The 52,325-nt window shown below is 67.3% G+C and carries 43 protein-coding genes; 30 read left to right on the top strand and 13 right to left on the bottom strand.

The features are described 5' to 3' along the window. Positions 1-166 precede the first annotated feature (166 nt). The 3 genes from PKD06_RS05830 to PKD06_RS05820 all read left to right on the top strand — a co-directional run bounded on the left by PKD06_RS05830 (position 167) and on the right by PKD06_RS05820 (position 3,009). Positions 167-616: an SseB family protein gene (locus PKD06_RS05830; RefSeq protein WP_324378521.1), complete on the top strand. Its 450-nt coding sequence runs from the start codon at positions 167-169 to the stop codon at positions 614-616. 65 nt (positions 617-681) lie between these two features. Next, a complete protein-coding gene (serA, locus tag PKD06_RS05825; RefSeq protein ID WP_324378519.1) occupies positions 682-2,271 on the top strand; it encodes a phosphoglycerate dehydrogenase in 1,590 nt (529 codons plus the stop codon). 15 nt (positions 2,272-2,286) lie between these two features. After that, positions 2,287-3,009, top strand: coding sequence for an MgtC/SapB family protein (locus PKD06_RS05820; RefSeq protein WP_324378517.1), 723 nt, complete (start codon positions 2,287-2,289; stop codon positions 3,007-3,009). 28 nt (positions 3,010-3,037) lie between these two features. Here the strand turns inward: PKD06_RS05820 and PKD06_RS05815 are convergent, their stop codons facing one another. Further along, on the bottom strand, positions 3,038-3,673 hold the full coding sequence (locus PKD06_RS05815; protein WP_324378515.1) for a helix-turn-helix domain-containing protein: 636 nt from the start codon (positions 3,671-3,673) through the stop codon (positions 3,038-3,040). Between the two features lie 89 nt (positions 3,674-3,762). On the opposite strand from PKD06_RS05815, the gene PKD06_RS05810 reads away from it, so the two are divergent. Further along, positions 3,763-5,277: a 4-hydroxyphenylacetate 3-hydroxylase N-terminal domain-containing protein gene (locus PKD06_RS05810; RefSeq protein ID WP_324378513.1), complete on the top strand. Its 1,515-nt coding sequence runs from the start codon at positions 3,763-3,765 to the stop codon at positions 5,275-5,277. Positions 5,278-5,283: 6 nt separating this feature from the next. Here PKD06_RS05810 and PKD06_RS05805 read toward each other — a convergent pair whose 3' ends face one another. Continuing rightward, a complete protein-coding gene (locus PKD06_RS05805) occupies positions 5,284-6,246 on the bottom strand; it encodes a LysR family transcriptional regulator (RefSeq protein WP_324378511.1) in 963 nt (320 codons plus the stop codon). Positions 6,247-6,496: 250 nt separating this feature from the next. On the opposite strand from PKD06_RS05805, the gene PKD06_RS05800 reads away from it, so the two are divergent. From PKD06_RS05800 to gmd, 10 genes are all read left to right on the top strand, one after another. Next, positions 6,497-7,867, top strand: coding sequence for an aspartate aminotransferase family protein (locus tag PKD06_RS05800; RefSeq protein WP_324378525.1), 1,371 nt, complete (start codon positions 6,497-6,499; stop codon positions 7,865-7,867). A gap of 75 nt (positions 7,868-7,942) precedes the next feature. Beyond that, positions 7,943-9,379 carry an aldehyde dehydrogenase family protein gene (locus PKD06_RS05795; protein ID WP_324378523.1) on the top strand — a complete coding sequence of 479 codons (1,437 nt, stop codon included), beginning with the start codon at positions 7,943-7,945 and terminating at the stop codon, positions 9,377-9,379. A 54-nt stretch (positions 9,380-9,433) separates the two neighbouring features. Then, positions 9,434-11,023, top strand: a complete 1,590-nt coding sequence (locus tag PKD06_RS05790) for an ABC transporter substrate-binding protein (RefSeq protein ID WP_324378510.1) — start codon at positions 9,434-9,436, stop codon at positions 11,021-11,023. Between the two features lie 84 nt (positions 11,024-11,107). Beyond that, positions 11,108-12,076, top strand: coding sequence for an ABC transporter permease (locus PKD06_RS05785; RefSeq protein ID WP_324378508.1), 969 nt, complete (start codon positions 11,108-11,110; stop codon positions 12,074-12,076). A 10-nt stretch (positions 12,077-12,086) separates the two neighbouring features. Beyond that, a complete protein-coding gene (locus PKD06_RS05780) occupies positions 12,087-12,923 on the top strand; it encodes an ABC transporter permease (protein ID WP_324378506.1) in 837 nt (278 codons plus the stop codon). After that, on the top strand, positions 12,920-14,581 hold the full coding sequence (locus PKD06_RS05775) for an ABC transporter ATP-binding protein (RefSeq protein ID WP_324378504.1): 1,662 nt from the start codon (positions 12,920-12,922) through the stop codon (positions 14,579-14,581). Before PKD06_RS05780 ends, PKD06_RS05775 begins: the two co-directional genes overlap by 4 nt. Beyond that, the gene (locus PKD06_RS05770) at positions 14,581-16,290 is read left to right on the top strand and encodes a thiamine pyrophosphate-dependent enzyme (RefSeq protein ID WP_324378502.1); all 1,710 of its coding nucleotides are present in this window, start codon (positions 14,581-14,583) and stop codon (positions 16,288-16,290) included. The genes PKD06_RS05775 and PKD06_RS05770 overlap by 1 nt, the downstream gene beginning before the upstream one ends. 19 nt (positions 16,291-16,309) lie before the next feature. Next, a complete protein-coding gene (locus tag PKD06_RS05765) occupies positions 16,310-17,353 on the top strand; it encodes a histone deacetylase family protein (RefSeq protein WP_324378500.1) in 1,044 nt (347 codons plus the stop codon). A gap of 13 nt (positions 17,354-17,366) precedes the next feature. Then, entirely contained in the window at positions 17,367-18,362 is a 996-nt protein-coding gene (locus tag PKD06_RS05760; protein ID WP_324378498.1) for a GDP-mannose 4,6-dehydratase, read from the top strand. A 43-nt stretch (positions 18,363-18,405) separates the two neighbouring features. Further along, on the top strand, positions 18,406-19,422 hold the full coding sequence (gene gmd / locus PKD06_RS05755) for a GDP-mannose 4,6-dehydratase (RefSeq protein ID WP_324378496.1): 1,017 nt from the start codon (positions 18,406-18,408) through the stop codon (positions 19,420-19,422). 124 nt (positions 19,423-19,546) lie between these two features. On the opposite strand, the gene PKD06_RS05750 is transcribed toward gmd, so the two are convergent. The 6 genes from PKD06_RS05750 to PKD06_RS05725 all read right to left on the bottom strand — a co-directional run bounded on the left by PKD06_RS05750 (position 19,547) and on the right by PKD06_RS05725 (position 26,567). After that, entirely contained in the window at positions 19,547-21,433 is a 1,887-nt protein-coding gene (locus PKD06_RS05750; protein WP_324378494.1) for a TRAP transporter large permease subunit, read from the bottom strand. A gap of 279 nt (positions 21,434-21,712) precedes the next feature. After that, positions 21,713-22,735 carry a TRAP transporter substrate-binding protein gene (locus PKD06_RS05745; RefSeq protein WP_324378492.1) on the bottom strand — a complete coding sequence of 341 codons (1,023 nt, stop codon included), beginning with the start codon at positions 22,733-22,735 and terminating at the stop codon, positions 21,713-21,715. Between the two features lie 34 nt (positions 22,736-22,769). Then, on the bottom strand, positions 22,770-23,648 hold the full coding sequence (locus PKD06_RS05740) for an NAD(P)-dependent oxidoreductase (RefSeq protein WP_324378490.1): 879 nt from the start codon (positions 23,646-23,648) through the stop codon (positions 22,770-22,772). A 97-nt stretch (positions 23,649-23,745) separates the two neighbouring features. Continuing rightward, positions 23,746-24,780, bottom strand: coding sequence for a transketolase family protein (locus PKD06_RS05735; RefSeq protein ID WP_324378488.1), 1,035 nt, complete (start codon positions 24,778-24,780; stop codon positions 23,746-23,748). Then, positions 24,777-25,616, bottom strand: a complete 840-nt coding sequence (locus PKD06_RS05730; protein WP_324378486.1) for a transketolase — start codon at positions 25,614-25,616, stop codon at positions 24,777-24,779. The genes PKD06_RS05735 and PKD06_RS05730 overlap by 4 nt, the downstream gene beginning before the upstream one ends. A gap of 201 nt (positions 25,617-25,817) precedes the next feature. Then, on the bottom strand, positions 25,818-26,567 hold the full coding sequence (locus tag PKD06_RS05725) for an SDR family oxidoreductase (protein WP_324378484.1): 750 nt from the start codon (positions 26,565-26,567) through the stop codon (positions 25,818-25,820). A gap of 124 nt (positions 26,568-26,691) precedes the next feature. On the opposite strand from PKD06_RS05725, the gene gcvA reads away from it, so the two are divergent. Further along, a complete protein-coding gene (gene gcvA, locus PKD06_RS05720; RefSeq protein ID WP_324378482.1) occupies positions 26,692-27,585 on the top strand; it encodes a transcriptional regulator GcvA in 894 nt (297 codons plus the stop codon). 71 nt (positions 27,586-27,656) lie between these two features. Next, complete coding sequence (locus tag PKD06_RS05715; protein ID WP_324378480.1) at positions 27,657-28,421, top strand: HpcH/HpaI aldolase/citrate lyase family protein; 765 nt, start codon at positions 27,657-27,659, stop codon at positions 28,419-28,421. Between the two features lie 106 nt (positions 28,422-28,527). Here PKD06_RS05715 and acs read toward each other — a convergent pair whose 3' ends face one another. After that, positions 28,528-30,480: an acetate--CoA ligase gene (gene acs / locus PKD06_RS05710; protein WP_324378477.1), complete on the bottom strand. Its 1,953-nt coding sequence runs from the start codon at positions 30,478-30,480 to the stop codon at positions 28,528-28,530. Between the two features lie 201 nt (positions 30,481-30,681). Between acs and PKD06_RS05705 the strand changes: the two genes are divergently transcribed. Then, positions 30,682-31,881: a Zn-dependent hydrolase gene (locus PKD06_RS05705; protein WP_324378475.1), complete on the top strand. Its 1,200-nt coding sequence runs from the start codon at positions 30,682-30,684 to the stop codon at positions 31,879-31,881. Between the two features lie 52 nt (positions 31,882-31,933). Here the strand turns inward: PKD06_RS05705 and PKD06_RS05700 are convergent, their stop codons facing one another. After that, positions 31,934-32,563, bottom strand: a complete 630-nt coding sequence (locus PKD06_RS05700) for a WHG domain-containing protein (protein WP_324378473.1) — start codon at positions 32,561-32,563, stop codon at positions 31,934-31,936. Positions 32,564-32,664: 101 nt separating this feature from the next. Here PKD06_RS05700 and PKD06_RS05695 point away from each other — a divergent pair, with 101 nt between their 5' ends. The 7 genes from PKD06_RS05695 (at position 32,665) to PKD06_RS05665 (ending at position 42,020) form a co-directional block, all read left to right on the top strand. Continuing rightward, positions 32,665-33,363: a PspA/IM30 family protein gene (locus tag PKD06_RS05695; RefSeq protein ID WP_324378471.1), complete on the top strand. Its 699-nt coding sequence runs from the start codon at positions 32,665-32,667 to the stop codon at positions 33,361-33,363. 18 nt (positions 33,364-33,381) lie between these two features. Next, complete coding sequence (locus PKD06_RS05690) at positions 33,382-33,657, top strand: YiaA/YiaB family inner membrane protein (RefSeq protein ID WP_324378470.1); 276 nt, start codon at positions 33,382-33,384, stop codon at positions 33,655-33,657. A gap of 64 nt (positions 33,658-33,721) precedes the next feature. Beyond that, positions 33,722-37,153: an acyl-[ACP]--phospholipid O-acyltransferase gene (locus PKD06_RS05685; RefSeq protein WP_324378468.1), complete on the top strand. Its 3,432-nt coding sequence runs from the start codon at positions 33,722-33,724 to the stop codon at positions 37,151-37,153. Positions 37,154-37,221: 68 nt separating this feature from the next. Further along, positions 37,222-38,403: a fumarylacetoacetate hydrolase family protein gene (locus PKD06_RS05680; protein WP_324378465.1), complete on the top strand. Its 1,182-nt coding sequence runs from the start codon at positions 37,222-37,224 to the stop codon at positions 38,401-38,403. 59 nt (positions 38,404-38,462) lie between these two features. Beyond that, positions 38,463-39,362 carry a sugar kinase gene (locus PKD06_RS05675; protein WP_324378463.1) on the top strand — a complete coding sequence of 300 codons (900 nt, stop codon included), beginning with the start codon at positions 38,463-38,465 and terminating at the stop codon, positions 39,360-39,362. A gap of 165 nt (positions 39,363-39,527) precedes the next feature. Then, entirely contained in the window at positions 39,528-40,493 is a 966-nt protein-coding gene (locus PKD06_RS05670; RefSeq protein ID WP_324378460.1) for a 3-hydroxyacyl-CoA dehydrogenase family protein, read from the top strand. A gap of 81 nt (positions 40,494-40,574) precedes the next feature. Further along, positions 40,575-42,020, top strand: a complete 1,446-nt coding sequence (locus tag PKD06_RS05665; RefSeq protein ID WP_324378458.1) for a mannose-1-phosphate guanylyltransferase/mannose-6-phosphate isomerase — start codon at positions 40,575-40,577, stop codon at positions 42,018-42,020. Between the two features lie 49 nt (positions 42,021-42,069). Here PKD06_RS05665 and wecC read toward each other — a convergent pair whose 3' ends face one another. The 3 genes from wecC to PKD06_RS05650 form a co-directional block, all read right to left on the bottom strand. Next, positions 42,070-43,350 (bottom strand): UDP-N-acetyl-D-mannosamine dehydrogenase, encoded by a 1,281-nt coding sequence (gene wecC / locus PKD06_RS05660; protein ID WP_324378456.1) that lies wholly within the window; start codon positions 43,348-43,350, stop codon positions 42,070-42,072. Then, entirely contained in the window at positions 43,350-44,492 is a 1,143-nt protein-coding gene (gene wecB, locus PKD06_RS05655) for a UDP-N-acetylglucosamine 2-epimerase (non-hydrolyzing) (RefSeq protein ID WP_324378454.1), read from the bottom strand. The genes wecC and wecB overlap by 1 nt, the downstream gene beginning before the upstream one ends. Positions 44,493-45,164: 672 nt before the next feature. Then, positions 45,165-46,190 carry an AraC family transcriptional regulator gene (locus PKD06_RS05650; RefSeq protein WP_324378452.1) on the bottom strand — a complete coding sequence of 342 codons (1,026 nt, stop codon included), beginning with the start codon at positions 46,188-46,190 and terminating at the stop codon, positions 45,165-45,167. A gap of 336 nt (positions 46,191-46,526) precedes the next feature. On the opposite strand from PKD06_RS05650, the gene PKD06_RS05645 reads away from it, so the two are divergent. The 6 genes from PKD06_RS05645 to PKD06_RS05620 form a co-directional block, all read left to right on the top strand. Beyond that, a complete protein-coding gene (locus tag PKD06_RS05645) occupies positions 46,527-47,945 on the top strand; it encodes a TIGR00366 family protein (RefSeq protein ID WP_324378451.1) in 1,419 nt (472 codons plus the stop codon). Positions 47,946-48,000: 55 nt separating this feature from the next. Beyond that, positions 48,001-49,059 (top strand): ketopantoate reductase family protein, encoded by a 1,059-nt coding sequence (locus PKD06_RS05640; protein WP_324378449.1) that lies wholly within the window; start codon positions 48,001-48,003, stop codon positions 49,057-49,059. A 78-nt stretch (positions 49,060-49,137) separates the two neighbouring features. Continuing rightward, entirely contained in the window at positions 49,138-50,073 is a 936-nt protein-coding gene (locus PKD06_RS05635; protein WP_324378447.1) for a 3-keto-5-aminohexanoate cleavage protein, read from the top strand. Positions 50,074-50,224: 151 nt separating this feature from the next. Then, the gene (locus PKD06_RS05630) at positions 50,225-50,881 is read left to right on the top strand and encodes a 3-oxoacid CoA-transferase subunit A (protein ID WP_324378445.1); all 657 of its coding nucleotides are present in this window, start codon (positions 50,225-50,227) and stop codon (positions 50,879-50,881) included. Positions 50,882-50,901: 20 nt separating this feature from the next. Then, positions 50,902-51,552, top strand: a complete 651-nt coding sequence (locus PKD06_RS05625) for a 3-oxoacid CoA-transferase subunit B (protein ID WP_324378443.1) — start codon at positions 50,902-50,904, stop codon at positions 51,550-51,552. 258 nt (positions 51,553-51,810) lie between these two features. Continuing rightward, positions 51,811-52,325: LacI family DNA-binding transcriptional regulator (locus PKD06_RS05620; protein WP_324378441.1), on the top strand; the 515-nt coding region annotated here is incomplete at its 3' end.

The following is a 52,325-nucleotide window of genomic DNA, read 5'->3' as shown; positions in this document are numbered from 1 at the left end:
TGGGGAGGGCGGACTCGGCCGAAGGCCGAGCCGGGTGGGGGGCTCGACGCCTTCCGCCCGGCCAGGTGCTCGCCTCGAGACCCCCCACCCACCCCGGTCGCGCCTTCGGCGCGACTCGACCCTCCCCGCCGCTCCGCGGGGGGAGGGTTGGCCGAGGAGTTCTCACATGACCGACGACAGCAGCATCGGCACCGACGCCTTCTCGCCCCGGAACGATCTCGAAATCGAGCTGGTCCGGGCGGCGCACGAGCCGCATCTGCGCACCGCCTTCATGCGCGACCTGCTCGACCGCGAGGTCTATCTCGCCCTGCTTCTCGCCGACGGGGCGCGGGTCGAGACCGGCCCGGACGGCCGGGCCGTCATCCCGGAAGGCGTGCGGCTGGAGCTGGGGTCGGCGGAGCGGGGCGGCGTGACAGCCGTGCCCTTCTTCTCCGCGCCCGTGCGGGCGCAAGCCTTCTACCGTTGCGACCACGTCATCGCGCCCGACAAGGTGCGCGATCTCCTCACCCGCCATCCGGGCGCGCATTTCGTGCTCAATCCCGGCTCGGACTACGCGCTCGACCTCGACCCGAACGACGCCGCCGCGCTGCTGCGCGGCGATTTCACCGCCCACTGACACGCGACTGTCACGGCCGCGACAAGCCCGGCCATGACAGTCGAGGAAATGACAAGGTTTCCGCGATGACCAAGCCCCGCGTCCTCATCTCCGACGCCCTCTCGCCTGCCGCCATCCAGATCTTCAAGGATCGCGGCGTCGAGGTCGATTTCCAGCCCGATCTCGGCAAGGACAAGGACAAGCTCGCCGCGATCATCGGCGATTACGACGGCCTCGCCATCCGCTCGGCCACCAAGGTCACTCCGAAGATCCTGGCCGAGGCGAGAAATCTGAAGGTGATCGGCCGTGCCGGCATCGGCGTCGACAACGTGGACATCCCGGCCGCGACCGCCCGCGGCGTAATCGTGATGAACACGCCCTTCGGCAACTCGATCACGACGGCCGAGCATGCCATCGCGATGATGTTCGCCCTCGCCCGCCAGATCCCTGCCGCCGACGCCTCGACCCAGGCCGGCAAGTGGGAGAAGAACCGCTTCATGGGCGTCGAGATCACGGCCAAGACGCTCGGCATCATCGGCTGCGGCAATATCGGGGCGATCGTGGCCGAGCGCGCCATCGGCCTCAGGATGCGCGTCATTGCCTTCGACCCCTTCCTCTCGCCCGAGCGCGCGCTCGACCTCGGCGTCGAGAAGGTGGAGCTGGAGGACCTTCTCGCCCGCGCCGACATCATCACCCTGCACACGCCGCTGACCGAGAAGACGAGGAACATCCTCTCGGCCGACAACCTCGCGAAGACCCGGAAGGGCGTGCGCATCGTCAATTGCGCGCGCGGCGGGCTCGTCGACGAGCAGGCGCTGCGCGCGGCGCTCGATTCGGGCCATGTGGCCGGGGCGGCCTTCGACGTCTTCGTGGCCGAGCCGGCCAAGGAGAACCCGCTCTTCGGCCATCCGAACGTCGTCTGCACGCCGCATCTGGGGGCCGCTACCTCCGAGGCGCAGGAGAACGTCGCGCTCCAGGTCGCCGAGCAGATGTCGGATTACCTGCTCAAGGGCGCGATCACGAACGCGGTGAACTTCCCCTCGATCACGGCCGAGGAGGCGCCGCGCCTCAAGCCCTTCATCGCGCTCGCCGAGAAGCTCGGCTCCTTCGCGGGCCAGCTCACCGAATCGGGCCTCGAGCGCGTGCGCATCACCTATGAGGGCGAGGTCGCGCAGATGAAGACCAAGGCGCTGACCAGCGCCGCCATTGCCGGGCTCCTGCGGCCCATGCTGGCCGATATCAACGTCGTCTCCGCCCCCTCGATCGCCAAGGAGCGCGGCATCGTGGTCGAGGAGATGGTGCGCGACGCGGCCGGCGACTACGATTCGCTCGTCACCGTCGCGGTCGAGACCGAGAACGGCGAGCGCGCCGTCTCCGGCACCGTCTTCGCGGACGGCAAGCCGCGCATCGTCGACATCAAGGGGCTCAAGGTCGAGGCCGAATTCGCGCCCTCGATGATCTACGTCTCGAACGAGGACAAGCCCGGCTTCATCGGCCGCTTCGCGACGACGCTCGGCGATGCGGGGGTCAATATCGCGACCTTCGCCCTCGGCCGCGACCGGCCCGGCGGCTCAGCCATCGCCCTCGTCGAGGTGGATGGCGGGCTGCCGGCGCAGGTGCTCGAGCGCGTCATGACCATTCCGGGCGTGAAGCAGGCCAAGCCCCTGGCCTTCTGAGGCGGAACGGCTTCCATGACGCTGGCCGCCGTCCAGGCCTTCGATCCGGGCGCGCTTCTCGACACGCTGATCAGCCTCGGCACGGCCTTCGTGCTCGGGACCCTGATCGGCGCCGAGCGCCAATACCGCCAGCGCACGGCGGGCCTGCGGACCACGGTCCTCGTCGCGGTGGGCGCCGCCGCCTTCGTGGATGTCGGCATGCTGCTGGCCGGCCGCGACGGCGCAGTCCGGGTCATCGCCTATGTGGTCTCGGGCGTCGGCTTCCTCGGCGCCGGCGTCATCATGAAGGACGGCACCCAGATCCGAGGCCTGAACACCGCCGCCACCCTCTGGGGCGCGGCGGCGGTCGGCGCCAGCGCGGGCGCGGACCTGATCGGCGAGGCTGTCCTCGTCGCCGCCTTCGTCCTCGCCGGCAACACGCTGCTGCGCCCCCTCGTCAACGCTATCAACCGCGCGCCGCTCGACGAGGCTTCCGCGGAAGCGACCTACGAGGTGCGCGCGACCGTCGCGGCGGAGAGGGTCGAGCCGCTGCGGGACCGGCTCGTCGAGACCATCGAGAGGGCAGATTACCCGATCCGCGAGGTTCGCATCGAGCGCGAGACGCCCGAGGATGCGGAGATCGTGGCGACGCTCGTCAGCACCTCTGTCGTCGCGAGCGAACTCGACACCGTCGCCCGGATCATGCGCCACGAGCCGGGCGTCATCCATGCGAGCTGGACATCGCGGACCCTGTCATAGGGCGAATTGCCTGCGGGATCGCGGCCGGTCATCCGGGGAGCCGGTCTCGCGAGAGCTGCGAAACGCGGTCCTTCACGAAGGATTCCATCATGTCGAGCGCGCTGGCGCCGAACATTCGGATGCGGCCCGTATGGAGCAGCAGCAGAAGCCCGGCCGCGTGCGCGAAACACTCGACCACCAGAAGGTTCGCCCGTTCCTGCGAGGCTCCCATCTCGATCGCGGCATCGGCGACCGGACGCAGGGCAGCCTCGAGCGCCGCGTTCAATGCGACATCGCGCATATGCCCGAGTCCGGCCGGCTTCATCCCGCCGCGGAAGAGATAGAAGCCGAGATCGAGATCGCGCGGATTGTCAGCATAGAACCGGAAGAACGCCATCGCGGCAGCCTCGAGCCTGAGCGCCGGAGATCGCGCCTGTTCCATCGCCCGGTTCACGGCAAGGCCGAGGGATTGCAGGGACGCCCTCAGCACCTCGGCGTAGATGTCCTCCTTGGATTCGAAATGGAAATAGAGCGCGGCGGGCGTGTACCCGGCTTGCATGGCGATGGCGCGAAGGCTCGCGCCTTCCAGCCCCTCCTCGGCGAAGACCTGCCGCGCGGCCTCCAGGATCAAGTCCCGCTTGTGGCCGCTGACCGCCTCCCTCCTGCTCTGCCGGTTCCTGGCCATGCCCCCGCCGCCCGCTTGACGCGAATTCAAACATCGATCAAGTTAATCTAACAATGTTAGATTTCTTGAACAAGCGGGGATAGAGCGCCATGCTCATGTCGGCTTCCGACTACCGAGAGTCGCTCAGGGCCTACAGGCCGCGGGTTTTCATCGATGGAAGCCCTGTCGAGAGCGTCGCCGACGAGCCGCGGCTCGCTCCGGGCATCGCCGGCGTCGGCGTCACCTACGACTTCGCGCTCCGCGAGGAGCATGCGCCGATCATGACGGCGCGGCAGGGAACGTCCGGCAAGACCGTCAACCGGATGCTCCATATCGACGAGACGTCGCAGGACCTCCTGTCCAAGCTCGAGGCCGTGCGGCTGGTCTGCCGGACCTCCGGCTGCGCACAGCGCTACCTGACCCATGACGCGCTCAACGGCATCTTCCAGGCGACCAAGCGGACGGACGACCGCCACGGCACGGATTACGGCCAGCGCTTCCTGGCCTATCTGCACGAGATCCAGGACAGGGACCTGACGCTCGGCGTCGCGATGACGGACGCGAAGGGCGACAGATCCGTCCGGCCCGGCCGGCAGGCCAATCCCGACGTCCATGTCCGCATCACGGAGCGGCGCCCGGACGGGATCGTCATCCGCGGCACGAAGGCCATCGTGACGGGCGCGCCCTACATGCACGAGTTCCTGGTCATGCCCTGCCGGACCCACCTGCCCGGAGACGAGGCTTTCGCGGTGTGCTGCGCAGTCCCCTGCGACGCCCCCGGCGTCACGATCGTCGCGCGGCCCGCGGGCCGCCCCGGCGAGGCGGCGGCGAAATTCTCGGCGAAATACGGCCAGTCGGTCGGCGTCGTGATCTTCGACGACGTGTTCGTGCCGCACGAGCGCGTCTTCCTCGCGGGCGAGACCGAGGAGGGCGGCTTCCTCACCACGTCCTACGCCACCCACCATCGCCATTCCTGCATCGGCGCGCGGGCGGGATTCGGCGACCTGCTGATCGGGGCCGGGGCGCTGATGATCGAGGCGAACGGGCTCGACCCCGAGCGCCACGCCCATATCCGCGAGCAGATGGTGGAGCTGATCACCATCACGGAGAGCTTCTACGCCTGCGGAGTGGCGGCCTCGGTCTATTGCACGAAGGATCCGGCGGGATCCGCGATGCCCGATCCCGTCTTCTCCAATATCGGCAAGCTGCTGCTCGCGACCAGGATCTACGACATGCACCGGGTCGCGCATTACGTCTCGGGCGGATTGATCGTCGCCCTGCCCGGCCCCGACGAGGATCACAACCCGGACACGAAGGCGTCGCTTGCCGCGGTGATGGGCGGCCGGGCGGACATTCCCGCCGAGCGCCGGGCCGAGGTGGCGCGCTTCATCGAGGACCTGACCATCTCGCACCAGGCGGGCTGGTATTCGGTCATCTCCCTGCACGGCGGGGGCTCGCCGGAGGCGATGAAGCGCGAGATCTGGCGCAACTATCCCGTCATGGAGAAGGTCGAGCTGGTGGAGACCCTTCTCGACCGCGGCCTCCTCGACGGCCCCCGCCGCGTCTCGAAGCAGCCGGGCCGCTGCTGCACGGCCGGCTGCCAGGTGCCGGAACCGGCCGGATAGTTCATCCTACTTCCTCGGATATTGCACGCCGGTCCCGATCGTCGAGAGCCGGATCTCGTCGATGATCATGCTCCTCAGGATCGCGCTCCCCAGTCCCAGGGGGCGGGCCTTGCGGTGGATGAGATAGCACCTGTTCGTCGTGCGCCCGCCCTCGACGCTGATTTCGCGAACGGCTCCCTTCTCGACCCAGTATCGGGCGAATTCGATGGGAACGATCCCGAGATATCGCGAGGACAGGATGAGAACCATCCGGGACAGGATGGTCGGCGCGAACGCCTTGATGTCGAGGCCGTGCATGAATTCGGAGAACTCCTCTTCCTGCGTCACCTCCGAGGCGACGAAGCTGTAGCGTCGCAATTCCTCGTAGCCGAGGGTGGCGTCGTCGCGCGGGAAGAGGGGGTGATGGCGGCCGCAGAAGATGCCCATGCGCTCGGAGCAGACCGCCAGCGCATCGAGCGCCGCGTTCGGCCGGATCAGGGTCGTGAAGCCGAGATCCGCCGATCCTTCGAGGACGGAGGCATAGATGTGATCCGGCGAGGTCATCCTGACGTTGAGCTTCACGTTCGGATAGAGATCGCTGACGCGGGCGATGGCGCGCGACAGCGGATCGGCGAACTCGAATGCGAAGCTGTCGTCGGCATGCAGCGTGATCTCGTCCTCGAGCCGCCGCGTCGCCGCCCCCACGAAATCGCTGAAGCGTCCGATCTCGTGGAGCAGCTGCACCGCGGCGGAATGGACGAGATGCCCCTGCTCCGTCAGCCGGAAGCCGGAACGGCCGCGCTCGCACAGGCGCAGGCCCAGGCGCTCCTCGAGGCTCGTGAGAGCCAGGCTGATGGCGGATTTCCCCTTGCCGAGGCGCGCCTGCGCGGCGGTGATGCCGCCAGCGGCGACGATCTCGACGAATTCCCGCAGCCGGGCGATGTCCGCGTCGGAGAGCTTTCCGCGAAAATGCTTGGGGGCCTTGGTCACGCTCGAACCCGTGCGGCCGCGAATGTTTCCAAATCGTCAAACCGAGGTCAAGACTTCCGATGTCGAAGAGAATCGGGGAGGCTTGTAGTGTTCGACATCCGCACGTGCAGCCGAGGTCGCAGCCAATGAGGCGAGGCAGGACGCGATTCCCGAAAGGCGCCCAGCCGCGCCGCGAATCGTCCTCGCCCGGGCATCCGCGATCCCGCCATCGGCGCCGGGCAGGAACAAGAGGACTTCCGCAGTGAACGATATGACGAATTTCGCACGCACGGCCGAGGCGCGCGACATTGCCTATCACTTCCACGGCTACACCAATGCCGAGCGCCATCGCGAAGTCGGCCCGATGATCATCGATCACGGCGAGGGGATCTACGTCCTCGACAGCGAGGGCCGCCGCTACATCGAGGGGCTCTCCGGGCTGTGGAGCGTCGGCGTCGGCTTCAACGAGCCGCGCCTGGTCGAGGCGATGACGAAGCAGGCGCGCAAGCTGCCCTTCTATCACAATTTCGGCCACAAGAGCCACGGGCCGATCATCGACCTCGCCGAGAAGCTGATCGCCCTCGCGCCCGTGCCGATGAGCAAGGTCTTCTTCACGAATTCCGGCTCGGAGGCCAACGATACCGTCCTGAAGATGATCTGGTATCGCTCGAACGCCATGGGCAAGCCGGACAAGAAGAAGGTCATCGCCCGCCAGCGCGGATATCACGGGGTGACCATCGCGGCGGCCAGCCTGACGGGACTGACGAACAACCACCGCTCCTTCGACCTGCCGATCGGCCGCGTGCTCCACACCTCCTCGCCGCATTACTGGCGGGAGGGACGCGAGGGCGAGAGCGAGGAGGCTTTCGCGACGCGCTGCGCGGAGGAGCTGGAGGCGCTGATCCAGGCCGAGGGCCCCGACACCATCGCCGCCTTCTTCGCCGAGCCGGTCATGGGCGCGGGGGGCGTCGTGACGCCGCCGGCGACCTATTTCGAGAAGATCCAGGCCGTGCTGGCGCGGCACGACATCCTCTTCGTGGCCGACGAGGTCATCTGCGGCTTCGGGCGGACCGGGCAAATGTTCGGCTCGCAGACCTACGACCTGCGCCCCGACATCATGGTGATGTCGAAGCAGATCACGTCGAGCTACGTCCCCTTCTCAGCCATCATGGTCAACGACCGGGTCTTCGACCCGATCGCGGAGGAAAGCGGCCGGATCGGCACCTTCGGACATGGCTTCACGGCCGGCGGGCATCCGGTCGGGGCGGCGGTGGCGCTCGAGAACCTCGCCATCATCGAGGAGCGCGACCTCGTCGCCAATGCCCGCGAGGTGGGCGCGCATTTCCGCGGCCGGCTGGCGCAGCTCGCCGACAGCCCGATCGTCGGCGAGGTGCGGGGCGTCGGCCTGATCGCCGCCCTCGAGCTGGTCGACGACAAGAAGGCGAAGTCCGTCGCCACGCCGGCCAGGCTGGGCGGGCTGATGAACGCCGCCATGCAGCGCAACGGGCTGATCTCCCGCAACATGATCGACGCGGTCGCCTTCTGCCCGCCGCTCATCATGACCCGGCGCCAGGCGGACGACATGTTCGAGATCATCGCCGCCTCCCTGCGGGAGGTCGAGGCGCAGGCCGCGGCGGGGTAACGCCACGAGCCCGACGAGACTATAGAGGCATATTCGCCGCCGCGGGCGGCGGCTGGGGAGGATTGGATGACCGACATGGCCGACAAGAGGAAGTTCTATATCGACGGCGCCTGGGTGAATCCCGCCAAGGCCCACGACCTTGAGGTCATCGATCCCGCGACGGAAGACGCGATCGCGGTCATCAGCCTCGGCGACCGGGCCGATACCGACCGCGCGGTGGCGGCCGCGAAGGCCGCCTTCCCGGCGTGGTCGCGCACCCCGCCGGCCGAGCGGCTGGCCTATGCCGAGAAGATCCTCGCCATCTACAAGCGCCGCGCCGCCGAGATGGCCGCCGCCATCACCGACGAGATGGGCGCGCCCCAGGACATGGCGCTCGCCGCCCAGACGGGCGTCGGCATCTACCACATCGAGAACTTCATCACCGCCTTCAAGGAGTTCGAGTTCGTCCGCCCCCTCGGCCCCCACGCCCCGACCAGCATGGTGTCCTGGGAGCCCATCGGCGTCGTCGGGCTGATCACGCCCTGGAACTGGCCGATGAACCAGGTCACGCTGAAGGTCCTCCCGGCCATCCTCGCGGGCAACACGGCGGTGCTGAAGCCCTCCGAGATCGCGCCCCTCTCCTCGATGCTGTTCGCCGAGATCGTCCACGAGGCGGGCGTGCCGAAGGGGGTGTTCAACCTCGTCAACGGCGACGGCGCCGGCGTCGGCACGCAGCTCTCGACCCATCCCGACGTCGAGATGATCAGCTTCACCGGCTCCACCCGCGCCGGCATCGCCATCACCAAGGCCGCGGCCGACTCGCTCAAGAAGGTCGCGCTGGAACTCGGCGGCAAGGGCGCCAACCTGATCTTCGCCGATGCGGATGCGAAGGCCGTGGAGCGCGGGACGCGCCACTGCTTCTACAACAGCGGCCAGTCCTGCAACGCCCCGACCCGCATGTTGGTCGAGCGCTCGGCCTATGACGCCGCCGTCGAGACCGCCGCCCGGGTCGCCCGCGAGACCGCCGTCGCCACGGGCCACCAGGCCGGCAACCATATCGGCCCGGTCGTCAGCAAGGTGCAGTGGGACAAGATCCAGGGCCTGATCCAGAAGGGGATCGACGAGGGCGCCCGCCTCGTCGCCGGCGGGACGGGCCTGCCCGAGGGCGTCAACCGGGGGTATTTCGTCCGCCCGACCGTCTTCGCCGACGTCACCAACGAGATGACCGTCGCCCGGCAGGAGATCTTCGGGCCCGTCCTGTCGATCATTCCCTTCGACACGGAGGAGGAGGCGGTCGCGATCGCCAACGACACCGTCTACGGCCTGACGAACTACGTTCAGTCCCAGAACGGGGAGCGCCGCAATCGGCTGGCCCGGCAGTTGCGTGCGGGCATGATCGAGATGAACGGCGAGGCGCTCGGCCGGGGCTCGCCCTTCGGCGGCGTCAAGGCGTCCGGCCGCGCCCGCGAGGGCGGCGTCTGCGGGCTGGAGGAATTCATGGATTCCAAGCAGATCTCCGCCTGGAGCGTCTGAACTCCGTCACCCGTTCCGCACAAGAACAGTCCAACCAGGGGAAGTGATACGACCATGCTGCGCAAGACAATCGGAATTTTTGCGGCCGCCGCATTGAGTTGCGTCTCCGTTGTCGGCGCGGCCATGGGCCAGACCGGCGATTCCGCCCAGCCTACGCGGGGCGGAGCGCTCAACATGATCGTGCAGCCAGAGCCGCCGATGCTGATCGTCGGCCTGAACACGCAGGGGCCCACCCTCTACGTCGCCGGCCAGATCTATCAGAGCCTGCTCACCTACGACGCCAAGCTCAATCCGATCCCCCAGCTCGCCAAGAGCTGGAAGGTCTCCGATGACGGCCTGACCTATACGTTCACGCTCCAGGACGGCGTGAAATGGCACGATGGCAAGCCCTTCACCGCCGCGGACGTCGTCTTCACGGCGACCGAGTTCCTCGTCGACACCCATCCGCGCTGGCGCCTGATCTCCGAATCCTATGTCGAGAAGGTCACCGCTCCCGACGACCTGACCGTCGTCTTCCGGCTGAAGAAGCCGTTCTCGGCCTTCATCTACGGATTCGAGCTGAGCTCGTTCCCCATCATGCCGCGGCACATCTACCAGGGCACGGATTTCCGCCGGAACCCCGCCAACGCTACGCCGATCGGGACCGGCCCCTTCAAGTTCAAGGAATGGCAGCGGGGCAGCTACGTCCACCTGGTGCGCAACGAGAACTACTGGAAGGAAGGCAAGCCCTATCTGGACGAGCTTTATTTCCGCGTGATCCCGGACGCGGCCTCGCGCAGCATCGCCTTCGAGCGCGGCACCGTGGACGTGCTGAGAGGGGGCGACGTGGAAGGCTTCGCCGTCCGCACCCTGAAGGCCAAGCCCGGGGTGGAGAGCACGACGGCGGGCTGGGAATTCTTCTCGCCCCAGGCGTTCCTTCAGCCGAACCTTCGCCTCGAAGTCTTCGCCAACCGGGACATCCGCAAGGCGATCTATCACGCGCTCGACCGCAACTTCATCGTGAACACGATCTTCTTCGGCCAGGGCGCCGTGGCCAAGGGGCCCTTCGCCGCGACGGAGCTGTTCCGGGACCCCAATATCCAGCAGTACAATTTCGACATGGCGCTGGCGAAGAAGCTCGTGGCCCAGTCGGGCATCGACCTCAAGAAGCATCCGATCCGCCTCATGGGCCTGCCCTACGGCGCGACCTGGGACCGCCTCACCGAATATGTGAAGCAGCAGCTCGAGGCTCTCGGCTTCGTCGTCACGATCCAGGCGGTGGATGCCGGCGGCTGGCTCCAGAACATCGGCAGCTTCAATTTCGACCTGACCTTCAACTTCCTCTACCAGTTCGGCCATCCGGCGCAGGGCGTGTCGCGCAACTACCTGAGCAACAACATCGTCAAGGGCACGCATGCCGGAAACAACGAGGGCTACGTCAACCCGGCGCTGGACGAGCTGCTGAACAAGGCGGCCGACGCGCGGACGCAGGAGGAAGCCGCCGCCGCCTTCAGCGCCGCGCAGAAGGTCCTGGCCGAAGACGTGCCGCTGATCTGGCTCTTCGACATGCAGAACACGACGATCTACCGCAGCAAGGTGAAGAACCTCGTCCGCACGGGCATCGGCCTGAACGAGCCCATGGACGACGTCTGGATCGCGAAGTAGCCCGCCCTCCCGCCTGATCCCACCCACGGTCCGGGCCCCGGCCCGGACCGTCCCCCTCGCCGCTCGACGTGAGGCCGGTCGTCCATGTTCGCATTCACCTTGCAACGGCTGGGCAAGGCCGCCGTGGTGGTCATCGGCGTGATCATCCTGAACTTCCTGCTGATCAAGCTCGCGCCCGGCGATCCCGCGGCCATCCTGGCCGGCGAGGCGGGCTCCGGCGATCCACAATATCTGGAGACCCTGCGCAAGCAGTTCGGCCTCGACCTGCCGCTGCCGATGCAGCTCTGGCGCTATCTCGCCGGCGTGCTCACGGGCGATCTCGGATATTCCTACCGCAACCAGGTCTCCGTGCTGCACCTGATCCTGGAGCGCCTGCCCGCGACCCTGCTCCTGACGGGCGCCGCCTTCGTCTTCTCGCTCGCGAGCGGCGTGCTGCTCGGGGTCCTGGCAGCGAAGAACCGCGGGCGCGTGCTGGACAGCGTCATCACCACCCTCGCGCTGCTGTTCTATGCGACGCCGCTGTTCTGGATCGCGCTGATGTCGGTGCTCCTGTTCTCGATCCAGCTCGACATCCTGCCGCCCTTCGACATGGAAACCATCGGCGCCAACTATACCGGCTTCCGGCGCGCCCTGGATATCGCCCACCACCTCGTCCTGCCCGCCGTGACGCTCGGCCTCTTCTACATGGCCGTCTATGCGCGCCTGACGCGGGCCTCGATGCTGGAGGTGATGGGGCTCGACTTCGTCAAGACGGCGCGGGCGAAGGGCGTGCCGGAGACCCGCATCGTCCGGCGCCACGTGCTGCGCAACGCGGTGCTGCCCGTCTTCACCTTCGCCAGCATGCAGGCGGGCCAGCTGGTCGGGGGGGCGATCCTCACCGAGACCGTCTTCGCCTGGCCCGGCATCGGCCGGCTCATGTTCGATGCGCTGATGCAGCGGGACTATCCCGTTCTCCTCGGCATCTTCCTCGTCACCGCGATCGTCGTGGTCATCGTCAACTTCGTCGCCGACCTCGCCTACCGGATCGTCGATCCGCGCATCGCCGCCGCCTGAGGAACGCCGCATGCAGAACCTCAAACGCTTCTCGCGCAATTACGGGGCGGTCCTCGGAGCGCTCATTCTCGCGCTCATCGTCGCCATGGCGATCCTGGCCCCGGTCCTGTTCCCGGGCAATCCGTGGAACAGCGTCGGCCCGCCGATGCTGCCGCCCTTCGAGGAATCCGCCTTCCCGCTCGGCACCGACATGCTCGGCCGGGACATCGCGACCGGCATCGCGCACGGCGCGAAGGTGTCGCTCCTGATCGGGGTCATCTCGACGCTGGTCGCCGTCCTCATCGGCGTCGGCATCGGGGCCGTGGCCGGCTTCCACGGCGGGCGCATCGACGACCTCCTGATGCGCTTCACCGAGTTCTTCCAGATCATCCCGGCCTTCGCGATGGCGGTGGTCCTGGTCGCGATCTTCAGCCCGAGCCTCGTCTCGATCACGCTGGCCATCGCGGCCGTGTCCTGGCCGAGCGTGGCCCGCCTCGTGCGGGCGGAGTTCCTGAGCCTGCGCGAGCGCGAATTCGTGAAGGCGGCCGTCGTGATCGGGCAGAAGCCCTCGCGCATCATCCTGACCCAGATCCTTCCGAACGCCGTCTCCCCCATCATCGTGACCGCCTCGCTGATGGTCGCGACCGCGATCCTCACCGAAAGCGCGCTCTCGTTCCTGGGCCTCGGCGACCGCAACATGATGAGCTGGGGCTTCATGATCGGCGCCGCGCGCACGATGCTGCGCGAGGCGTGGTGGATGAGCTTCTTCCCCGGGATCGCGATCCTGCTCGCGGTCCTGTCGATCAACCTGATCGGCGAGGGCATCAACGACGTGATGAACCCCCATCTGCGCGGGAGGCGACATTGACCTCGGCGGCCGAGCCCCTCCTGAGCGTCAGGGGCCTCTCCATCCCCCTGCCCGTCGAATCCGACCGGCCCTATGCCGTGCGGGATATCAGCTACGACCTCGCGCGGGGCGAAATCCTCTGCGTCGTCGGCGAATCCGGCTCCGGCAAATCCATGACGGCCAATGCCATCATGGGCTTGCTGCCGCCCTACCTGAAGCCCTCGGCGGGCAACATCGTCTATGGCGGCCGGGACCTGCTCGCCCGCCCGCAGGAGGAGCTGCGCGAGTTGCGCGGGCGCGAGATCGCGATGATCTTCCAGGAGCCGCTCTCGGCCCTGAACCCGCTGATGACCGTCGGCGAGCAGATCGACGAGGTCATGCTCGTCCACGGCGAGAAGGATGCCGCGAAGCGGACGGCGCGGGTCCTCGAATTGCTCGACTATGTCGGATTGCCCGATCCTCCGACGCTGCGGAACACCTATCCCTTCCGCCTGTCCGGCGGGCAGAGGCAGCGGGTCGTCATCGCCATGGCCCTGGCGCTCGAGCCGTCCATCCTGATCGCGGACGAGCCGACCACGGCCCTCGACGTCACGACCCAGGCCCAGATCATCGAGCTGATCAAGCGCATCCAGCGGGCGAAGGGGATGGGCGTGATGTTCGTCACGCATGATTTCGGCGTGGTCGCCGACATCGCGGACCGCGTCGTGGTGATGGAGAAGGGGCTGGTGGTGGAAGCCGGCCCGGCCGGCCAGGTCCTGAACGCCCCGCGCCACCCCTATACGCGCCGCCTGATCGCGGCCGTGCCGCATCGCAGGGGAGAAGAGAGCGATGTCCCGGAAGAGGGCGCGGAGGAGAAGCTGCTCCTCGAAATCCGCAGCCTGAGCAAGACCTATCATCGCGGGGGCGGCCTGTTCTCCAAGGCCCGCGACATCCCGGCGCTCCGCGACGTCAGCCTGAAGCTCGCGGCCGGGCAGACGCTCGGGGTCGTCGGCGAATCCGGCTCCGGCAAGTCGACGCTCGGCCGCGCGATCCTGAAGCTCATCGAGAGCGATTCCGGCCAGATCCTGTATCGCGGCCAGGACATCGCCGGGCTCTCGCCCTCGGCCTTCCGTCCGCTGCGGCGCAAGCTCCAGATGATCTTCCAGGACCCCTTCGCCTCGCTCAATCCCCGCCAGACGATCGGCCGGATCCTGATCGACGGCCCGCTCGCGAACGGGGTCGGCCTCGAGGAGGCCCGCGGCCGCGCCGAGCAACTGCTCGCCCGCGTGGGCCTCGATCCCTCCGCCTATGACCGCTATCCGCACGAATTCTCCGGCGGCCAGCGTCAGCGGGTCGGCATCGCGCGGGCCCTCGCGCTCGATCCCGAGGTGCTGATCGCCGACGAGAGCGTCTCCGCCCTCGACGTGTCGGTGCAGGAGCAGGTCCTGAAGCTCCTCAAGGAGGTCCAGGACAATCTGAAGCTCGGCATGATCTTCATCACGCACGACCTGCGTGTCGCCGCGCAGATCTGCGACAGCATCATGGTGATGCGCCGGGGCGAGGTGGTCGAGGCCGGGCCGCCCTCGCAGATCTTCGACGCCCCCCGGCACGAATACACCCAGCGCCTGATCGCCGCCATTCCGGGCCAGGGCTGGGACCCGCAGAAAGCCGTTCATCCGGAACGCGAGGAAATTCTCTGATGTCTTCGGCGCAAGCTTCTCCCGTCGACGCCCATGGCGGCGAGATCCTCGTGCGGCAGCTCGAGCTGCACGGGGTGGACACGGTCTTCATGGTGCCGGGCGAGAGCTACCTCCCCTGCATCGAGGCGCTGCGCACGCGGGCGGACCGCATCCGCACGGTGGCCTTCCGGCAGGAAGGCGGCGCCGCCTATGCGGCGGAAGCCTATGGCAAGCTGACGGGCCGGCCCGGCATCTGCTTCGTGACGCGCGGACCGGGCGCCACCAACGCCTCGATCGGGCTTCATGTGGGCCGCCAGGACGGAACCCCGATGATCCTGTTCATCGGCCAGATCGGCTCCGACACGACGGAGAGGGCCTGCTTCCAGGAGATCGACTATCGCCAGATGTTCGGGCCGGTGGCGAAATGGGTCGCCCAGATCGACCGGATCGACCGCATCCCCGAATTCGTGGCCCGCGCCTTCTCGGAGAGCCGCAGCGGGCGTCCGGGGCCGGTGGTCCTGGCGCTGCCCGAGGACACCCTGCTCGCGCGCGCGGCGGTGGCCGATCTCGCGCCCTTCGCGCCGGCGCATCCCATCCCGCATCCGCAGGAGATGGCCGCTCTCGCGCGCCTCCTGGGCGAGGCCCGGCGGCCCTTCGTCGTCGCCGGGGGCACCGGCTGGACGGAAGAGGCACAGGCCGGGCTCGCGGCCTTCGCCGAGCGTTTCGACCTGCCGGTCGGCGTGTCCTGGCGGCGCCAGGAGGTCTTCGACAACCGCCATCCGAATTTCGCGGGCCATGTCGGCTACGGCACCGACCGCGCCCTCGCCGAGCGCGTGGCGGAGGCCGATCTCCTGATCTCGGTCTGCTCGCGCCTCGACGAGCCGACCACCGAAGGCTACCGGCTCGTGCAGAGCCCGCAGCCGCGCCAGAAGCTGGTCCATATCCACCCCGACGCCGCCGAGCTGGGCAAGGTCTATCGGCCCGCCCTCGCCATCAATGCCGATCCCGTGGGCATCGCGGCCGCGCTCGCGGAGCTGCGGCCGGACGGCCCCCTGAACTGGTCGGGAGCCGCGAAGGCGGCCAACGAGGATTACCGCCGCTCGCGCGAGGCACCGCCCTCCGATTCGGGCTTCGACCTGTCCACGGCCTGCCTGCACATGGCCGAGGTGCTGCCGCAGGATGCGTTCGTCTCGGTCGGGGCGGGCAATTTCGCCCTCTTTCCGCACCGCTTCCTGCAATTCTCGCATCTCGGCACACAGGCCTCGCCCATCTGCGGCTCGATGGGCTACGGCCTGCCGGCTGCGATCGCGGCCAAGCTCGCCTTTCCCGAGCGGGAAGCCTTCGCCTTCGCGGGAGACGGCTGCTTCCAGATGACGATGCAGGAGGTCGGAACCGCCATGCAGCACCGGCTCGGGATCGTCATCCTCGTCTGCAACAACCGCGCCTGGGGAACGATCCGCGCCCACCAGGAGCGGGACTATCCCGCCCAGCCCTTCTCGCTGAACCTCGACAATCCCGACTTCGCCGCCCTCGCCCGCAGCTACGGCGCCTCCGGCGAGGTCGTGGAGCGCACCGCGGACTTCCCCGCCGCCCTGGCGCGCGCCCGCGAGGCCGCCCGCACCCTCCGGCAGCCCGCGCTCATCGAACTGCGCTACGATGTCGAATACATCACCCCCGACACGCGGCTGAGCGCGATCACTGCGGCGGCCCAAGCCGCAAAAGCCGTTTGAGAGATCGCGGAACACGAAGATGCGCGCATTCTATCATCCCGACCAGGCCCTCCATTCCCCGCGCCAGTTCATGCGCTTCGGACGCCTCGCCGATCCCACCGACATCCCCGTCCGAACGGAAAAGCTGCTCGGCGCCCTGGGCAGGCTCGGCGTCGAGCCCGAGGCGCCGCCCGATCTCGGACGTAGGCCGGCGAGCACCATCCATCCGGCCCATTACCTGGACTACCTGGAGACGGCCTATCGGCGCTGGCTCGAATTGCCGGATCACGGGCCCGAGGTGCTGCCCAATACCTTCCCCTATTGGAACGGGGATCCCTCGCGGGAGGCGCGCCCGCCCTGCCCCACCCATCAGCTCCTGGCGCAGACGGGCTATTATCTCGGCGACCTCGCCGTTCCGATCAGCGAGTTCACCTACCGCTCCGCCCTTCGCTCCACCCATACGGCGGCGGCGGCGGCGGATGCCGTCCTCGCGGGCGAGCCCCTCGCCTATGCTTTGTGCCGGCCCTCCGGCCACCATTGCCGCGCCGACCGGGCGAGCGGCTTCTGCTACATGAACAACGCCGCGATCGCCGCGCAGCGCCTCCGCGGCAGGTTCGCAAAGGTAGCCGTGCTGGACATCGACGCGCATCATGGCGACGGGACGCAGGAAATCTTCTACCGCCGCAGCGACGTGATGACAGTGTCGGTTCACGTGGATACGGATTTCTACAATCCCTTCTTCACCGGGCGTCCGCATGAAACCGGATACGGCCCCGGCGAGGGGTACAACCTCAATATCCCGCTGGCGCCCGCGAGCGGCGACGACGCCTTCCTGGCCGCCGTGCGCAGAGGCGCCGAAGCCGTGGCGGCCTTCGGCGCGGAGGCGGTGGTGATCGCCCTCGGCTACGATACCCATGTCGAGGACCCGTTGAGCATGGTCGAAGTGACGACGGAGGCGTTCGAGAAGGCGGGACGGGCGATCGGCTCCCTGCGCCTGCCGACCGCGGTCGTTCAGGAAGGCGGCTACCAGATCTCCGTCATCGGCGACTGCCTCGAAGGCTTCATCAGGGGCATGCGAGCTTAGAGCCTGCTTGAATATGCAAGCAGCGGCCGCGCCTCGATCGCCCGGACTTCCTTTTTCCCGTCTTCTCCTGACGGGAGGGAACGGCTTCGTCGGCACCCATCTGGCCCCGATGCTGTCCGCCGCCGCACCCGGCCTGTCCCGGCTGATGCTGGTGCGGCCGGGCTCGCCCGCGCCCGGCGCAGACTGGGCGGTCGCCGAGGCGGAGATCGACGACCGGGAATCGGTCGCCGCGATCGTGCGGGACTTTGCACCCGACTGCATCCTTCACCTCGCCGCCCAGGCTTCCGTCGGCGCGAGCCAGGCGCAGGCCGAGGCGACGTGGCGCGTCAATTTCGACGGCACCTTCGCGCTCGCCGCCGCCTGCGCCCGCCTCGCGCCGCGGGCGACATTCCTGTTCACCAGCTCGGGCGAAACCTACGGCGCGAGCTTCCGGGACGGCGAGGCCTCGGAGGGCACGCCCCTGCGCCCGCAGAACGCCTATGCCCGCTCGAAAGCCGCCGCCGAGGAGATGCTCCGCGACGTGCTCGGCCCCGAGAACCGCCTGATCGTCACGCGCGCTTTCAACCATACGGGCCGAGGCCAGGACGAGCGCTTCGTCCTCCCTGCCTTCGCCGCCCAGATCGCCCGGATCGAGAGAGGCGCGCAGCCGCCCGTGATGATGGTGGGCAATCTCGATGCCGTGCGGGATTTCCTGGACGTGCGCGACGTTTGCGCAGCCTATCTCGCCCTTCTCGCCCGAGCGCCGTCGCTGAAGATGCGCAGCGTTTTCAACGTCTCGTCGGGGACCGGCTGGCGGATCGCCGACCTTCTCACCTTGCTGAAGGCGCAGGCCGGGGCTCCTTTCGAGATCCGGCCCGACGAGGCGAGGCTGCGGCCCTCCGACATTCCTGTCGCCATCGGCCGCAGCGACCTGCTTCGGGAGGTGGCGGGCTGGCGGCCGGCGCATCCGATCGAGGAGACGCTGCGCGACATCCTGGCCCATGCGCGGCAGGCCGCGGCCCGGGTGTAGAACAGGGCGAAGACGACGTCCGTCGAACATGAAGGCATGAGCGATGTCAAAGAGGCGCGCCCTCATCACCGGCATTTCCGGCCAGGACGGGACCTATCTCGCGCAGCTTCTGCTGGAAAAGGGCTACGAGGTGTTCGGCGTCGTGCGGCGCTCGAGCCATGCCGGCATCTTCGATCATCGCCTGAAATGGCTCGGAATCCGCGATGCCGTGACGCTGTTCGACGGCAACCTGCTCGATCTCTCCAGCCTGTGCCGGATCGTGCAGGAGACGCAGCCGGACGAAGTCTACAATCTCGCCGCGCAATCCTTCGTGATGTCGTCCTGGCAGCAGCCGATCCTGACCGCCGAGGTGACGGGCATCGGAGCGCTGAACGTGCTGGAGGCGCTGCGCCTGACGAGGCCGAAGGCGCGGTTCTACCAGGCGTCCTCCTCGGAGATGTTCGGGCTGGCCCAGGAGACGGTCCAGAGCGAATCGACGCCCTTCTATCCCCGCTCGCCCTACGGGGTCGCCAAGCTCTTCGCCCATTGGTCGACGGTGAATTATCGCGAGAGCTTCGGCATGCACGCCTCCAGCGGCATCCTGTTCAACCATGAATCGCCTTTGCGCGGCATCGAGTTCGTGACCCGCAAGGTCACGGACGGCGCGGCCCGGATCAAGCTCGGCCTGGAGACGGAGCTGCGCCTCGGCAACATCGACGCCAGGCGCGACTGGGGCCATGCCCGGGACTATGTCCGGGCGATGTGGATGATGCTCCAGCAGGACCAGCCGGACGACTACGTGGTCGCGACCGGCCGCACCAGCACCGTGCGGGAGATGTGCGAGATCGCCTTCGAGGCGGTGGGCCTCAGGGCCGACGACCACGTCGTCGTCGACCCTGCCTTTTTCCGGCCGGCCGAGGTGGATGTCCTGCTCGGCAATCCCGCCAAGGCCCGGCGCGTCCTGGGCTGGAAGCCGGAGATCTCACTCGACCAGCTCATTCGCGAGATGGTCGAGGCCGACCTCGCGAGGCTCCGGGCCGCCCGCCCGATGTCCCCGGCGGGGACTCAGGGCAGCTTCTAGAGCATGATCCTGAGAAGTGGATGCCGGCTTTCAGAAAAGATCATGCTCAAACAAAAGGATAGATCGTGATGACGATTCAACGAAGCGTCATCGCGATCTAGGACGGGACCCTCGCCGGGCTCCCTCAGAGGAACCCGATCGAGATCCACGGCACGGCGGCGACGATGACGAGGCCGATGAAGAGGGCGATCATGTAGCCGACGATCGGCTTCATGCCCTCGTCGGGATGGATGCGGCTGATCGCGCAGGCGGCATAGTAGCCGACGCCGAAGGGCGGGGCGAAGAGGCCGATGCCCATCGCCAGGACCACCACCATGGCATAATGCACCTCGTGCACGCCCACGTCCCGCGCGATGGGGAAAAGGAGCGGGCCGAAGAGCACGATGGCCGGGATGCCCTCCAGCACCGAGCCGAGCACGATGAAGGCGAAGATCGAGACGGCGAGGAAGGTCGGGATGCCGCCGGGCAGATGCTTCATGAAATCGGCGAGCGCCGTCGAGAAGCCGGACTGCGTGAGCGCCCAGGCCATGCCGGTCGCCGCGCCGATGATCAGCAGGATCGCGCCCGAGAGCGAGGCCGTGTCGACCAGCATCGGATAGAGCCGCCTCCAGTCGAACTGGCGGTAGATCAGGAGCCCGGCCACGACGGCATAGGCGATGCCGATGGTGGAGACCTCCGTCGCCGTGGCGACGCCCTCGATGACGGCCGCCCGGATGATGAAGGGCAGCGCGATGGCGGGCAGCGAGATCAGGAAGGCCTTGCCGATCTCGCCCCAGGTGGCGCGGCGCACGTTGGACAGGTCCTCGTCCCGGTAGCGCCACCAGACGAGGCCCATGAGGGTGAGGCCAAGGACGACGGCCGGCAGCATGCCCCCGGTGAAGAGGGCCGCGATGGACACGCCCGTCACCGAGCCGATCGTGATGAGGACGATCGAGGGCGGGATGGTCTCGGTCTGTGCGCCGGTGGCCGAGAGCAGCGCGAGGAGGTCGCCGGGCTTGGCGCCGCGCGCCTTCATCTCCGGGAAGAGGACCGGGGCGACCGCCGCCATGTCGGCCGCCTTCGAGCCCGAGATGCCGGAGACGAGATACATCGCGCCGATCAGCACGTAGGACAGGCCGCCCTTCACATGGCCGAGCAGGCTCGCCAGGAACCCGACCATGGCGCGGGCCATGCCGGTCATCTCAATCAGAAGGCCGAGGAAGACGAAGAGCGGGACGGCGAGCAGGATGAGGTGGCTCATGCCCTCGTCCATGCGCCCGACCACGACGACGGTCGGGGTGGTGGTGGTGAGCGACAGATAGGCGAAGGTGGCAAGGCCGAAGGAGAAGGCGATCGGCACGCCCGCGAGCACCATGATCCCGACGCCGCCGACGAAGAAGATCAGGAGGTTCCAGTTGCCGAACGCCTTGAAGGACGGCCCGATCAGGCTGACGAGGCCGGCCACCACGGCGACTGTCCCCAGGGCGATCGCGACGTCCCGCACGCGCCCGTAGCGGAAGAGCTGGATCACGGCCGTGATGATCATCAGGGCGATCCCGATCGGCAGCGCCGCGGCGCGCCAGGAATTGGCGATTTCGAGGGCGGGCGTGGTGACGAAGACCTCGTCCTCGGCGAATTCGATCGCCGGATGCAGCACCAGGGCCAGGAAGGCGAGAGCCGCCGCGATGGCGATCAGGTCGAGGAAGGCGCGGGCTCGCGGCTTCATCATGCCGACGATCGCGGTCATGCGCATGTGCTCGCCGCGCCGCAGCGCGACCACCGAGCCCAGCATCGCGAGCCAGAGGAAGAGGATGGAGGCCAGCTCGTCCGACCAGATCAGCGGCTTGTGCAGCACGTAGCGCCAGATCACTCCCATGAGGAGGACGACGACCTCGGCCAGGACGAGCGCCGCGGCGGGCAGCTCGACGAGAGGGCCGAAGAAGCGGTCGAGCGTCGCCGGCCAGCCCCTATGGGGATCGCGCAAAGGTCCAGCAGCACCGGCTCCCTCGCCGTCGGTCGCAAAGCTCGCCATGTCGCAATCCCTCCCTGGTCTCTGTTTTATTCGCCCCACCACACCGGGAGCCGCCACCTCCCGGATGAGATCGGGATATTCTCGGCGCCGGCCCCTCATAGTCTCTAGGCGGCCCGGAACCCGGGTGAAACCCCGGGCCCCACATTGCCCCCAGCATGGGAGCATCGCCGCCCGAATCGGGCGGCGTTTCGCGGGAAGGCAGATCTCCCTCTCCCGCAAGCGACGCGCGGCGGCAGCGGCCTGAAGCGTGCTGCCGCCTCCTTGGGGAACCGGCGCGGCCTAGCCGAGCTTGCCGGAGACCTTTTCCAGCATCTCCCAGGCGGCCGGCCCGTATTTCTGCTTCCACTCGGCATAGAAGGTCGTGGCGGCGAGCGCCTTGCGGAAATCGTCCTGCTGCACCTCGATGAAAGTGAGCCCCTTCTCCTTCAGGTCGGTCTTCAGGCTCTCGTTGAGCTTGGCGACGTCGGCCCGCTGATCGAGGGCCGACTTGTCGATCTCGCGGCTGACGACGGCCTGGAGATCGGCCGGGAGCCGGTTGAAGGCGCGCTTGTTGCCGAGCACCCAATAGCCGTCCCAGACATGGCCGGTCAGGCTGCACGTCTTCTGCACCTCGTAGAGGCGCGTCGTCGCGATGATCGCGAGCGGGTTCTCCTGGCCTTCGACGACCTTGGTCTGGAGCGAGGTATAGACCTCGTTGAAGTTGATGGGCGACGGCGCCGCGCCGAGCGCCTTGAAGAGCGAGGTGAGCGGCGGGGCGAGGGGCACGCGGATCTTGAAGCTCTTGAGATCCTCCGCCGTCCTGATCTCGCGGGTGGAGGAGGTGATGTGGCGGAAGCCGTTGTCCCAGATCCGGGACACGGCGAAGATCGGGGTCTTCGCGATCTCGGCCCGGACGTGGTTGCCGAGATCGCCGTCCATCGCCTGCCAGACCTCGTCGTAGTTCTTGAAGGCGAAGCCGAGGCTCGCGATGCCCGACAGCGGCACGAAGGTCGCCAGGATCATCGAGGAGAGGTTGAAGAACTCCACCGAGCCGTTGCGGACCTGGGTCAGGAGATCGCTGTCGGAGCCGAGCTGGTTGGCCGGGAAGAGCTTGATGTCGACGCGGCCGGAGGTCGCCTCGCGGATGCGGTTCAGCGCTTCCTGCGCGCGGGTATTGACCGGATGGGTCGGGTCCTGGCCGGTGGCGTATTTCATCTCGAACTCGGCCGCGCTCGCCGGCCATTTCAGGATCGTGACCAGCGGCACGGCGGCCGCGCCGGCCAGCACCGTGCGGCGGCTCGGGGTGAAGCGGGATGTCGTCATCGTTTCCTCCTTTGTGATTTGGGAATGCGGGCCGTCAGGCCGTGCCGTTGAGGGCACGGTAGGCGCGGATGACCTGGCTGTCGTCGGCGGCGCCCGCGCCGCGGCCGGAGGTCGAGTTGAAGAGCTGGAAGGCGAGAGCCGTCATCGGCAGCGCCGCCTTGGTCTCGCGCCCCGCCTCGAGCACGATGCCGAGGTCCTTCACGAAGATATCGACCGCGCTCGTCACCTCGGGATCGGATTCGAGCATGCGCGGCCCGCGATCCTTCAGCATCCAGCTTCCCGCCGAGGTGCCGACCAGGATGCCGAGCATGGTGCGGGTATCGACCCCGATCTTCTCGGCGAGCGAGAGCGCCTCGGCCGCAACCGCGATATGGACGCCGCAGAGGAGCTGGTTGACGGTCTTCACCGTCGCGCCCTGGCCGGGCTTGTCGCCGACATGGAGCGTGCGGCTGCCCATCGCTTCGAGGACCGGCCGGGCCGCCTCGAAGACGTCCGCGGGCGCGGCCGCCATGATGGTGAGGCTCGCGGCCTCGGCGCCGACCACCCCGCCCGAGACGGGAGAATCGACGAAGCGGCGGCCGGTCGCCGCGACGCGGCCGGCGATCTTTTGCACCTGCTGGGGAGGGCAAGTCGCCATGAGGCAGATGACGGCATGCGCCGGAGCGGCGGCAAGGGCGTCGTCGGTGAAGAGCACCGCCTCGGCCTGGGCGGCGTTGACCACCATCAGCACGATGGCGTCAGCCCCCGCGAAGGCTTGCGCGGCCGAGGCGCAGGAGATGCCGCCCGCCGCCTCGAGATCGGCGAGGCCGGCGGGGTTCACGTCGCAGCCGCGGACGGTGAAGCCGGCTTTCAGGAGGTTGCGGGCCATGGGCCGCCCCATGGCGCCGAGCCCGGCGAAGGCGATGGTCTTCACGTGTTCCTCCCCGGCTGCGGCGCACCTCGCGCCGAGACCTTCGGCCCATCGTTCCGGGCGCGCCTGCGGCGACCCGGAACGATCATTTTTCTGCCCGTCACAGCCAGCCCTTGACGGCGGCCGCGACCGTGCTGGTCGAGAGCCCGTACTGGTCGTGCAGCGTCGGCAGCGCGCCCGCCTCCAGGAAGGCGTCGGGCAGGGCGATCTGGCGGAAGGCTGCCGGCCGCACGTTCGAGCGCATCAGCGTGCCCGCCACCGCCTCGCCGAGGCCGCCGATCACGGTGTGGTTCTCGGCCACGACCACGAGGCGCCCGCCCTTGCCGCATTCGGCGAGGATCGTCGCCTCGTCGAGCGGCTTGATGGTCGGCACGTGGAGCACGGCCGCATCGACCCCGTCCTTCCGCAGCTCCTTGGCAGCCTCCAGGGCCCGCATGGTCATGAGGCCCGAGGAGATGATGAGGGTATCCTTGCCGTCGCGCAGGAGCTTCGCCTTCCCGAGTTCGAACTTGTAGCCGTATTCGTCGAGGACGACGGGCACGTTGCCGCGCAGGAGGCGCATATAGACCGGCCCCTTGTGGGCAGACATGGCCGGCACCGCCTGCTCGATCTCCAGCGCGTCGCAGGGATCGATGATGGTCAGGTTCGGCATGCCGCGGAACATCGCGACGTCCTCGGTCGCCTGGTGGCTCGGGCCGTAGCCGGTCGTGAGGCCAGGAAGGGCGCAGACGATCTTCACGTCCAGCATCTCCTCGGCGATGGCGAGGCAGATGAAGTCATAGGCGCGGCGCGAGGCGAAGACGGCATAGGTCGTCGCCCATGCCTGGAAGCCTTCCCGCGCCATGCCGGCCGCCGCCATCATGAGAAGCTGCTCGGCCATGCCCATCTGGTAGAAGCGGTCCGGGTAGGCGTCCCGGAAAACGTGCAGGTCCGTGTACTTGGCGAGATCCGCCGTCAGGCCCACGATGCGCTCGTTCGTCCCGGCGAGCTTCGCCAGGGCATGGCCGAAAGGAGCCGGCTTCGTCTTCTGGTCCGCGCCCGCGATCGAGGCGATCATGGCCGAGGTCGTGAGCCGCGGCCGGTCGGAGGCGCCACCGCTGAGATGAGCCGGGCGGATGTATTTCGAGCGTCTCATGGGGCCACTCCCGCGTCGATGATCTTGAGGGCTTCGGTCCATTCGTGCGGCTCGACGCGCAGGAAGTGATTGCGCTCACGCGCCTCGAGGAAGGGGACGCCCTTCGCCATCTTGGTGTCGCAGATGATGATGCGGGGCCGGGCTCCCTCGTGATTCCGAGCGGCGTCGAAAGCCTTGACCAGCGCCTCGATGTCGTTGCCGTCGACCCTCTGCGTGAACCAGCCGAAGGCCTCGAATTTCGGCGCCAGGGGCTCGAAGTTCATGATCGAGGTGGACGGGCCATCGGCCTGCATCTGGTTCACGTCGACGATGCCGATGAGGTTGTCGAGCTTGTGGGAGCCTGCCGACATTGCCGCCTCCCAGGTCGAGCCCTCGTCCAGCTCCCCGTCCGAGAACAGGTTGTAGACAAAGCTCTTCGACTTCTTGCGCTTCAGCGCGAGGCACATGCCGACGCAGATGCCGAGCCCGTGGCCGAGCGAGCCGCCGGTGATCTCCATGCCGGGCGTATAGGCGGCCATGCCCGACATCGGCAGGCGGCTGTCGTCGGTGCCGTAGGTCTCCAGCTCGTCCTCGGGGATGATCTTGGCCTCGATCAGCGCCGCGTAGAGCGCGATGGCGTAGTGGCCGATCGAGAGGCAGAAGCGGTCCCGCTCCTCCCATTCGGGATCCTCGGGCCGGTAGTTGGTCGCGTGGAAATAGGACACGGCGAGCACGTCGGCGACGCCGAGCGCCTGCGCGATATAGCCCTGTCCCTGGACCTCGCCCATGCGGAGCGCATGGCGCCGGATGCGCCGGGCTCGCTCGGCCAGGGTCACGTTGTGACCGATCTGGGTCATCTGTGGGTATCTCCCTTCGTATTTCGCTTCGGCCCACTGTCTCCTCTCCCCGCTGGCGGGGAGAGGTCGAGAGCGCGGCAGCGCTCCGGGTGAGGGGTGGGCATCCGATAGCGGCTCGTTTCGAGGACCCCTCATCCGGTTTCGCTGACGCTCAACTCGGCTTCTCCCCGCGAGCGGGGAGAAGCGGGGGCTGGGTGAATTCTAGTGGATCAACATGCCGCCGTTCACGTCAATCGTGGCGCCGGTGACGTAAGACGAAAGATCGGAGGCGAGAAACAGGCAGATGCGCGCAACGTCGATCGCATCACCGAGCCGGTTCAGCGGGATGCCCTTGAGGATCTCCGCCTTCATCTCGGGGGAGAGCTTGCCCTGGGTGATGTCGGTCTGGATGAGGCCGGGCGTGATCGAGTTCACGCGGATGCCGGAGGGGCCGAGTTCGCGGGCCATGGCGCGGGCGAGGCCGAGGACGCCCGCCTTCGCGGCGCTGTAATGGGGTCCGCCGAAGACCCCGCCGCCGCGCTGGGCTGAAACCGAGGACATGCAGACGATCGCCCCGCCGCCCGCCTTCTGCATGGCCGGGATCGCCGCCTGGCTCATGTAGAGCGTGCCGCGCAGGCTCACATCGGTCACCGCCTCGTAATTCTCGGGCGTGATGTCGAGCGTCTTGATCGGCTGGGTGATGCCGGCATTGTTCACCAGGACATCGATGCGTCCGAAATCGGCGAGGATGCGTTCGGCGGCGGCAAGGCAGGCGGCCTTGTCGGTGACGTTGCAGGCATATCCCCGGTGCTCCGGGCCGATCGCGGCGGCGGCGGCCTTCGCGGCATTCTCGTCGAGATCGAGGATGGCGACCTTCGCGCCGTGCTCGGCGAAGAGCCTGGCCGTCGCCCGGCCGAGGCCCCGCTCGGACGCGGCACCCGTGACCGCGCAAATCCTGCCCTGAAGCAGCATGCCATTTCCTCCTGTCCGCTCGCACCGTCCATGCGGCCCGATCCGTTCGTCAAGAGGTGCCCGATTGCGATCGAGAGTTCAAACGAATAAACTTCCGACATAGATGAGGTGAATTCATCTGACTATGCGCAAGCTGCCACCGCTCAAGGCCATCCAATGTTTCGAAGCCGCCTCGCGGCTGGGCTCCTTCGCCGCCGCGGCGGAGGAGCTCCTGGTCACGCCCTCGGCGGTGAGCCACCAGATCAGGGCCCTCGAGCGCGAGGTCGGGCTGCCGCTCTTCCACCGCGTGCATCGCTCGATCCTGCTGACGGATGCGGGCCGCCGCTATGCGGAGCAGATCGCCGAGGCTTTCGGGATGATGGAGGCAGCCACCCGCAGCATCGACCGGACCGGCAAGGCCGACATCCTCACCATCAATTCCGTGCCGAGCTACGCCACCCAGTGGCTGATGCCGCGGCTGTCGCGCTACAGCGCCCTCCATCCCGATGTCGACGTACGCCTGAACGCCTCGGTCGATCGCGTCGATCTCGCCGCGGGGCAGGCTGATTTCGCCATCCGCTACGGCACGGTCTTTCCCGATCCCGGCGTCGAGGTGGTGCCCTTTCCGCTCGAGACCATCGTCGTCCTGTGCTCGCCGGCCCTCGTGCGGGACAAGCCGATCCGCACGCTGGACGACCTGCGCAGCCACACGCTGATCTTCTCGGAGGTCAATCTCGTCTCCTGGCGCCGCTGGCTCGACGAGATGGGCGGCCGCGACATCCCGACCGGCCGCGGCCCGCGATTCGACCGCTCCTTCATGGCGATCAGCGCGGCGGTGGACGGGGACGGGGTGGGGCTCGAAAGCCGCCTCCTCATCCAGCGCGAGCTGGATTCGGGGCGCCTCGTCCTGCCCTTCGGCATGATGGGGCCGCGCCTCGTCTGCCACCGTCTCCTCTTCCTGAAATCCAAGGCGGGCGTGCCGAAGATCAAGGCGTTTCGCCAATGGCTGGAGGGGCAGCTCGCCGAAACGGCGATGTAGAGGATGAGGGCCCTGGACATTCCGCCCCGGCGCCGCCGAGATGAGTCCGAACGGAACCGGGAGAACGCGCCGTGGAGCTGAAACACAATGCCTTCAAGGCCGCCATCGCGCGCGGCGAGCGGCAGATCGGCCTCTGGTCGAGCCTGTGCAGCCCGCTCGTCGCCGAGATCATCGGCGGGGCGGGGTTCGATTGGATCCTGATCGACACCGAGCATTCGCCGAACGAATTGCCGGACGTGGTCGCCCAGCTCCAGGCCCTCGCAACGAGCCCCTCGACGCCCATCGTGAGGCCGGCCTGGAACGATCCGGTCCTCGTCAAGCGCATCCTGGACGGGGGCGCGCAATCCCTGCTTCTTCCCTTCGTGCAGAACGCCGCGGAAGCGAAGGCGGCGGTCGCCGCGACCCGCTATCCGCCGCACGGGATCCGCGGCCTGGCGGCGGCCGCGCGCGGGAGCGCCTTCGGGCGGATCAAGGACTATCATGCGCGCGCCGCGACGGAGATCTGCGTCCTGGTCCAGATCGAGACGCAGGAGGCGCTCGACAATCTCGAGGAGATCGCCTCGGTGGACGGAGTGGACGGCGTCTTTATCGGGCCGGCCGATCTTTCGGCTTCCCTCGGCCATCTCGGCGACCAGGCGCATCCGCGGGTGCAGGAGGCGATCCGGGATGCGGCGGCGCGGCTGGCGAAAACCGGCAAGCCGGCCGGCATCCTGACCGGCAACGAGGAACAGGCCCGCCGCTATATCGAATGGGGTTATGTTTTCGTGGCGGTGGGGGCCGATCTCGGCCTCCTCGCCCGCAACGCCGAGGCGCTCGCAGCGCGGTTCAAGGGATAGGCCGTCTCAGAGGGCGAGGCGTCCCCTCCACCGCCCGTCGGACGGCCTCCCTCCCCGCGAAATGGGAAAGGGAGGCCATGCGGAGCACGGTGACGGGGGCTGCCCGTCAGGCCGGTTCCTTCGTTCGGTTCTGGCGGTTCTCGATCAGGTCGTCGACGACGGCCGGCTCGGCGAGGGTGGAGGTGTCGCCGAGATTGCCGAACTCGTCCTCGGCGATCTTGCGCAGGATGCGGCGCATGATCTTGCCCGAGCGCGTCTTGGGCAGGCCCGGCGCGAACTGGATGAGGTCGGGCGTGGCGATCGGCCCGATCTCCTTGCGCACCCACACGACGAGTTCCTTGCGCAGCGCGTCGGAATGCTCCTCGCCTGCCATCAGGGTGACATAGGCATAGATGCCCTGGCCCTTGATGTCGTGCGGATAGCCGACCACCGCCGCCTCCGACACCTTCGGATGGGCGACGAGGGCCGATTCGACCTCGGCGGTGCCCATGCGGTGGCCGGAGACGTTGATGACGTCGTCGACGCGCCCGGTGATCCAGTAATAGCCGTCCTCGTCGCGGCGGCAGCCGTCGCCGGTGAAGTACTTCCCGGGATAGGGCGAGAAATAGGTGTCGATGAAGCGCTGGTGATCGCGGAACACCGTGCGCATCTGGCCCGGCCAGCTATCGGCGATCACGAGGTTGCCCTCGCAGGCGCCTTCCAGCACGTGCCCCTCGGCATTCACCACCTGGGGCTGGACGCCGAAGAAGGGCTTGGTGGCCGAGCCCGGCTTCTGGGCGATCGCGCCCGGAAGCGGCGAGATCAGGATGCCGCCGGTCTCCGTCTGCCACCAGGTGTCGACGATCGGGCAGCGGCTGTCGCCGACGACCCGATAATACCATTCCCAGGCTTCCGGGTTGATCGGCTCGCCGACCGAGCCGAGGAGGCGCAGCGAGGCGCGGGAGGATTTCTTCACCAGCTCCTCGCCCGAGCCCATCAGGGCGCGGATGGCGGTCGGGGCGGTGTAGAAGATGTTGACCTTGTGCTTGTCGATCACTTCCCAGAACCGCGAGGCGGAGGGATAGGTCGGCACGCCCTCGAACATCAGCGTCGTCGCCCCGTTCGCGAGGGGGCCGTAGACGATGTAGGAATGGCCCGTGACCCAGCCCACATCGGCCGTGCACCAGTAGATGTCGCCTTCCTGGTAGTCGAAGATGTATTCGTGCGTCATCGAGACATAGACGAGATAGCCGCCGGTCGTGTGCACGACGCCCTTCGGCTTGCCGGTCGAGCCCGAGGTGAAGAGGATGAAGAGCGGATCCTCCGCATTCATCTTCTCGCAGGGGCATTCGGTCGTGACCAGCTTGGCGGCCTCGTCGTAATAGACGTCCCGGCCGGGATCCATGTCGATCTTGCCGCCCGTGTGGCGCACCACGACGACATGGTCGACGTTGCCGACCTGGGCGATGGCGGCGTCGACATTGGCCTTGAGCGCCACCGCGCGGCCGCCGCGCAGGCCCTCGTCGGCCGTGATCACCATCCTCGATTCGCAGCCCGAGATGCGGTCCGCGAGGCTGTCGGGCGAGAAGCCGCCGAACACGATCGAATGGATGGCGCCGAGCCGGGCGCAGGCCAGCATCGCATAGGCGGCCTCGGGAATCATGGGCAGGTAGATCGTGACCGTGTCGCCCTTCTTCACCCCGCGGTTGCGCAGCACGTTCGCCATGCGGCAGACTTCGTCGTGCAGCTCGCGATAGGTGATGTGCTTCGACTTGTTCGGGTCGTCCCCTTCCCAGATGATCGCGACCTGGTCGCCCCTCTTTTCGAGATGACGGTCGATGCAATTATAGGCGACGTTGGTGACGCCGTCCTCGAACCAGCGGATCGAGACGTCGCCCGGGCCGAAATTGGTGTTCTTCACCTTCGAATAGGGGGTGAACCAGTCGATTCGATTGCCCTGCTCGAACCAGAAGCTGTCCGGATCCCGGATCGAGTGCTCGTACATCGACCTGTATTTCGCCTCGTCGACGTGAGCGCGCTTCGCCCATTCGGCGGAAACGGGATAGGTCTTGGCGTTCATCGAGCGCACTCCCCTTCACGGCCCGCCCTTGCAGTTCCAGGGCGGGTATTGGCTTCTTTGACGGTCTTCTAACTCGCCTCCGGCGCCCGCGCCAAGCGCCAGTTGCGGACTTCCTGTCCGAACCCGGCGGAAGGGGCGGGAAAGCGGCTTGCCAGGGCGTTGCGCGCGCGCTCATCTGGCGCCGCCACCGAGACGAACAGCATGGCCCAGATCGATTCCGACCGCGTTCTCGCCGATCTCCGGCACCTCGCAACCTTCGGAGCGTACAAGACGGGCGTGCATCGCCCGACCTTCTCCGAGGAGGACATCGCGGCGCGGCGCTGGTTCCGGGGACGGCTCGCGGAAGCCGGCCTCGAAGCGGAAATCGACGGCATCGGAAACGTCTACGGCCGCACCCCGGGCGGCGGCCCGAAGGTGCTGACCGGCTCCCATCTGGAGAGCCAGAACCATGCCGGCTGGCTCGATGGGGCACTCGGCATGGTCTACGGCCTCGAAGCCGCCCGCGCGATCGGCGGGGGCGTCGAGGTCGCCGCCTTCTGCGACGAGGAGGGGCATTTCGGCTCCTTCATCGGCAGCCGCTCCTTCACCGGGCTCCTGGAGGAAGAGGAGATCGACCGCCTGGCGAATCGCTACGACGCCACGCCGCTCCGCGACGCCCTGGCGCGGGCGGGCCTTGCGGGCGTCGAGCGGCGACGCGTGGAGCCGGGCCGGCACCGGGCCTTCTTCGAGGCCCATATCGAGCAGGGCGACACGCTGGAGAGCGGGGAGTTGAAGATCGGCGTCGTCAGCGCCATCGTCGCCATCTGGCAATACCGAATCGTCGCCCTGGGCGAGCAGAATCACGCCGGCACGACCTCCATGGCGCGCCGCCGCGACGCGGGGCTCGCGATCACGCGCCTCCTCGGAGAGATCGACCGCCGTTTCCCGGGCCTCGCCGGACCGCGCACGGTCTGGACGACGGGCCGCATCACTCTCGAGCCGGGCGCGCCGTCCATCATTCCGGGGCGGGCGGAATGCCTGTTCCAGTTCCGCGACGCCGATCCGGCGGTGCTCGACCGCCTCGACGGCGAACTGCGCCGCCTCGTCGCGGAGGGCGGCCGGGGCCGGTGCGAGATGACGCTCGACGTCATGGGCCAGAGCCGCCCGGCCAAAATGGACGAGCGGCTTCAGGAGGTGCTGGCAACCGCGGCGGAGAGGCGGGCGCCCGGGCGCTGGCTCGTCATGCCGAGCGGCGCGGGCCACGATGCCCAATATCTCGCGCGCGTGATGCCGGCGGCCATGATGTTCGTGCCCTCCATCGGCGGCATCAGCCATCACTGGACCGAGAACACCTCAGACGAGGACATCGTCCTCGGCGCGCAGGTCTATTGCGACGCCGTCGAGGCGGTGCTGAAGGGCTGAGTCGCCCGGCTCCGAGCCGCGGGCGGGTTCGACCGGACTCCCGGCCCCTCCGTCAGGCCGGCCGCTCGAATCCCCGCACCGTGGCGCGGACCAGCGTCTCGACCATGGCCGGGATGTCCTGCGGGCCGACCGGCCCGAGGCCGCCGGTCTCGCCGAGATAGACCATGCCGTGGACGCTCGACCAGAGCGCCTTGGCGAGGACGGGGATCGACGCCGGCTCGACCCCCGGAAGCTCTGCCAGCACGGATTCGATGAGGGCGAAGAGGGCTGCGATATCCGCCGCGATGGCGGGAGGCGCCTCGATGCTCCGGCGATCGAAGAGCGCCGCCCAGGCGTGATGATGCGCGCGGGCAAAGCCGAGATAGGCATCGGCCAGGCACAGGAGCCGCTCGGCGGCGCCCGTCGCGGGGCAGGCGGCGAGCGCGCCGCTCAGATGGTCGCGCAGGAGGCGCATCGTGACCGCATTGGCCTCGAATTTCAGCGTCTCGAGATTGTCGAAGGCGCCATAGACCGAGCCGATGGCGGCGCCTGAGCGCTCGCTCACGGCGCGCGCCGTGAGCGCCGCCGAGCCGCCTTCCCGCAAGAGGTCGAGGGCGGCCTCGATCATCGCCTGCCGGCTCGCGATCCGCGCCGCCTCCTCTTTCGGCGGACGGCCTCGCGTTTTTTTATGAACGATGCTCATTTTAATCTTGCATCCCGCCCCGAAGGCTGTATGAGTGTTTTTATAGAACGTCGTTCATAATAAGTTCCGGCAATCCGGCGACGGCGTTCGGGAGGTCGCACATGATGATGAAGACCATCCAGATCCTGCTGCGCGGAGCGGTTGCCGACAGCGCCCAGGCTTTCCACGACGCGAACGCGGTCGCGATCCTGCGCCAGCAGGTCCGCGACGCGGCGGCGGCTCTCGGCAATGCCCGCCGCGAACTCGCCGTCGCCATGGCCTACCAGGCGGCGGAGCAGCGGGCGCTCGACGCCCTCGCGAGCCGCATCGAGACGCTGGCCGCCAGCGCGCGCAAGGCGCTGGCCGACGGACGCGAGGATCTCGGGCGCGAGGCCGCCTCCCTGATTGCGGCGCTCCAGGACGAGCGCGCCGATCGCGGGGCGGCGGTCGAAGGCTTCGGGTCGGAGGTCGCGCGGCTCAGGCGCCTGATCGGGCAGGGGGAGACGCGCCTGCGCGATCTCGACCGCGGCCTGCAGACCGCGCGGGCGGCCGAGGCCGTGAGGCGAGCGGGCATCAACGGCCGGGGGGTGGTTTCCCTGTCCGGCGGCGCGCGCGGGGAGGCGGAGGAGACGCTGGCGCGGCTGCGCGAGCGGCGGCATCGGGACGACGACGTCGCCGACGCGCTGGCCGCGCTCGATGCGGCGGCCCAAGGCGATGTCGAGTCCCGCCTGGAAGCGGGCGGCTATGGCCGCAGGCGCACCGATCCGGAGGCCGTGCTCGAAAGCCTGAAGGCGGCCCCCGGCGCATCGAATCGCATGTGAGTTGGAAAGGACACGGTCATGACGCCCCAGATGCCTCATACTCCCGCTTGGAAAACGTTCACCTATGTGAGCTTCATGCTCTCCGTCGGCATGATGGCCGTCGGCGTCTTTTTCCTGCCGGCCGATATCTGGATCAAGGGTTATCTCGCAATGGCGACGGTCTTCATGGTCGGCACGACCTTCACCCTGGCGAAGACGCTGCGCGACGAGCACGAGGCCAGCCGCCTGATCAACAAGATCGAGGATGCGGCGGCCGAGCGCGTGCTGCGCGAGGCGACCCCCGGCCGGATCTGAGATCCCGCCCCCAGGCGCCGCCCTCCGGCGGCGCCTCCGCTCCATGACGCCTCGGGAGGCCAGCTTGGCCCAATCGTCCCCCAGCCTTCTGCGCAGCCGCCGCTTCGCCCCCCTGTTCTGGACGCAGGCTTGCGGCGCCTTCAACGACAACCTGTTCAAGCAGGCGATGCTGCTGCTCATCGCCTTCGGCGCGGTGTCCTCGCGGCTCGACGGGCTCGGCACGGCCTCCCTGACCGCCATTGCGGGGGCGACCTTCGTCGCGCCCTCCATCGTGCTCTCGGCCTATGCAGGCTATCTCGCCGACACGATGGACAAGGCGGTGCTCGCCCGGCGACTCAAGATCGCCGAGATCGTCATCATGCTCCTCGGCGCCGCCGCGTTCTGGACGCAGAACGCCTACGGCCTCTTCGGGGTCCTCCTGCTCCTCGGCATCCAGGCCGCCCTGTTCGGGCCGGTCAAGTACAGCCTCCTGCCCTCCCATCTGCGCGACGACGAGCTGGTCCAGGGCAATGCCTATGTCGAGGGCGCGACCTTCCTCGCGATCCTCCTCGGCACGATCCTCGGCGGCCTCATCATCGGCATGATGGGCGGCAGGCAGGTCATGGCCGTCCTCGTCGTCGCGATGGCGGGACTCGGCGCCGCCGCCGCCTGGCTGATCCCGCCGGCGCCGCCGGCCGCGGGGGCCGCATCGAGCCGCGAAGGCGCGGGCACGCTCGCCATCCTGCGCGAGGCGAAGTCGCGGCGCCCCGTCTGGCTCTCGATCCTCGGCATCTCCTGGTTCTGGGCGGTCGGGGCGACGCTCATGTCCTTCGTCACGCCGCTCGGCAAGGAGCTTCTCGGCGGCGACCAGGCCGTGGTCAGCTTCCTGCTCGGCACCTTCTCGGTCGGCATCGGGGCGGGCTCGCTGCTCTGCGCGCGCAGCCTGAAAGGCGAGATCACCCCGCGCCCGGTGCCCTTCGCGGCCCTGGCCATGAGCGCGCTTCTCGTGATCTTCGCCCTCGCGGTCGCCGCCCTCCCCGCGCCGCCCGCGGCGGGGCGCCTTCTCGGCGAGGTCCTCGGCTCGCCGGGCGCGCTCGTCGTCTGCGCCACGATGTTCGGCCTCGCAGTGGCCTCGGGCTTCTACGTCGTTCCCCTCTACGCCATCCTCCAGCACGAGGCGCCGGAAGGCGCCAAGGCGCGGATGATCGGGGCCAACAACATCGTCAATTCGCTGATGATGGTGGCGGCGGCCATCGTCCTCTTCCTCCTCTCCACCCATCTCGGCTTCTCGATCCCGGCCATGGCGCTCGTGCTGGCGGCGCTGAACCTCGTCGCCGCGGCGATCATGCTGAAGCTGCTCTCGCGCCTCGTGCTGAAGGCGGTGCTGGGAACGATCCTGCGCTTCCTCTACGGCGTCGAGATGCGCGGGGCGGAGAACATCGCCGCGGCGGGCAAGCGGCGGATCATCGTCGCCAACCACCAGTCCTTCCTGGACGGGCTCGTGCTCGGCGCCTTCCTGCCCGGCGACCCGGTCTTCGCGGTCGATACCCGGATCGCCCAGCACTGGTGGTCGCGCCCCTTCCTGTCCCTCGTCGACTACGCCACGATCGACCCGACCAACCCGATGGCGCTGAAATCGCTGACGCGCGAGGTCGAGCAGGGCCGCATGCTCGTCATCTTCCCCGAGGGACGGCTCACGGTCACGGGCTCCTTGATGAAGGTCTATGACGGGCCGGGCCTCGTCGCCGACCGGACCGGCGCGGACCTGATCCCGGTGCGGATCGACGGCGTCCAGCATACGATCTTCACGCGCCTCACCGACCAGGTGGCCCGCAAGGTGGCGCCCAAGGTGACGATGACCATCCTGCCCCCGCGCAAGCTGCTCGTCGATCCGGCGGTCAAGGGCCGCGCGCGCCGCAAGCTCGCCGGCCAGCTCCTCTACGACGTCATGTCGGAGACGATGTTCCGCACCTCGAATCTCGACCGCCCACTCTTCCGCGCCCTGATCGAGGCGGCCGCGCTGAACGGGCGCGGACGTCCGATCGTCGAGGATATCGACTTCGCGCCGCTTTCCTACGGCCGCCTGATCGCCGGCTCCTTCGTGCTCGGCGCGAAGCTTCGGCGCTTCACCGTCGAGGGCGAGGTGGTCGGCGTCATGCTGCCGAACTCGGCCGGCGCCGTCGCGACCTTCTTTGCGCTCCAGGCGACGCGCGGGGGGTCCTCGCGGGTGCCCGCCATGCTGAACCTCTCGTCGGGAGCCGCGGGCATGTCCGCCGCCTGCCGGATCGCGCGGGTCGGCACCGTCCTCACCTCGCGCCGCTTCATCGAGAAGGCGAAGCTCCAGGCCGTGGCCGCGGAACTCGGGCGCGCCGTCCACCTCGTCTATCTGGAGGACGTGCGCGAGAGCATCGACCTCTTCGACAAGCTCGCGGGCCTCGCGAAATCCTGGCTTCCCGCCTTCGGCTATCGCGATGCGGAGGCGGACGATCCGGCGGTGGTCCTCTTCACCTCCGGGTCCGAGGGTGCGCCGAAAGGCGTCGTCCTGACCCATCGCAATCTCAATGCGAACCGCTACCAGGTCGGCGCCCGCATCGCCTTCAACTCGCGCGACATCGTCTTCAACGCGCTGCCGATGTTCCATTCCTTCGGGCTGACGGTCGGCACGCTGCTGCCGATCCTGGCCGGGATCAAGACCTTCCTCTATCCCTCGCCGCTCCATTACCGGATCGTGCCGGAGCTGATCTACCAGACCAACGCAACGGTCTTCTTCGCGACCGACACCTTTTTGCGCGGCTATGCCCGCATGGCGAACCCTTACGACTTCCATTCCATCCGCATCATCGGAGCGGGGGCGGAGCGCGTGTCGGAAGAGACGCGGCGGGTCTGGTCGGAGCGCTTCGGCATCCGCATCCTGGAGGGCTACGGGGCGACCGAGACGGGGCCGGTCATCGCCTTCAACACCCCGATGCATTTCAAGGCCGGCACGGTCGGCCGGCTGATGCCGGGGCTCGAGGCGAAGCTCGAACCGATCGCCGGGATCGAGGGTGGCGGACGCCTCCTCGTCAGGGGCCCGAACGTGATGGCCGGCTATTTCCGCGACACCGCCCCCGGCATCCTCGAGCCGGTGGACGGGGGCTGGTACGATACCGGCGACATCGTCGGGATCGACGCGGAGGGCTTCGTCTCGATCAAGGGCCGCGCCAAGCGCTTCGCCAAGGTCGCGGGCGAGATGGTGTCGCTCGGCGCGGTCGAGGACCTCGCCGCCAAGGCGTCGCCCGGTTTCCGCCATGCGGCGGTCGCGCGGCCCGATGCCCGCAAGGGCGAGGCCGTGGTCCTGCTGAGCGAGGATCCGGCCCTGACGCGCGAGGCGGTCGCGAAGGCCGCCTCCGCGGCCGGGGTCCCGGAGATCATGCTGCCGCGCGAGGTGATCGCAGGCGCGACGATTCCCGTCCTCGGCACCGGCAAGACCGACTACGTCACCCTCGCCGCGCAGGCGCAGACGAGGGCGGCGGCCTGATCGCGCCTTCGGGTTGACATCGGTTCCCGTCCCTTCGATGCAGGCGGCCAAGAGCCGGGGAGGACGTGATGGGGCGACTGGTGCTGTCGAGCGAGTCGACGCTGCCGAAAGATGCGGGCGAGGCGAGCCTTGTCGGGCGCGCCTGGCGGCCGGGCCTCGGGCCTTCGGTCGTGCGGCTGCGCGAGGGGCGGCTCGAGGACGTGACCGCCGCCTTCCCGACAATCCGCGACCTCTGCGAGGAGGCGGACCCCGCCGCGGCCCTCGCGGCGGCGAAGGGAGAAGCTTTCGCCGACCTCGCCGCGGTCCTCGCCAACACGCCCGAGGAGGGGCGCGACGCGGCGAAGCCCTGGCTCCTCGCCCCGATCGACCTCCAGGCGGTGAAAGCGGCCGGGGTCACCTTCGCCGTCTCGATGCTGGAGCGGGTGATCGAGGAGCGGGCGCGCGGCAATGCCGATGCCGCCGCCGCCATCCGCGCCGAGATTGTCGCCATGGTGGGGGACGATTTCGCCAAGCTGAAGCCCGGCTCGCCCCAGGCGATGAAGCTCAAGGAGACGCTGATCGCGCAGGGCGCCTGGAGCCAGTATCTCGAAGTCGGCATCGGGCCCGACGCGGAGATCTTCTCCAAATGCCAGTGCATGGCGGCGGTCGGCACCGGCGCCGATGCGGGCCTGCATCCCGGCTCGAGCTGGAACAATCCCGAGCCCGAGGTCGTGCTCGCGGTCTCGTCGGCGGGGAAGATCGTCGGCGCGACGCTCGGCAACGACGTGAACCTGCGCGATTTCGAGGGCCGCTCGGCGCTGCTCCTCTCGAAGGCGAAGGACAACAACGCCTCCTGCGCCATCGGGCCTTTCCTGCGCCTCTTCGATTCGCGCTTCACCCTCGACGACGTGCGGAAGATGCGTGTCGACCTCGTGGTGGAAGGCGAGGACGGGTTCCGCCTGGAGGGCTTCTCGACCCTCTCCCGGATCAGCCGCGACCCGGCCGACCTCGTCGGGCAGATGATCGGCCCGAACCATCAATACCCGGACGGCGCGGTGCTCTTCCTCGGGACCCTGTTCGCGCCGACCGAGGACCGCGACACGCCCGGCGGCGGCTTCACCCACAAGACGGACGACATCGTCACCATCAGCGCACCGCAGCTCGGCGCGCTCGTCAACCGCATGCGCTCCTCCGACCAGTGCGCCCCCTGGACCTTCGGCGTCTCCCATCTCCTGCGCAACCTCGCGGGACGGGGATTGCTGCGGGCCTGAGGGGGAGCCGGGCCCGCGAAAGTCCGGCATAATGGGGCCGGACAGCGGAGCGGGGGCGAATGCAGGCTCTCTTCATCGGCCAGACCTATATCGACGTCACCTTCCTGACCGGCGACGAGCCGCTGCCGGTCGGGGACGAGAAGGTGGTGGCCCATGACTACGCCATCTCCTTCGGCGGCAATGCGGTCACGGCCGCCTTCTGCTGCGCCAAGCTCGGCATCGCGCCCGACCTCCTGACCTCCGTCGCCGACGACTGGCTCGGGCGCATGTTCGTGGACATGGCGGCGAAATACGCGATCCCGGTGCATCACCGGAAGGTGAGGGAATCGTCGCTCTCCTTCATCATGCCGCGCGGAGGACGGCGCGCCATCGTGCGCTGCCGCGACGACGACTATCTCCATCCCCTGCCGCCGCTGCGGCTCGACGGCTGCCGCGGGCTCCATCTCGACGGCCACCAGCCGGACGCGGCCATGCATTATGCCCGGACCTGCCGGGAGGCCGCCATCCTCACCTCGCTGGACGGCGGCAGCCTGCGCTCCAACACGCACGACCTCCTGGCCTTCATCGACGTCGCCGTCGTCGCCGAGCGGCTCTGCGAGCAGATGGAGCTGACCCCCAACGAGATGCTCGACTACCTGGATTCCCGCGGCTGCCGCATCGGCGCCGTGACGCTCGGCGCCGAGGGCATGCTCTGGTACGACGAGACGGGATCGCGCCATCGCCTGCCCGCCCTCGACGTGCCGCCCGAGCGCGTCATCGACACCAACGGCGCGGGCGACATCTTCCACGGCGCCTACATGTATTCGGCGATGGCCCGGCCGGAACTGCCCTGGTCGCGGCATTTCACCTTCGCGCGCGCCGCCTCCACCCACGCCATCCAGCATCTCGGCAACGAGGCGAGCCTGCCGAGCCTCGCCGAGATCGAGGAAACCGGCCGCCTCTTCTCCGAAAGGGGCTGAGCGAGATCTCGCGCAAGGGCGGTGGCGGCAGGCCGATCGGGACAGGGAACCGCAGCGGGCCGTCGGCGACGAGCGTCGAGGCTTGTCTGGGCCCCGAGATGTCGGCTCTCGCGCGCGGCCTGTGATATCCTCCCTTCCTTTCCCTTCCAGCACCACGAGACAGAAATGGCGAATTCCCACCCCAGGAAAGTGACCGTCGTCGGGGCCGGCCTCATGGGCCACGCCCTGGCGCTGGTCTTCGCCCTCGGCGGCCACCGGGTCAGGCTGACGGACCGGAGCGGGGCGATCCTCGCCGAGGCCACGTCCCTGATCGAGGCCGCCGCGGCGACCCTGGCCGAGGCCGGCGAGATCGACAGCTCGTGGTCGCCCTCCCGGCTCGCCGAGGCGGTCACGCTCCACGAGGACCTGGGCGATGCCCTCCTGGAGGCCGATCTCGTCATCGAGGCGATCACCGAGCGGGTGGACGCCAAGACCGCTCTCTTCGAGCAGCTCGACCGCCTCGCGCCGCCGGCCGCGATCATCGCCAGCAACACCAGCAACCTGGACGTCTTCCCGCTCATTCCGCGGCGGCGCTGGAAGCGGGCCCTCATCACGCATTGGTACACGCCTCCCTATCTGGTCGACCTCGTCGACGTGGTCCCGACCGAGGAGACCGATCCCGCGGTGACGGAGGAGGTCACGGGGATGCTGGAGGCGATGGGCAAGGTGCCGGTCGTCTTCCCGCGCTTCGTGACCGGCTATGTCGCCAACCGGCTCCAGGAAGCGATCGCCCTCGAAGTGTTCCGCCTTCTCGACGAGGGCATCGTCACGGCCCGCGAGATCGACCTTTCGGTGATCCACGGCCTCGCCTTGCGGATGCCGATCGTCGGGGTCATGGGCAAGGCGGATTTCACCGGGCTCGGCCTGATCCGCCAGAACATGGCCAACGCCACCTACCAGCCTCCGAAGGTCACGGGCCGCTCCCGCACCCTCGACGCGATCGTGGAGCAGGGCGCCGACGGCGTGAGAACGGGCGGCGGCTTCTACGATTGGAGCGAAAGCACCCCCGCCGACCTCTTCCGCGAGCGCGACAGCCGTCTCCTGTCGCTCAAAAGGGCTCTCCGCCAGATCCGCCCCATGGTGCCGCGGTAGGCGGCAATCCACCCGTGGAGAGACGGGCCGGCGTCATCGCGGCGAACAGCGCCCCGCCCGTTCCGTGCTATGGGCTTCCCGATGACCGCGCTCATTCACCCGCTTCTTCTGTCCGGCGGCTCCGGCACCCGGCTCTGGCCGCTGTCGCGCAAGAGCTTTCCCAAGCAGTTCGCACTGGTCACCGGGACGGAAAGCCTGTTCCAGGCCGCGGCTCGGCGGCTCTCGGGGCCGGGCTTCGCGGCGCCGCTGGTCGTCACCGGCAACGATTTCCGCTTCATCGTGGCCGAGCAGCTCGCGACGCTCGGGATCGCGCCGCAGGCGGTTCTGATCGAGCCCGAGGGCCGCAACACCGCGCCTGCCGTTCTGGCCGCCGCGCTGACGCTTGCCAAGGACGATCCCGACGCGTTGCTGCTGGTTGCGCCTTCGGACCACGTGATTTCCGGAGCCGCAGCGTTCCGGGAGGCGGCGCAGGCGGCGGCGGCGCGGGCGCAGGCAGGAGACCTGGTGACCTTCGGCATCCCCCCGACCCGGCCGGAAACCGGCTACGGCTATCTGGAGCTGGCCCCGGATGCGGATGCGGGAGCCGGCGTGCCCCAGCCCCTGGCGCGGTTCGTCGAGAAGCCCGACGCCGCCCGCGCGGCCGAGATGCTCGCCTCGGGACAATATCTGTGGAATGCCGGGATCTTCCTGTTCACCGCCGCCGGGCTGATCCGCGCCTTCGAGACGCACGCCCCCGAGGTTCTGGAGCCGGTCCGCCGGGCGGTCGAGGGGGCGGCGGCGGATCTCGGCTTCATGCGGCTGGCCGCCGGGCCCTGGGATGCGGTGCCCAACATTTCCATCGACTACGCGATCATGGAGAAGGCGCCGAACCTCGCGGTCATGGTCTATGCGGACGGCTGGTCGGATCTGGGCGGCTGGGACGCGGTGTGGCAGGAAAGCGGCCCCGACGCGCAGGGCAACGTCACCTCGGAACATGCCACGGCCATCGGCTGCGAGAGGTCGCTGCTGCGCTCGGAATCAGGGCGGGTGGAGCTGGTGGGCATCGGCCTGAAGGACCTGATCGCGGTGGCGACCTGCGACGCGGTGCTGGTGGCGCACCGCTCCGAAGCACAGAAGGTCAAGGAGGCGGTGGAGGCGCTGAAGGCCAAGGGAGCCAGCCAGGCCACGCAGTTTCCGCATGCCCATCGCCCCTGGGGCATGTTCGAGAGCCTGGTCACCGGGCCGCGGTTCCAGGTGAAACGGATCGTGGTCAAGCCCGGCGCGGTGCTGTCGCTGCAAAGCCATCACCACCGTTCGGAGCATTGGATCGTGGTGGAGGGGACGGCAAAGGTCACGATCGACGGAGAGGTGCGGCTGGTGACCGAGAACCAGTCGGTCTATATCCCGCTGGGCGCGGTCCACAGGATGGAAAATCCCGGCAAGGTGCCGATGGTGCTGATCGAGGTCCAGACCGGCTCGTATCTGGGCGAGGACGACATCATTCGCTACGAGGACGTCTATGCCCGCGGCCAGGGCGCGAAGGGCTGATCCGAGGCGCTGGAAAAGGCGGGGGTTGTCCTGACCCCCGCCGGGGGCTTTAGCCTGGGCGCCCGACCCAGAGTCCACGCGTATCGACGAGTTGTATCGATCGATTTGCCGGCAACGGATTGACCTTGAAGGCGTCGTGGTCGACCAGCAGGACCGCGACATCGGCCTCGGCCAACGCCGCCGTGGAGGATATCAAGCAAGCCTTGCCTTTCAGGCTCGCGGGGAGAGTGTCGATATGAGGCTCCACCACGTCCACCAGCCCGGGATAGGCGCCGGCCAATCGTGTGACGATCGTCAGCGCGGGGCTTTCACGTAGATCGTCAATATTCGGCTTGAAGGCCAAGCCGAAACAGGCAATGCGCGGAGACTTGCCTGTTTTGGCGGTGTGTTCGGCGACGGCCTGATGCACCTTCGCCAGCACCCATTCCGGCTTGCCGTCATTCACCTCCCGAGCGGTACGGATCAGGCGCGCCTCTTCCGGGGCCTGGCTGACGATGAACCAGGGGTCCACAGCGATGCAGTGACCGCCGACGCCCGGGCCCGGTTGAAGGATGTTGACCCTTGGATGACGGTTGGCAAGCCGGATCAGCTCCCAGACGTTGATTCTCAGCCGCTCGCAGATCAACGACAACTCGTTGGCAAAGGCGATGTTGACGTCCCGGAAGCTGTTCTCGGTCAGCTTGGCCATTTCCGCCGTGCGGCAGTCGGTCTCGATGCAATCGCCCTCCACCACGAGCTTGTACAGCTTGCGCGCCTTGGTGGCACATGCATCGGTCATGCCCCCGATGATGCGGTCGTTCGACACCAGCTCGGCCAGCGCATGACCGGGAAGGATGCGCTCGGGGCAGTGGGCGATGCGGATATCGGCTTCCTCGCCGTGGGTTTGCGGGAAGGTCAGATCCGGACGCTCTTGCGCCAGCCAGGCCGCCATCTGCTCGGTGGCGCCAACCGGGCTGGTGGATTCCAGCACCACCAGATCCCCCTTCTTCAACACTCCCGCGATCGAGCGGGTTGCCGCTTCGACATAGGACAAGTCTGGATCATGCCCTTCACTATTCGAAAGAAACGGCGTCGGCACGGCGATGAGAAAAGCATCGGCTTGTTCGGGGACGGCCGTGGCGCGCAGATGGCCAGCCGCCACGGTACGCCGCACCGCGTCCTCCAGCCCGGGCTCGACGATATGAGTCTCGCCGCGATTGACCGTCTCGACAATGGCACGATCCACGTCCAGGCCGACGACATGAATGCCGCGCAGCGCGAAGACTACCGCAGTTGGAAGACCGATATAACCAAGTCCAACAAGACAAACGGTACCGAAAGGGCTGTTCATTAAATCGTTCCAAATTTCACCAATGCGTCCAGGATCTTCTGGACCGCCTGGCCGTCACCGTAGGGGTTATGGGCGCGGCTCATTTCGTTATAGGCCGCCTGATCCGTCAACAATCTCGCGGTCCAGTCGAAAATGGCGTCGGCGTCGGTACCGACCAGACGTACGGTCCCGGCTTCGACTGCTTCGGGGCGCTCGGTATTGTCCCGCATGACGAGAACGGGCTTGCCTAGCGACGGAGCCTCCTCCTGCACTCCCCCGGAATCCGTCACGATGACATGCGATCGATTCATAAGCCAAACAAATGGCAGGTAATCTTGAGGCTCGATCAAATGGATATTCGACACGCCCTGCAACAGACGACCGACAGGCTCGCGCACGTTCGGATTCAGATGCACGGGATAGACCACGTCCACATCCGGGAACTGTTCGGAAATACGTCGAATCGCCACACAGATACGCTCGAATCCGCCGCCAAAATTCTCGCGTCGATGCCCCGTCACCAAGACCATGCGCCGGCCGGAAGCCAGGAAATCAAATCGCTGCGCCATTGCAGCGTCGAGCGCCGTGTCACGGCGAATACGGTCCACGACCTGCAGGAGGGCGTCAATCACCGTATTGCCGGTCACTACGATACGCTCGTCCGGGACGTTTTCACGGCGGAGACTTTGGCGCGACGCTTCGGTCGGGGCGAAATGCAGGTGCGCGAGCGCCCCGGTCACCCGCCGGTTCCCTTCCTCGGGCCACGGTGAATATAAGTTGCCGGTTCGCAGGCCGGCTTCAATGTGGCCCACCGGAATGCGAGCGTAGTACGATGCCAGAGTAGCGGCCAACGTCGTTGCGGTGTCTCCGTGGACCAAGACCATATCCGGCCGCACGGTTTCGAGAACCGGCTTTACACCAGTCAGAATGGCGGAAGTGACCCCGTAGAGATCCTGTCGAGCCGTCATCACGTCAAGATCGAAATCGGGGACGATTCCGAATAGCTCGATAACCTGATCGAGCATTTCCCGGTGCTGGGCCGTAATGCAGACTTGGCTTTCGAACCTGGAATCACCAGACAAACCCAGAACGAGCGGCGCCATCTTTATGGCCTCCGGCCTCGTTCCGAAAATTGTTAGCACCTTCATGATAGACTTCTTCATATATTCTACGTAAATTTCATAGCTATTTTTATTCCAGCATAAGGCTTAGAGTGACGTTGAGCTTTGGCCGCACCAATAACGGTTGCGGCCATCGAGCGCAAGTCCGTACTCTTGTCAGATAGTGCCATCGCCATGCGCCGCCACTTGAGTCCCTGAGCGGGTACTGAGCTTACGCTACCGCGCGCCATCGGCGTTTGAGGAGCCGGGGCGCCGATTCCATGATGCGGATCTCGCCCTCCGCAACCTCGATACGGCGGGCCGGCCCGCGCGCGGGTGCGACGCCAACGCACGACGCCGTGGATGGCATGGCCGGGACGCCGGGGCATGCAGGGCGCCGTCATGTGGGCCGCCATTCTTATGCTCGGTGCGCATGTGATCGCGCATGGACCAGCCGACGATCCTGCACGCTGCCGAATCGAGGCCGGCAGCCGGGCCGAGCCGCCCTCGGCGGTCGGCAGATCCACGGTGCCTGCCGGCCGGATGCGATGAAGCGCCGAGGCCGTGGATCCCCGCTCGAGGAAGTTCGGTGCAATCGGCAGATCGCGACGGCTTTCGATCGTGCATGGACGGAGCCGCCGGCCGGCCCGGGCCCGGATGACGTGAAGGCGCATGAGCCGCCCGACGCGCCTGCGGCCGGTCGAGCGGCCGTCAGTTGCTCCTTGAAAGGCGCCCCTATCGTCGAAGCTGACCCGGTCCCTTTCCCGTCCAGCGCTTCAACGCTCTTCGGAAGCTGGCGGCGTCGCTGAAGCCCAGAAGCATTGCGATGTCGAGCGTGCTCAATTTCGTGGTTTTCAAATACTCGATCGCCAACGAGGATCGAACGTCGTCGAGGATGGTGTGAAACGACGTTCCCTCCGCCTCGAGCTGGCGCCGCAGCGTTCGGCTGGTCATGTGCAGGATGACCGCGACCGCCTCCATTGTGGGAAAGTGGCCCGGGCGTTCCATCAATATCCGATAGACATGCCCGGAGACCCCGGCAGACGTCTTGGTCTGTCCGATCAGCCGGTCGCAGGTTTCCTGCAGCAGCGCGGCGGTCAGCCGGTGCGCCATCTGAGGCTTCTGGTCGAGCATCGCGGCATCGTAGGCGAGTTCAAATCGCGGCTGGTCGAAGAAGCAGGGACAGCCGAGATACTTGCCGTAAAGATCGGCATGCGGCGGCGCCGCATAGGAAAAGCAGGCTCTCAAGGGCGGGCAGCTTCTGCCGGCGACATCCTGAAGATGGGTGACGTGCAAGCTGAATTGCTGCTCGATCAGGAACTGCCTCAGCTCCCGGGACGGCGGAGAGACAAAAATTTCTGGAAACGTCCACACGACGCAATCGGAATATTCCGCCCATTCGATCAGGATCGGAGGGGTCGCCAGCCGTCGATACTTCACGGCCAGCTTGAAGTAATCGCGCAGAGACAGGCACGACAGCAGCGCATAGCCATACATTCCATACGCCGACACGTGCAGACGGGCGCCGACCTCGAAAGGCGTGGCCGGGTCGCGGGACAGCGAAACGGCATTCATGCAGACCATCATGTACTGTCGCACCGACGTCAAAGCGAACGGATCGTCGAGCTTGTCGACGTCGATACCGGTGCCGCGCAAGCTGTCCGCCGCCGGAATACCCTGCTCCGCGAGAACCTCGACCAGAGCCCCGATCTTGTACGGCGCATAAATCCGCTCATCCGGCAACGGCAGCATCGAGCGCATGGCGGCTCCCACAATGTCCTCCCGAGACGTCCTCGTGTCCGAAAATGCCCTTACGGGTGGGAACGTACCCCGCTAACGTCGGAATCACAACAATTGCGGCCACGTAATTATCGGCCTGCATCCATGTCGTCCAGGGGAGGTCAATGTGGTCGCCACCGTTTAACCTTCCAAATCCGCTTACAGATTCGTGCCTGCGAAAAAAATATCGAGGCAGTTGTATCTTAACTACAGTCGCGAGCTCCTCACAATCTGAGAGAGACGCGGGATGCGTCGTTATTATTTTAAACCGCCGCCGGGGAATACATAAAAACGATCCAATCCTGAGAGGGAAGGAAAATGGTCCAAATAGCGCAAGGTGAAGGCGACAATACGGGGCGCGGGCCGGCGTCGGCGAGTGACCCCTCGGCCCGCCGCAGCATCGCCGACAAGTTCACCGAGTGGAGTCTCAACTGGATCCCGGAGCCGATGGTCTTCGTCGTCTCGCTGACGATGATCGTCTACCTGGCGGCGCTGCTCCTGACCGACCATGGCCCCCTCCAGCTCATCGACGACTACGCCAAAGGCTTCTGGGTTCTCCTGACCTTCGCGATGCAGCTGACGGTGATGATGATCACCGGCTTCGTCGTGGCCGATTCGAAATCGGTCAGGAAGATCATCGACAAGGTCGTCGGCCTCACCTCGGGGCCGAAGGCGACGCTCATGGTCTTCTGCCTGATCGTCGGGATCGCGAGCTGGCTGCATTGGGCCGCCGGCATGATGATCGCCATCGTCATGGGCAAGGAAGTCGCGGTGCGCAAGCGCGGGATCGGGCTGCATTATCCGATCCTGGTAGCGGCGTCCTATTCGATGATGCTCATCATGGCCAACGGGCCGTCGCAGTCGGCGCCGCTGCTCTCGGCGACCCCGGGCAACTTCCTCGAGAAGACTCTCGGCGGGCTCATTCCGCTGACGCAGACGGCTTTGTCGCCCTTCCTCCTCATTCTGGTGTTGTTCGAGCTCGTCACGATTCCCCTCATCCTGATCTACATGATGCCGGGCAAGGAGAACGCGGTCGAGATCAGCGAAGAGCACTATCGGGAGTTCAGCCACGTCACGGTGGACGAGCGCGCGGAGAACCTGAGGCCCGCCGAACGGTGGGAGCGCTCGCGGGTCCTGCTGACGCTTCTGGGCGCCGGAATGCTGATCTGGGTCCTCCGGTTCCTCGTCACCCAAGGTCCCTCCAAGCTCGATCTCAACGTCATCAACTTCATCCTGTTCGGTCTCGGGATGGTGCTGCACGGCTCGCCCTACAGCTTCATCCGTGCCGTCAGGAGCGGGATCGGCACGACCTACGGCGTCATCATCCAGTTTCCGTTGTATGCTGGCATCTTCGGAATCATCGTCCATTCCGGTCTGTCGGAAGTCATCACCCACTGGTTCCTGTCGATTTCGACGCCGCGGACCTATTCGTGGATCGTGATGGTCTACACGGCGATCATGGACTTCTTCGTTCCGTCGGGCGGATCCAAATTCGCGATCGAAGCTCCCTTCATCATTCCGGCCGGCCAGCAACTGGGAATTCCCACGGCGCATCTCATCAATGCCTACAGCACCGGCGGCCAGCTGGCGAACCTGATCCAGCCGTTCTGGGCGCTGCCCTTCATCGCGGCCTATAAGATCCGCTTCCAGGCCATCCTGCCCTATACCTTCGTCATCTTCATCTATACCTTCGTCATGGGAAGCATCGCTTTCCTCCTGCTCCCGCAGGGTCTGTGACCAGGGCAACCTGGATCAGCGGGACTGGATTTTCATCTCACGCAAGGAGCGGAGCATGCGAGCAGCTATCGTCGGCGTCGGATCTCTCGGCACCATCATCGGCGCCCTCATCAATCAGGCTGGAAAACCGATCGATCTGGTGGACGCCTACAAGGATCATGTCGATGCGCTGAACAAGTTCGGCGCGACGGTCACCGGCACCCTCGACATCAATGTTCCCGTGAAAGCCTATACGCCGGACCAGCTGACCGGCATCTACGACCTCGTGTTCCTGCTGACGAAGCAGACGACCAACCGCGAGACCCTGTCGAACCTTCTGCCGCATCTCGGGCCGGACAGCTCGGTCTGCACGCTCCAGAACGGCATTCCCGAGCATTCGGTCGCGGCCATCATCGGCCGCGACCGGACCCTGGGCGGCGCGGTCGGATTCGGCGCGACCTGGCTTCGGCCAGGCGTGTCGTCCCTGACATCCAGCTATGAGACGCTGAAGAACTTCGCCTTCGAGATCGGCGAGATCGACGGCGCGATCCGTCCCCGGCTGAAGGTGGCACAAGACTACCTGGAATGCGTCGGAACGACCGAGATCCGCACCAACCTGATGGGCATCCGGTTCACGAAAGTCCTCATGAACGCGACGTTCAGCGGCATGTCGGCCGCGTTGAACTGCACGTTCGGCGACGTGCTGAAAGACCCGAAGGCCATGACCTGCCTGGCTTTCATCGCCGACGAATGCATCAAGGTGGCTCATGCGCACGGGGTCGACCTCGTCATCATGCAGGGCGAAAATCTGGAAGCCTTCGAATTGAAGAGCGCCGCCGATATTCCGTCGAAAATGCCGCTCTATCGCAAAATCTGGGGCGGTCATGTCGGTCTGAAGGCCAGCATGCTCCAGGATCTGGAAAAGGGGCGCGACACGGAAATCAACTATATCAACGGCCTCATCTGCGAGCAGGGGCGGGAGCGCGGCGTGCCGACGCCGTTCAACGACAAGGTCGTCGAGCTTGTGACGGAAGCACAGGGCAGGCGCGGCGTGAACGATTTCAGCTATCTGAGCCGGTTCGATCCTCTCCTGGCGACTTACGCGAAGGATCTTCCAGGCTGGGCGGCGTGGTAGGCCCCGCCCCGGCGCGACCTCCAGAACTCTGAATACTCACTGTCGCAACGCGCGAAATCGTTCTGCAAGGAGAGGAAAATGGCTCGCAAGAAGCAACGCACCGTCATCACCTGCGCGATCACCGGGGCGATCCACACGCCGACGATGTCGGATGCCTTGCCCTACACGCCCGACGACATCTCAGGCCAAGCGATCGCCGCGGCCGAGGCCGGGGCTTCGATCCTCCACCTGCATGCACGGCGCCCGCAGGACGGCGGCGTCACCATCGATCCCGAGGCTTTCGCCGCCTTCCTGCCCCGGATCAAGCAGTCGACCGAGGCGGTGATCAATATTTCGACCGGCGGCAGCCTGAAGAACACCATCGAGGAGCGCATCGCGCCCGCCCTGCGCTTCTCGCCCGAGATGTGCTCGATGAACATGGGCAGCATGAACTTCTCGTTCCATCCGCTGGCCAAGCGCTACGACACCTGGAAATTCGACTGGGAGCGCGATTACGTCGCCAAATCGGACGGCTATATCTTCCGCAACACTTTCGCGGATATCGAAAGCGCCGCGAAGCAGCTCGCCCCGCACGAGATCAAGTTCGAGCACGAATGCTACGACGTGGGCCATCTCTACAATCTGCGCTTCTGCATGGATATCGGCCTGTTCAAGGCGCCGGTCTTCATCCAGTTCATCTTCGGCATTCTGGGCGGAATCGGCCCGGAGGTCGACAACCTGATCTTCATGAAGAGGACCGCGGATCGTCTTTTCGGCGACGACTATCGCTGGTCGGTCCTGGGAGCGGGCGGCGCGCAGATGAGCCTCGCGACGACCGCCAGCCAGATGGGCGGCAATGTGCGGGTCGGGCTCGAGGATTCGCTGTTCATCAGCCGCGGCAAGCTGGCGGACAGCAACGCCCAGCAGGTCGGCAAGATCCGGCGCATCATCGAGGATCTCGGCTGCGAGGTCGCCTCGCCGGACGAGGCACGCGAGATTCTCGGCCTGAAAGGCGGAGACCGCGTCAGCTTCTGAAGCGAGGCACCGGGACGGGAAACCAGGGCACGACCTGTAGCCTCGGCGCTCGAGGCCACCGGGGCGGCGCCCTGCCCTTCGTCGGGTTCCGTCACCGCCGGGCGGCGCGTGACGAAGCTCCCGGCAACCGCATGATGACGAGGACGGGACGATGACGGCTTTCTCTCCGGCTGCGGCTGCGGCGCTGGTTCCGGACGGCGCCGTCGTGATGATCGGCGGCTTCATGGGCGTCGGCTCGCCGCACAGGATCATCGCCGCGCTGGTCGCGCGCAAGGCGCGGGGCCTGACCGTCATCGCAAACGATACGGCGCGGCCCGGCATCGGCATCGGGCAACTGATCGGCGCCGGCTGCGTGGCCAAGGCGATCACCTCGCATATCGGCACGAACCCCGAAACCCAGCGCCTGATGCTCGCGGGACAACTCGCCGTCGAACTGGTTCCGCAAGGGACCCTGGCGGAGCGCATCCGGGCCGGCGGGGCGGGGCTGGGCGGCGTGCTGACGGCCACCGGGATCGGCACGCTCGCCGCCGAAGGGCGGCAAGTCGTGACGGTCGACGGACGGGATTTTCTCGTCGAGCCGGCGCTGAAGGCGGATGTCGCGCTGGTTGCGGCGCGCAGCGCCGACTATGCGGGAAACCTCGTCTATTCGCTGACCGCGCGCAATTTCAACCCGCTGATGGCGATGGCGGCGACCATGGTCGTCGCCGAGCCGAACGAGATCGTGCCGCTCGGCGTGCTCCCTCCGGATGCCGTGCATACGCCGGGCATCCTGATCGATCATCTGGTGGAGCGGCCGCAGGTCGCGTGACATGCCGCAGGGGGGACATCATGGATGCGAGAGAGCTGATCGCCCGCCGCGTCGCGCGCGAGCTGCATGACAACACGCTGGTCAATCTCGGCATCGGCCTGCCGACGACCGTCGCGCAGTTCGTGCCGCCCGGAATGCACGTCTATTTCCAATCCGAGAACGGGATCATCGGCTTCGGCGCCCGGCCGCCGGAGGGCATGGAGGACGTGCACCTGACCGATGCGGGAGGGGCTTTCGTCTCGGCCCTGCCGGGAGCCGTCGCCTTCGATTCCGCGATGTCGTTCGCGCTGATCCGCGGCGGCCATCTCGACATGACGGTGCTCGGCGGGCTGCAGGTGGACCGGCACGGCCACCTCGCCAACTGGTTCATTCCGGGAGTGCTCGTTCCCGGCATGGGCGGCGCGATGGACCTCGTCAGCGGCGCGCGCCGCGTGATCGTCGCGATGAACCACACGCAAAAGGGCGTGCCGAAGATCGTCGACGAACTGAGTCTTCCAGCGACATCGCTGCGCCCCGTCACCCTGATCGTGACGGAACTCGCCGTGATCGAGCCGACGCCGGAGGGCCTTGTGCTCCGCGAGCGGGCGCCCGGTGTGTCGCAGGAGACGATCCAAGCCGCGACAGGCACGAAGCTCCTGGTTCCTGCGGCGCCCCCCGAGATGGATTTGTAGAAGACGGCTCTCCTGAACTCGACTTGAGCTTGAGCCGGGTCGTGACAGGTGCCGTAGGGGATCGCCATGACGATGCTGCGCGAAACCTGATCGGCCGACGAGGAGAACCTGCAGCATTCCGGGCGGCGCGCCCTCTTCGCGGGCTCGCCGCGGCCGCTCCCGCTGTCCTGACCTCCGATCAAGCTCCTCTTTGACGCCCTGTTTGCGGCTGAAGTATTCACCTCGCTCGAGACGGCGGCGCGGAATGAGGGAGCGTTGGTGCGAACCAAGCTGGCGGACGTGGCGCGGCTGGCGGGGGTCGACGTCTCGACGGCGTCGCGCGTGCTGCGCGGCGAGGCGACCCAGCGCATCCGCGAGGAAACGCGCGAGCGCGTGCTGCAAAGCGCCCGCACGCTCAACTACGCGCCGAACCAGCTTGCACGCGGCCTGCGCATGGCGCGCTCGGCGACCTTCGGCATCGTCGTGCCGCAACTCGACAACCCGGTTTTCGCCTCGGCCATCTTCGGCGCGGAGAAAGCCACCCTGCGCCATGGCTATTCGCTGCTGATCGCTCATCGCGGCTCGGAGGCGACCGACTCGGTCTATCAGCGGATGTCGCACGGCAACCGGGTCGACGGCCTGCTGGTCGCGAGTCTCGACGACGACAAGCTGCTGCGCGACGAACTGGAAGCGGCGCGGGTGCCGTTCGTGCTGCTCAATCGCCAGCTCGCCGGCGCGCCGCACGCGGTGGTGCTGGACAGCCGCGCCGCCGCCGAAATCGCCGTCGATCACCT

Origin of the sequence: Enterovirga sp. (genome assembly GCF_035325185.1) — a bacterium.
In the GTDB taxonomy this organism is placed as follows: Bacteria; Pseudomonadota; Alphaproteobacteria; order Rhizobiales; family Beijerinckiaceae; genus Enterovirga.
The sequence above is the reverse complement of the archived record's forward strand: the minus strand, read 5'-3'. Positions and strand labels throughout refer to the sequence as shown.

Excerpts from the sequence above, each read along its gene's own strand:
- PKD06_RS05670 (WP_324378460.1), top strand. The coding sequence starts at position 39,528 with ATGGCGAATTCCCACCCCAGGAAAGTGACCGTCGTCGGGGCCGGCCTC.
- PKD06_RS05705 (WP_324378475.1), top strand. The coding sequence starts at position 30,682 with ATGGCCCAGATCGATTCCGACCGCGTTCTCGCCGATCTCCGGCACCTC.
- PKD06_RS05690 (WP_324378470.1), top strand. The coding sequence starts at position 33,382 with ATGACGCCCCAGATGCCTCATACTCCCGCTTGGAAAACGTTCACCTAT.
- PKD06_RS05820 (WP_324378517.1), top strand. The coding sequence starts at position 2,287 with ATGACGCTGGCCGCCGTCCAGGCCTTCGATCCGGGCGCGCTTCTCGAC.
- PKD06_RS05650 (WP_324378452.1), bottom strand. The coding sequence starts at position 46,190 with ATGCGCTCGATGCTGCCGTTGCCGGATGAGCGGATTTATGCGCCGTAC.
- PKD06_RS05785 (WP_324378508.1), top strand. The coding sequence starts at position 11,108 with ATGTTCGCATTCACCTTGCAACGGCTGGGCAAGGCCGCCGTGGTGGTC.
- PKD06_RS05815 (WP_324378515.1), bottom strand. The coding sequence starts at position 3,673 with ATGGCCAGGAACCGGCAGAGCAGGAGGGAGGCGGTCAGCGGCCACAAG.
- PKD06_RS05665 (WP_324378458.1), top strand. The coding sequence starts at position 40,575 with ATGACCGCGCTCATTCACCCGCTTCTTCTGTCCGGCGGCTCCGGCACC.
- gcvA (WP_324378482.1), top strand. The coding sequence starts at position 26,692 with ATGCGCAAGCTGCCACCGCTCAAGGCCATCCAATGTTTCGAAGCCGCC.
- PKD06_RS05695 (WP_324378471.1), top strand. The coding sequence starts at position 32,665 with ATGATGATGAAGACCATCCAGATCCTGCTGCGCGGAGCGGTTGCCGAC.
- PKD06_RS05640 (WP_324378449.1), top strand. The coding sequence starts at position 48,001 with ATGCGAGCAGCTATCGTCGGCGTCGGATCTCTCGGCACCATCATCGGC.
- PKD06_RS05800 (WP_324378525.1), top strand. The coding sequence starts at position 6,497 with ATGACGAATTTCGCACGCACGGCCGAGGCGCGCGACATTGCCTATCAC.
- PKD06_RS05635 (WP_324378447.1), top strand. The coding sequence starts at position 49,138 with ATGGCTCGCAAGAAGCAACGCACCGTCATCACCTGCGCGATCACCGGG.
- acs (WP_324378477.1), bottom strand. The coding sequence starts at position 30,480 with ATGAACGCCAAGACCTATCCCGTTTCCGCCGAATGGGCGAAGCGCGCT.
- PKD06_RS05675 (WP_324378463.1), top strand. The coding sequence starts at position 38,463 with ATGCAGGCTCTCTTCATCGGCCAGACCTATATCGACGTCACCTTCCTG.
- PKD06_RS05765 (WP_324378500.1), top strand. The coding sequence starts at position 16,310 with ATGCGCGCATTCTATCATCCCGACCAGGCCCTCCATTCCCCGCGCCAG.
- PKD06_RS05790 (WP_324378510.1), top strand. The coding sequence starts at position 9,434 with ATGCTGCGCAAGACAATCGGAATTTTTGCGGCCGCCGCATTGAGTTGC.
- serA (WP_324378519.1), top strand. The coding sequence starts at position 682 with ATGACCAAGCCCCGCGTCCTCATCTCCGACGCCCTCTCGCCTGCCGCC.
- PKD06_RS05680 (WP_324378465.1), top strand. The coding sequence starts at position 37,222 with ATGGGGCGACTGGTGCTGTCGAGCGAGTCGACGCTGCCGAAAGATGCG.
- PKD06_RS05830 (WP_324378521.1), top strand. The coding sequence starts at position 167 with ATGACCGACGACAGCAGCATCGGCACCGACGCCTTCTCGCCCCGGAAC.
- gmd (WP_324378496.1), top strand. The coding sequence starts at position 18,406 with ATGTCAAAGAGGCGCGCCCTCATCACCGGCATTTCCGGCCAGGACGGG.
- PKD06_RS05810 (WP_324378513.1), top strand. The coding sequence starts at position 3,763 with ATGCTCATGTCGGCTTCCGACTACCGAGAGTCGCTCAGGGCCTACAGG.
- PKD06_RS05735 (WP_324378488.1), bottom strand. The coding sequence starts at position 24,780 with ATGAGACGCTCGAAATACATCCGCCCGGCTCATCTCAGCGGTGGCGCC.
- PKD06_RS05795 (WP_324378523.1), top strand. The coding sequence starts at position 7,943 with ATGGCCGACAAGAGGAAGTTCTATATCGACGGCGCCTGGGTGAATCCC.
- PKD06_RS05730 (WP_324378486.1), bottom strand. The coding sequence starts at position 25,616 with ATGACCCAGATCGGTCACAACGTGACCCTGGCCGAGCGAGCCCGGCGC.
- PKD06_RS05625 (WP_324378443.1), top strand. The coding sequence starts at position 50,902 with ATGGATGCGAGAGAGCTGATCGCCCGCCGCGTCGCGCGCGAGCTGCAT.
- PKD06_RS05645 (WP_324378451.1), top strand. The coding sequence starts at position 46,527 with ATGGTCCAAATAGCGCAAGGTGAAGGCGACAATACGGGGCGCGGGCCG.
- PKD06_RS05760 (WP_324378498.1), top strand. The coding sequence starts at position 17,367 with ATGCAAGCAGCGGCCGCGCCTCGATCGCCCGGACTTCCTTTTTCCCGT.
- PKD06_RS05630 (WP_324378445.1), top strand. The coding sequence starts at position 50,225 with ATGACGGCTTTCTCTCCGGCTGCGGCTGCGGCGCTGGTTCCGGACGGC.
- PKD06_RS05770 (WP_324378502.1), top strand. The coding sequence starts at position 14,581 with ATGTCTTCGGCGCAAGCTTCTCCCGTCGACGCCCATGGCGGCGAGATC.
- PKD06_RS05725 (WP_324378484.1), bottom strand. The coding sequence starts at position 26,567 with ATGCTGCTTCAGGGCAGGATTTGCGCGGTCACGGGTGCCGCGTCCGAG.
- PKD06_RS05780 (WP_324378506.1), top strand. The coding sequence starts at position 12,087 with ATGCAGAACCTCAAACGCTTCTCGCGCAATTACGGGGCGGTCCTCGGA.
- wecB (WP_324378454.1), bottom strand. The coding sequence starts at position 44,492 with ATGAAGAAGTCTATCATGAAGGTGCTAACAATTTTCGGAACGAGGCCG.
- PKD06_RS05750 (WP_324378494.1), bottom strand. The coding sequence starts at position 21,433 with ATGGCGAGCTTTGCGACCGACGGCGAGGGAGCCGGTGCTGCTGGACCT.
- wecC (WP_324378456.1), bottom strand. The coding sequence starts at position 43,350 with ATGAACAGCCCTTTCGGTACCGTTTGTCTTGTTGGACTTGGTTATATC.
- PKD06_RS05745 (WP_324378492.1), bottom strand. The coding sequence starts at position 22,735 with ATGACGACATCCCGCTTCACCCCGAGCCGCCGCACGGTGCTGGCCGGC.
- PKD06_RS05700 (WP_324378473.1), bottom strand. The coding sequence starts at position 32,563 with ATGAGCATCGTTCATAAAAAAACGCGAGGCCGTCCGCCGAAAGAGGAG.